Annotated in this window: 40 protein-coding genes, 1 tRNA gene and 4 pseudogenes; 26 read left to right on the top strand and 19 right to left on the bottom strand. The window is 65.3% G+C overall.

Annotated elements, in window-relative coordinates; all coding sequences use genetic code 11:
* The 5 genes and pseudogenes from NOF53_RS26225 to NOF53_RS26205 all read right to left on the bottom strand — a co-directional run.
* Positions 1 to 282: pseudogene (locus tag NOF53_RS26225) on the bottom strand (acyl-CoA dehydrogenase); the annotation flags it as partial.
* A 22-nt stretch (positions 283 to 304) separates the two neighbouring features.
* Entirely contained in the window at positions 305 to 1,114 is an 810-nt protein-coding gene (locus tag NOF53_RS26220; RefSeq protein WP_255974401.1) for an SDR family oxidoreductase, read from the bottom strand.
* 118 nt (positions 1,115 to 1,232) lie between these two features.
* Complete coding sequence (locus tag NOF53_RS26215) at positions 1,233 to 1,928, bottom strand: TetR/AcrR family transcriptional regulator (protein ID WP_255974399.1); 696 nt, start codon at positions 1,926 to 1,928, stop codon at positions 1,233 to 1,235.
* 44 nt (positions 1,929 to 1,972) lie between these two features.
* Positions 1,973 to 2,734 (bottom strand): SDR family NAD(P)-dependent oxidoreductase, encoded by a 762-nt coding sequence (locus NOF53_RS26210; RefSeq protein WP_255974397.1) that lies wholly within the window; start codon positions 2,732 to 2,734, stop codon positions 1,973 to 1,975.
* 38 nt (positions 2,735 to 2,772) lie between these two features.
* Positions 2,773 to 3,918, bottom strand: coding sequence for an acyl-CoA dehydrogenase family protein (locus NOF53_RS26205; RefSeq protein WP_255974395.1), 1,146 nt, complete (start codon positions 3,916 to 3,918; stop codon positions 2,773 to 2,775).
* Between the two features lie 141 nt (positions 3,919 to 4,059).
* Here NOF53_RS26205 and NOF53_RS26200 point away from each other — a divergent pair, with 141 nt between their 5' ends.
* The 13 genes and pseudogenes from NOF53_RS26200 to NOF53_RS26140 all read left to right on the top strand — a co-directional run bounded on the left by NOF53_RS26200 (position 4,060) and on the right by NOF53_RS26140 (position 15,289).
* A complete protein-coding gene (locus NOF53_RS26200) occupies positions 4,060 to 4,659 on the top strand; it encodes a TetR/AcrR family transcriptional regulator (RefSeq protein ID WP_255974393.1) in 600 nt (199 codons plus the stop codon).
* A 77-nt stretch (positions 4,660 to 4,736) separates the two neighbouring features.
* Positions 4,737 to 6,060: pseudogene (locus NOF53_RS26195) on the top strand (HNH endonuclease signature motif containing protein).
* A 97-nt stretch (positions 6,061 to 6,157) separates the two neighbouring features.
* Positions 6,158 to 6,499 (top strand): hypothetical protein, encoded by a 342-nt coding sequence (locus NOF53_RS26190; RefSeq protein WP_255974391.1) that lies wholly within the window; start codon positions 6,158 to 6,160, stop codon positions 6,497 to 6,499.
* Positions 6,496 to 7,086 carry a DUF3558 domain-containing protein gene (locus NOF53_RS26185; protein WP_255974389.1) on the top strand — a complete coding sequence of 197 codons (591 nt, stop codon included), beginning with the start codon at positions 6,496 to 6,498 and terminating at the stop codon, positions 7,084 to 7,086. The genes NOF53_RS26190 and NOF53_RS26185 overlap by 4 nt, the downstream gene beginning before the upstream one ends.
* Before the next feature lie 3 nt (positions 7,087 to 7,089).
* Positions 7,090 to 8,439: a hypothetical protein gene (locus NOF53_RS26180; RefSeq protein ID WP_255974387.1), complete on the top strand. Its 1,350-nt coding sequence runs from the start codon at positions 7,090 to 7,092 to the stop codon at positions 8,437 to 8,439.
* Complete coding sequence (locus tag NOF53_RS26175) at positions 8,436 to 9,197, top strand: ESX secretion-associated protein EspG (protein WP_255974385.1); 762 nt, start codon at positions 8,436 to 8,438, stop codon at positions 9,195 to 9,197. The genes NOF53_RS26180 and NOF53_RS26175 overlap by 4 nt, the downstream gene beginning before the upstream one ends.
* A 16-nt stretch (positions 9,198 to 9,213) precedes the next feature.
* Complete coding sequence (locus tag NOF53_RS26170; protein ID WP_255974383.1) at positions 9,214 to 9,687, top strand: DUF309 domain-containing protein; 474 nt, start codon at positions 9,214 to 9,216, stop codon at positions 9,685 to 9,687.
* Positions 9,687 to 10,325 (top strand): LON peptidase substrate-binding domain-containing protein, encoded by a 639-nt coding sequence (locus NOF53_RS26165; protein WP_255974381.1) that lies wholly within the window; start codon positions 9,687 to 9,689, stop codon positions 10,323 to 10,325. Before NOF53_RS26170 ends, NOF53_RS26165 begins: the two co-directional genes overlap by 1 nt.
* 61 nt (positions 10,326 to 10,386) lie before the next feature.
* Positions 10,387 to 10,463, top strand: a tRNA-Met gene (locus NOF53_RS26160).
* 115 nt (positions 10,464 to 10,578) lie between these two features.
* On the top strand, positions 10,579 to 11,796 hold the full coding sequence (locus NOF53_RS26155; protein WP_255974379.1) for a cytochrome P450: 1,218 nt from the start codon (positions 10,579 to 10,581) through the stop codon (positions 11,794 to 11,796).
* An 84-nt stretch (positions 11,797 to 11,880) separates the two neighbouring features.
* Positions 11,881 to 13,494, top strand: coding sequence for a phytoene desaturase family protein (locus tag NOF53_RS26150; protein WP_255974376.1), 1,614 nt, complete (start codon positions 11,881 to 11,883; stop codon positions 13,492 to 13,494).
* Between the two features lie 88 nt (positions 13,495 to 13,582).
* The gene (locus NOF53_RS26145; protein ID WP_255974374.1) at positions 13,583 to 14,422 is read left to right on the top strand and encodes an alpha/beta hydrolase; all 840 of its coding nucleotides are present in this window, start codon (positions 13,583 to 13,585) and stop codon (positions 14,420 to 14,422) included.
* Positions 14,423 to 14,485: 63 nt separating this feature from the next.
* Positions 14,486 to 15,289, top strand: coding sequence for a transglutaminase-like domain-containing protein (locus tag NOF53_RS26140; protein ID WP_255974371.1), 804 nt, complete (start codon positions 14,486 to 14,488; stop codon positions 15,287 to 15,289).
* A 3-nt stretch (positions 15,290 to 15,292) separates the two neighbouring features.
* On the opposite strand, the gene NOF53_RS26135 is transcribed toward NOF53_RS26140, so the two are convergent.
* Entirely contained in the window at positions 15,293 to 15,673 is a 381-nt protein-coding gene (locus NOF53_RS26135; protein WP_255974369.1) for a MarR family winged helix-turn-helix transcriptional regulator, read from the bottom strand.
* A 63-nt stretch (positions 15,674 to 15,736) separates the two neighbouring features.
* Here NOF53_RS26135 and NOF53_RS26130 point away from each other — a divergent pair, with 63 nt between their 5' ends.
* On the top strand, positions 15,737 to 17,230 hold the full coding sequence (locus NOF53_RS26130; RefSeq protein WP_308213876.1) for an MFS transporter: 1,494 nt from the start codon (positions 15,737 to 15,739) through the stop codon (positions 17,228 to 17,230).
* Positions 17,231 to 17,340: 110 nt separating this feature from the next.
* Here the strand turns inward: NOF53_RS26130 and NOF53_RS26125 are convergent, their stop codons facing one another.
* Entirely contained in the window at positions 17,341 to 17,862 is a 522-nt protein-coding gene (locus NOF53_RS26125) for a gluconokinase (RefSeq protein ID WP_374212679.1), read from the bottom strand.
* Positions 17,863 to 17,873: 11 nt separating this feature from the next.
* A complete protein-coding gene (locus NOF53_RS26120) occupies positions 17,874 to 19,268 on the bottom strand; it encodes a GntP family permease (RefSeq protein ID WP_255974364.1) in 1,395 nt (464 codons plus the stop codon).
* A gap of 167 nt (positions 19,269 to 19,435) precedes the next feature.
* Here NOF53_RS26120 and NOF53_RS26115 point away from each other — a divergent pair, with 167 nt between their 5' ends.
* Positions 19,436 to 20,170: a FadR/GntR family transcriptional regulator gene (locus NOF53_RS26115; protein WP_255974362.1), complete on the top strand. Its 735-nt coding sequence runs from the start codon at positions 19,436 to 19,438 to the stop codon at positions 20,168 to 20,170.
* Positions 20,171 to 20,174: 4 nt separating this feature from the next.
* Here NOF53_RS26115 and NOF53_RS26110 read toward each other — a convergent pair whose 3' ends face one another.
* The 5 genes from NOF53_RS26110 to zwf form a co-directional block, all read right to left on the bottom strand.
* A complete protein-coding gene (locus NOF53_RS26110) occupies positions 20,175 to 21,629 on the bottom strand; it encodes a sugar porter family MFS transporter (protein ID WP_255974360.1) in 1,455 nt (484 codons plus the stop codon).
* 166 nt (positions 21,630 to 21,795) lie between these two features.
* The gene (locus tag NOF53_RS26105; protein WP_255974358.1) at positions 21,796 to 22,974 is read right to left on the bottom strand and encodes an ROK family transcriptional regulator; all 1,179 of its coding nucleotides are present in this window, start codon (positions 22,972 to 22,974) and stop codon (positions 21,796 to 21,798) included.
* A 29-nt stretch (positions 22,975 to 23,003) separates the two neighbouring features.
* Entirely contained in the window at positions 23,004 to 23,630 is a 627-nt protein-coding gene (eda, locus tag NOF53_RS26100) for a bifunctional 4-hydroxy-2-oxoglutarate aldolase/2-dehydro-3-deoxy-phosphogluconate aldolase (protein ID WP_255974356.1), read from the bottom strand.
* A gap of 11 nt (positions 23,631 to 23,641) precedes the next feature.
* Positions 23,642 to 25,495: a phosphogluconate dehydratase gene (gene edd, locus NOF53_RS26095; RefSeq protein WP_255974354.1), complete on the bottom strand. Its 1,854-nt coding sequence runs from the start codon at positions 25,493 to 25,495 to the stop codon at positions 23,642 to 23,644.
* A complete protein-coding gene (gene zwf / locus NOF53_RS26090; protein ID WP_255974352.1) occupies positions 25,492 to 26,970 on the bottom strand; it encodes a glucose-6-phosphate dehydrogenase in 1,479 nt (492 codons plus the stop codon). Before zwf ends, edd begins: the two co-directional genes overlap by 4 nt.
* Before the next feature lie 143 nt (positions 26,971 to 27,113).
* Here zwf and NOF53_RS26085 point away from each other — a divergent pair, with 143 nt between their 5' ends.
* The gene (locus tag NOF53_RS26085; protein WP_374212677.1) at positions 27,114 to 28,319 is read left to right on the top strand and encodes an ROK family transcriptional regulator; all 1,206 of its coding nucleotides are present in this window, start codon (positions 27,114 to 27,116) and stop codon (positions 28,317 to 28,319) included.
* 51 nt (positions 28,320 to 28,370) lie between these two features.
* On the opposite strand, the gene catC is transcribed toward NOF53_RS26085, so the two are convergent.
* From catC to catA, 3 genes are read right to left on the bottom strand one after another with little or no spacing between them, the layout of a single operon-like run.
* A complete protein-coding gene (catC, locus tag NOF53_RS26080; RefSeq protein ID WP_255974348.1) occupies positions 28,371 to 28,652 on the bottom strand; it encodes a muconolactone Delta-isomerase in 282 nt (93 codons plus the stop codon).
* 15 nt (positions 28,653 to 28,667) lie between these two features.
* A complete protein-coding gene (locus tag NOF53_RS26075; RefSeq protein WP_255974345.1) occupies positions 28,668 to 29,789 on the bottom strand; it encodes a muconate/chloromuconate family cycloisomerase in 1,122 nt (373 codons plus the stop codon).
* 29 nt (positions 29,790 to 29,818) lie between these two features.
* Positions 29,819 to 30,661, bottom strand: coding sequence for a catechol 1,2-dioxygenase (gene catA / locus NOF53_RS26070; RefSeq protein WP_255974342.1), 843 nt, complete (start codon positions 30,659 to 30,661; stop codon positions 29,819 to 29,821).
* 207 nt (positions 30,662 to 30,868) lie between these two features.
* Here catA and NOF53_RS26065 point away from each other — a divergent pair, with 207 nt between their 5' ends.
* Positions 30,869 to 31,639, top strand: a complete 771-nt coding sequence (locus NOF53_RS26065) for an IclR family transcriptional regulator domain-containing protein (RefSeq protein ID WP_255974339.1) — start codon at positions 30,869 to 30,871, stop codon at positions 31,637 to 31,639.
* A 14-nt stretch (positions 31,640 to 31,653) separates the two neighbouring features.
* Here the strand turns inward: NOF53_RS26065 and NOF53_RS26060 are convergent, their stop codons facing one another.
* Positions 31,654 to 32,193: a dioxygenase family protein gene (locus NOF53_RS26060; RefSeq protein WP_255974336.1), complete on the bottom strand. Its 540-nt coding sequence runs from the start codon at positions 32,191 to 32,193 to the stop codon at positions 31,654 to 31,656.
* 232 nt (positions 32,194 to 32,425) lie between these two features.
* Here NOF53_RS26060 and NOF53_RS26055 point away from each other — a divergent pair, with 232 nt between their 5' ends.
* Positions 32,426 to 33,373 carry an acyl-CoA thioesterase gene (locus NOF53_RS26055; protein WP_255974334.1) on the top strand — a complete coding sequence of 316 codons (948 nt, stop codon included), beginning with the start codon at positions 32,426 to 32,428 and terminating at the stop codon, positions 33,371 to 33,373.
* A gap of 33 nt (positions 33,374 to 33,406) precedes the next feature.
* On the opposite strand, the gene NOF53_RS26050 is transcribed toward NOF53_RS26055, so the two are convergent.
* Entirely contained in the window at positions 33,407 to 34,345 is a 939-nt protein-coding gene (locus NOF53_RS26050; protein WP_255974332.1) for an AraC family transcriptional regulator, read from the bottom strand.
* Positions 34,346 to 34,509: 164 nt separating this feature from the next.
* Here NOF53_RS26050 and NOF53_RS26045 point away from each other — a divergent pair, with 164 nt between their 5' ends.
* Positions 34,510 to 35,070, top strand: a complete 561-nt coding sequence (locus NOF53_RS26045; RefSeq protein ID WP_255974330.1) for a flavin reductase family protein — start codon at positions 34,510 to 34,512, stop codon at positions 35,068 to 35,070.
* A gap of 28 nt (positions 35,071 to 35,098) precedes the next feature.
* On the top strand, positions 35,099 to 36,715 hold the full coding sequence (locus tag NOF53_RS26040) for a 4-hydroxyphenylacetate 3-hydroxylase family protein (RefSeq protein ID WP_255974328.1): 1,617 nt from the start codon (positions 35,099 to 35,101) through the stop codon (positions 36,713 to 36,715).
* 22 nt (positions 36,716 to 36,737) lie between these two features.
* Here the strand turns inward: NOF53_RS26040 and NOF53_RS26035 are convergent.
* A pseudogene (locus NOF53_RS26035) lies at positions 36,738 to 36,964 on the bottom strand (helix-turn-helix transcriptional regulator); the annotation flags it as partial.
* Here NOF53_RS26035 and NOF53_RS26030 point away from each other — a divergent pair.
* The 6 genes and pseudogenes from NOF53_RS26030 to NOF53_RS26005 form a co-directional block, all read left to right on the top strand.
* A pseudogene (locus NOF53_RS26030) lies at positions 36,961 to 37,303 on the top strand (ferredoxin reductase domain-containing protein); the annotation flags it as partial. The pseudogenes NOF53_RS26035 and NOF53_RS26030 sit on opposite strands and share 4 nt — an antisense overlap.
* Positions 37,304 to 37,474: 171 nt before the next feature.
* A complete protein-coding gene (benA, locus tag NOF53_RS26025; RefSeq protein ID WP_255974326.1) occupies positions 37,475 to 38,851 on the top strand; it encodes a benzoate 1,2-dioxygenase large subunit in 1,377 nt (458 codons plus the stop codon).
* Between the two features lie 14 nt (positions 38,852 to 38,865).
* The gene (benB, locus tag NOF53_RS26020; protein ID WP_255974324.1) at positions 38,866 to 39,375 is read left to right on the top strand and encodes a benzoate 1,2-dioxygenase small subunit; all 510 of its coding nucleotides are present in this window, start codon (positions 38,866 to 38,868) and stop codon (positions 39,373 to 39,375) included.
* Between the two features lie 36 nt (positions 39,376 to 39,411).
* Positions 39,412 to 40,950, top strand: a complete 1,539-nt coding sequence (gene benC / locus NOF53_RS26015) for a benzoate 1,2-dioxygenase electron transfer component BenC (protein ID WP_255974322.1) — start codon at positions 39,412 to 39,414, stop codon at positions 40,948 to 40,950.
* Entirely contained in the window at positions 40,947 to 41,741 is a 795-nt protein-coding gene (locus NOF53_RS26010) for a 1,6-dihydroxycyclohexa-2,4-diene-1-carboxylate dehydrogenase (protein WP_255974320.1), read from the top strand. The genes benC and NOF53_RS26010 overlap by 4 nt, the downstream gene beginning before the upstream one ends.
* Before the next feature lie 146 nt (positions 41,742 to 41,887).
* The gene (locus NOF53_RS26005; RefSeq protein WP_255974318.1) at positions 41,888 to 43,246 is read left to right on the top strand and encodes an MFS transporter; all 1,359 of its coding nucleotides are present in this window, start codon (positions 41,888 to 41,890) and stop codon (positions 43,244 to 43,246) included.
* Positions 43,247 to 43,406: the final 160 nt, after the last annotated feature.

Genomic DNA, 43,406 nt, shown 5'->3' with positions numbered 1-43,406 from the left:
CGAGGCGATATGGCTGCGGCCCATGATCTCCGCCAACGGGGCGTACTCGAGGTTCGTCAGGCCCGGCCCCCACTCCGGGTGCGGATGAAACAGATTCCACAAACCCCGGCTACGCGCCTGCGTCTTCAGCTCCTCGAGGATCGGCGGCTGAAAATGCGGATCGCCCGATTCGCGCATCTGCTCCTCGTACATCGCCTCCGCCGGATAGACGTGCGAGTCCATGAACTCCAGCAGATCGCTCTGATACTTCTTCGCGCGGTCGGATACGTCGAACACAGACATGCGAACTCCTCGTGGAGGTAGGTCAGGAAGACTGGGCGAGCAGTGCAGCCTGGTAGCGGCGCATTCCACGGATCCATCGGTCGTAGTCGGCGCCCTTGTGTCGGTACATCTCCAGCACCTCGGGATGCGGAAGGATCAGGAACTGCTCCGCTTCGACTGCGGCGAGAGCACATTCGGCAACCTCCGCCGGTTCGAGCACCGTTCCGGCGCTGGTGACTGCACGTGCGGCCGTGGCCGACAGCGCAGCGTCGTCCGTCAACAGCTTTGTGTTGACACCCATCGGGCAGAGGCAACTGACGCGCACCCCTTGGTCGCCGTAGGTGACGGACAGCCATTCGGCGAAGCCGACGGCGGCATGTTTGGTCACCGAATAGGGCGCCGATCCGATCTGCGTCAGGAGTCCGGCCGCCGAGGCCGTACTGACGAAATACCCTTCGCCGCGCTCAACCCAACCGGGTACCAGCAGACGCGCGGCCCGGATGTGCGCGCGAAGGTTGACGTCCAGTGCGAGGTCCCACACCGACTCGTCGGATTCGAGGTTGCTGCCTGCCGCGACGCCCGCGTTGGCGAAGTAGAGATCGACGGGACCGAATTCGCTCTCCGCTGCGGAGATGAGCGACTCGATCTGTGCCGTGTCGGATGCGTCGGCTCCGACCGCGATGGCGGCGCCCGGGCTGGTGGCGGTGATCCGATCGGCGACGGACTGCGCCGAGGCGTCGTCGAGGTCGGACACGACTACGCGCGCGCCTTCCGCGGCCAGCCGCTCCGCCAATGCACCACCGATTCCGCCGCCGCCACCGGTGACGATGGCAACCTTCTGCGCGATCTGCACGATCTTCCTCCCTCGGGGACACGAGCGTGAGCCCCAGTCTTCCACAGAACATAACTGAATCCGGTGTCGAATTCAGATCGCGGGGACTGGCGCTGTCGTCACCGAAAATTGACGGTGTTCAGTCGCGATCGGGGAAGCGGAGGCCGTTAGCCCAGATTCGGGTGGTGGTGAAGACGACGTCGTCGAATTCGATCGGGGTACCGCCCGAGCCGTGCTCATTCGCCACGAATGCGCTGTAGGCCAGGCGGCTTACCATCCCCGACAGCGCCCGCGACGCCAGCATCGGATCCAACTTTTTGTCCGCGATTCCCCGCGCCTGCAGCTCGGCGATGCCCCGGGCGTTGCGGACGATGAAGGCGTCGGCCCGATGCCGGCGCAAATCCGCGAACGCCGGGTCGATGTGGGCTACCTGCTCGAGAAGTCCCATCAGCTTGGCATTGCGACGGTACGCCTCGAGGTACGCGCGGTTACTCGCCTCGAGCACCGCGTACGGATCGTCGGCGTCCTGTACCCGCTTCATCCCCGGATGCATCATGTCTTCCTGCGCCGCCTCCAGGACAGCGGCAAACACCTGCTCCTTGTTATCGAAGTAGGTGTAAAAGGACCCGGTCGAGCACTGCGCTTCCTTGGTGATGTCGGTGAGCCGGGCGTCGAGGTAACCCGACCGCTCGAACACCGTGCGCGCCGCCGCCACCAGAGCCGCACGAGTACGTGCACCCCGGGGGGTCGCGGGCGGCTCCCGCAGCAGAGAGGTGGCCGCCATCGACGGGGCGGGATGATCGTCCCAGTCTTCGTGGGCGGTGCGCGTGGTCATTTCCTACTTATACGCCAGCCTGCCGACGCCACCCAATTCGACGCTCAGGTGATGGTGATACCGCCGTCCACCGCGATCGTCTGTCCCGTGACGTACCCGGCAGCGTCCGACGCCAGCCACACGACTGTCGCAGCCAGCTCCTGTGGGTCACCGAGCCGACCCAGCACCAGCCGGGGGCGCATCGATTCCAGGTACCCGTCCTGGTACTGGTCCGTCATCTCCGTCTCGAAGAAGCCGGGTGCGATCGCGTTGACGCGAATCCCCTTCCGGGCACCCCACTGCTGCGCGAGGTCGCGGGTCAGACCGATCACCCCGGCCTTGCTGGCGGCGTACGCGGCCTGCGGCAGTCCGGCGGTGGTCAACCCGAGCACGCTCGCAATGTTGACGATGGCACTGCCCGGCTTCATCACCTTGCCCGCCGCCTGGGCCGCCCAATAGGAGCCGTTGAGGTTGATGTCGACGACCTGCCGGAACTGCTCCGGAGTCTCCCGCGTCGCGGGGACAGCCGTACCGACGCCTGCGTTGTTGACGAGCACGTCCACGCGGCCGAACTTCTCCATGGCCGCGTCGATCATGTTCTGCGCCTGAGCCGGGTCGGCGATGTCCGTCGCGACGCACAACGCCTGACGTCCCGCCGCCCGCACCAGATCGGCGGTCTGCTCCAGACGGTCGGCGCGGCGCGCTGCCAGCACCACGTCGGCACCGGCCTCCGCCGCGGCCTGCGCGAATGCCACCCCCAGGCCCGACGACGCACCGGTCACGACGACCACCCGGTCGGTCAAGTTGAACTTGTCGAGAACGGACATACGAAGCGACTCCTTTGTCGTCGGGCTGGGGTACGGGCTCAGAGGCCGAGATCGCGGCCGATCAGTTCCTTCATGATCTCGTTGGAACCGGCCCAGATTTTGGTGACACGCGCATCCATCCACGCACGGGCGGCGCGGTACTCCGTCATGAAGCCGTAGCCACCGTGGAGCTGCACGCAGTGATCGAGAACCTCGTTCTGCACCTGCGCAGTCCACCACTTCGCCTTGGCCGCGTCCACGGCAGTGAGCTCACCGGAGGCATGGGCGGCGACACAGTTGTCGACGAATGCCTGGGTCACCTCGACGCGCGTCACGAGGTCCGCGAGGAGGAACTTGTTCCACTGCAATGAACCGATGGGCTGACCGAACGCTTTACGCTCCTTGGCGTACTGGATCGTCTCCTCCAGAATCGGCGCTGCGTGCGCGATGTTGGAGACGGCGGCGCCGACGCGTTCCTGCGGAAGCATTTCCATCATGTGGATGAAGCCGCGGTCGATCTCGCCGATGATGTTGGCGGACGGCACCCGGACGTTCTCGAAGAACAGTTCAGCGGTGTCGGACTCGTGCTGGCCGACCTTGTCGAGCTTGCGTCCGCGCTCGAAGCCCGCCATGCCGGTCTCGACAGCGAACAGCGTGATGCCCTTGGACTTCTTCTCCGGGCTGGTGCGAGCCGCGACGATCACCAGGTCGGCGTTGTAGCCGTTGGTGATGAACGTCTTGGAGCCGTTGATGATCCAGTCGTCACCGTCCTTGACCGCCATGGTCTTCAGTGCGGCGAGGTCGGAACCTCCGGAGGGCTCGGTCATCCCGATTGCGGTGAGCAGCTCGCCGGTGCAGAACTTCGGCAGCCAGCGCTGCTTCTGCTCATCGGTGGTGAGCTGCACGAGGTAAGGCGCGACGACGTCGGCGTGGATCCCGAAGCTCGACGACACAGCCGCACTCGCGCGCGAGAGCTCCTCGGCGAGAACAGCGTTGAACCGGTAGTCGCCCGCTTCGCTACCACCGTAAGCCTCGGGCACCTCGAGTCCCAGGAAGCCGTTGCGGCCGGCCTCGAGCCAAATCTCGCGGTCGATGAAGCGCTGCTCGATGAGCTTGTCCGCCACCGGCATGATGTTGCGGTTCACGAACTCGCGCGCCGACTCGCGGAAAGCCTCGTGATCGGGGCCGTACAGGGTGCGTCGCATGACCAATCCTTCTGGGTTCGAACTCTTGACTGTGTTCACGCTTCGGGCATGTAAGCGTCTGCTTATTTTCTAAGCGCTTGCTTATACTGATACTGCGGCGCGGTATTGTCAACAGCCGCGAAGCCGAGGATGGAGAAAGTCATGAGCGAATCACCGAGCCAGGTGATCAGCCCCTCCAAGGCTGCGGCGCGCATCCGCGCTGCTGCTGTCGACGCCTTCGCCGCCAACGGCTACAGCGGAACCACCACACGTGAGATCGCCGCCCGACTCGACATGAGCCCGGCCGCCATGTACCCGCACTACCGCTCCAAGGAAGAGCTGCTCTTCGCGATCAGCTACGAGGGGCACACCGCAGCCCTCGACGTCGTGGCCGCTGCAGACCTGCCGGACGAGCTGCCGTCGGTCCGACTGAAGGCGCTGATCGCAGCCTTCGCCAGTTGGCAGGCCACCCGTCACGCCCAGGCCCGTGTAGTCCAGTACGAACTCAATGCACTCACCCCCGGGCACTACCGCGACGTCGTCAAGCTTCGACGCGACATCACTCGCATCGTTCGGACAGTCGTCGATGCAGGCGCCGCCTCCGGAGAGTTCACCGTTCCGGACGGCGAAGGCGTCACGCTCGCCCTCATGTCTCTGTGCGTCGATATCTGCCGATGGTTTCCGGCCGGCGCCTACACCGAACCCCACGTGGTAGCCGAACTCTACGCAGACCTCGCCATGCGCATGGTGGGTGCGGGCTGACTCTTGCTCTCGCCACATGGAACCGGTAATATCGAACGTAAGTTCGATTCGGGGGAATCGGGGTTGGGGGGCTTTCGGTGGATTCAGCAGCAGTGTCTACATTTCTGGCCGCGTTGCCGGAACTGGACAGAGATATCGATGATGCCGCGCGGATCGATGTCCTTCGCACGTTCGAACAATTGAAGGCCGCGTGCGCGGGGGCACAGGCCCGGGTGACGGCCGACCTCTATGCCTCCATCCGCACGTCCCGCGCCGATCAGGGAGTGCCCAGAAATCAGCAAGGACGAGGTCGGCAACCAGGTTGCCCTTGCGCGGCGCGACTCACCCTTTCGCGGTGGACGCCATCTCGGCATGGCAACCGCCCTGGTCCACGAAATGCCTCGCACCCTGAGACTGCTCGAGCAAGGCATCCTGAGCGAGTGGCGGGCCACCATTCTCGTCCGCGAAACCGCTTGCCTCACCCGGGAGGATCGCACTGCCCTCGACTTCCTGTTATGTGCCGATCCCTCGACGCTCGAAGGTTTCGGTGACCAAGCAGTGTGCGCCAAGGTCCGGGCGGCTGCCGCGCGGATCGATGCGGAGGCGGTAGTTCGTCGAGCACGGAAGGCCGTGTCGGATCGTCGGGTCACCTCACGACCGGCACCGGACACCATGGCCTATGTCAGCGCCCTCCTCCCGGTAGCGCAGGGAGTTGCCGTGCATGCCACTCTCGCTCGCGACGCCGACTCGATTCTGGCCGCGGGCGATGCGCGGACCAGGTCGCAGATCATGGCGGATCTCCTCGTGTCCCGAATCACCGGTAGCAGTACAGCTGCCGAACAGCCCGCCATCACGGTGAACCTGGTGATCTCCGACCAAGCACTTCTCGGCGGTGGGTGCGAACCCGCTTACGTGCAGGGGTACGGACCAATCCCCGCGGCGCTTGCCCGGCAATGGGTTTCGGAGGCCGCCAGCGCCGAGTCCGAGCCAGGAGCGTCGTTGCGGCGGGTGTACGCCAACCCGCAGTCGGGGGCGTTGACCGCCACGGAGTCGAAGGCACGGTGCTTCCCGACCGGGCTGGCCAGGCTGATCGATCTTCGCGACAAAACCTGCCGGACGCCCTGGTGTGACGCGCCGATACGACACCACGACCACATCAAGTCCCGGCAGGCCGGAGGTCCCACCACCGCACACAACGGTGCCGGACTCTGCGCTGCGTGCAACTACGCCAAACAGGGGGTCGGGTGGAACGCCAGCGCGCACCAGCCACCCGGCAAGGCGCACGAAATCGAAATCCGTACACCCACCGGACACCGGTACCGGACAACGGCGCCCCCACTTCCCAGACCCTTACCGATCGACGGAACCGAGGTCACCTCACCGCTCGAGCGCCTCCTCATCCACTACCTTCACGCGGCGTGAAGGTCAGCCAAATTTACAATCCGACCCCCACCCACGCGTGAGGTAGCATCACCGCACGCGACCGTGGGGGTCCAGTCGAGCAGCGGGGGGATGGGGAATGAGCAACACACTGCGTCTGGAAGATGACGCGATCGAAAGATGTGTGGGTATCTGCAACGCAATGGTTGAGCAGGTAGACCAGGCGATCAAGAATGCCGACCAACTGAGGTATGTCTCGGGTTTCGGTGGTTTCAACTCAGCCAGGGAACTCCAGAGTCGATACGACCAGAAGTTCAATGGTGGCGCCGGTTCCGGCTCGGTGCGCGAACGCCTGAGGGAGTTTCGCGATGTCATCATCACGATGCGTGACACGTTTACAGCGGGGGGTGAAGCGTTCGCCGAAACGGACAGCGCGATCAGCCTCGCACTCGCGGGTATTCAAACAGGAGCGGACCAATGATGCGAAATGCACTCTGCGGGGCCGCGGCCGTTGCCGTCCTGCTCGGGGGATGCAGCACTCAACCCGCGAACAGCGATTCTGATCCGGTCGATTTACCCACCTCAACGGCGCGGGTGCCCCGGCACGTAGATCAGTCCAGCAGACCGCAGGTCATCTTCGATCCCTGTCTGGATATTCCAGACACCGCACTAGCCGAGGCGGGCTACAACCCGGCAAGCGAGAAGAACGCTGACTTCAAAGGCGGAAGCTATACCTTCCTCGGATGTAGTTACGACAGCTATCACAGGCCGGAGGGTTTCTACTATGGCACAAATATTCTTTCAGGAAATATCACCTTTGCCGAGGAAGAAGAGAAAAAACGTGGCCACGCCGCACCCATCGATATCAATGGCCGTAGAGCGCTTCTAATTTTCGACAATACGATAACTGATTATTGCGAACTCAGCATCGAAACATCCTACGGCGTACTCGGTTTCACGCGGAGCATCTTTTCGGATCACGCAGGCTCGACACCCGAATCCGAGTGGTGCACCGGCCTCGAGGACACCGCCCGCATCTTTGAGCCGTTTATCCCGAAGGGGGACTGACCGATGCCACCCCAGGATCCACTCGCTCCCCTCTTCGATACTCTTCTGCCGTCGGGCCCGGGCGCTGACCGCCGCACAAAACTGCAGCATTCTGCGGAACAGCTCGGGTCGGGCGAGATCGATCCTCCGTACATCACCACGATGGAGAGCTTCGAGGGGTGGCAGCACGCGGAGATGTACGCAAAGACGCGTGAAATGAGTCCTGAAGATATCAGTGGGCTCGCCCAGGCTTGCCACGCCATCGTCGGCTCACTGCCGATTGGGTTCGGTTTCGCGCTCCTCAAGAGCACGATTGCCGAGAAGTGGGAGGGTGCAGCCGCCGACGCCGCACTCGCTGCGACTGAGACCTTGGCCGGCGCGAGCGACAAACTCACTGCGGGTTTGCAGGCGATAGGGGTGAAACTCGACATTTTGAGTAGCACCGCACAGGACGTGAAGAACTCGATCCCGGCACCGACGTCGGCCCTGCCCCTCAGTCTCCTCCCACTGGCACCAACTGCGGCGGCGGCGCAAGAGGAGGCACGGGAGGCTGCGCGCGAAGAAGCTGTTCGTAAGCTCCAGAACATCTATGTTCCCAACTATCAGGACGTGGGCACTAACGTGCCCGTTCTGCCCGCACCCCACACCCCATCAGACGCAGCAAATGACGGTGTACGGGTACTGGGCGTGGACGGTGCAGGTTCCCCGAGTTCGAGCGACCAGTCTCGGTTGAACGGTGACGGAGCCTTCGGGCCCGGTGGCAGTGACTCTTCCGCAAACGGTGATACCGCGACGGATGGGCAACAACCCGCCGTGGACGACCCGGCGGCTACGTCCGCCGCCAATGCCGAGAATGGCGGTCAGGGCGCCGGCAGTGGGTCCGGGTCAGCAGGTAGTGCAGCCCCGACCACTGCCGCGAACAGCCAGAACGCCGGCGCGGCTGGTTCGGGCGTAGGGGGTGCCGCAGTTTCCGGTGGTGGATACGGCGCGGGTTCGCGGTCGGGCGGCTCCGGCTCCGGCTCGGGTGGCGTCGGCGGCGGTTCGACCGGTTCAAGCAACCGCAAACGTAATGATAAACGAGACAACGAATCTCACGGTAGCTCAGTGGTTCCGGGTAGCCCCATTCCGCCTGGTGGTGCTGCTGCAGGAGCTGGGGCGGCCGCCGCAGCAGCGGCCGCGACACCGGTGAAACCGAGCATGAGCCGACCCGGAATGGGCATGGGCCCAGGGATGATGGGTGCGCCCGGGCGGGCCGGTGGCAACGGCGATGGTGACACCGAACACCAAACCCCCAGCTACCTCATCAACGTCGACAACGGCAACGAACTGATCGGCAAACTCGATCCCGTAGCCCCACCGGTCATCGGCGCATGAACTCGCGGCTGACCTCTGCACAGTTTATGTCTCTTTGGGAGGCAACGGATCTCGATCGCATGCCGTATCCGCTGCTGTACCGCTCCGCGGCCGCGACCGCGGACGGGTACACCCGCCAGCAGCGCGAACTGGAAGAGTGGCGGATCGCTCTCGACGACCCGGAACTCGGCGCAGCGATACAGGTCCTCCGGAACCCCAGTGTGTCGGTCACCGTGTTCGCCCCCGCCGCCGACCCCGACTCCGGGGTGCGGCGGAGGGGCAGCATCCGCGGTCGAGTCGCGGTCGTCGCCGAACAGTTGAGCGGTGGCCCCGGGCGTGGAGACATTCGACTCGACATGAACACGGCCACCGACAGCGGAAACGTCGAATGGCTCATCACTCGGATGCTGCACGATCTCCCCGACTGCACACCTGGACGAACCCCATCACTGAGCGCACACTCCGACGACCTCGAAAACGGCGGTATCCGCTCGTCGGTGCTCCAGGCTGCCCAGGCTTCGGACGGCGCATTACTGAGGCGACTCGTCACTCGACCTCGGACGGGAATCGGATACATCTGCGTCCGAGGGCCGCGCCGTGAGCTCGATGAGCCGGTTCTCGACGAACTGACGTGGATCGACGTGGAAGCCGACGGACGCTACCTCTACCACCAGGATCACCGCGTACATCTGCGCTCGGCGACGGATCACACCGTCCGCGAGGAGCTCGGGAAACGTCTTGGCGCTGCCCTGGCCGAGCCTTCGCCGAGTCGGCGCTGAGCGTTACTCTGGTCGCATGGCCGATCGGGACAGGGACGGAACGGGCAAGCCCGCCAATGCGCGCCCCCGCGACGAACTCGGCCGCCCCCTGCCGCACGACGCTGAAGGTGTCCCCCGAATACCGGATGACCTCCGGCTACCGCCCGACGAGTCGATCACCGAAGCGCAACGCCTACTGGACCACGGTATGCCTTTCCACGCCCATGAAATTTTCGAGGGCACGTGGAAAATCGCCCCCGAGGACGAGCGGGAGCTGTGGCAAGGGCTCGCCCAACTCGCTGTGGGCCTCACGCATCTGATGCGCGGCAACAAGACCGGCGCCCGATCACTCCTGCGTCAAGGCCACGACCGGATCCGGCACTACGAGGTAGAGGCACCGCACGGCCTCGATATCTCAGGGCTGCTGACGTGGTCCGAACACCTCACCGATGAGATCGATCGCGTCGACCCGCTCCCGGCGGCGCCCGTCCCCCGATTGCGAATCCCCTGATGCCACTGCTCCCCATGTTCCCGCTGGGATCGGCGATGCTGCCCGGTCAGCAGATCCCGTTGCACGTCTTCGAACCGCGGTACCAGGAATTGGTTCGTGACTGCCTCGCCTCACCCGACGGTCCCCGCTTCGGTGTCGTTCTCATTGCCCGCGGCCATGAGGTGGGTGGCGGTGACGTCCGCCACGACGTCGGGACCATCGCCCGCATCGAATCCCACGCCGCCGTCGGCGACGGGCGATACGAGTTGTTCTGCCGCACCGAAGACCGGATCAAGGTGTCGAAGTGGCTGCCCGACAATCCGTATCCCATCGCCGAGGTCGATCTGTGGCCCGACGAGAACAACGGCACACAAACAGCCGACTACGAATTCCCAGCCCTCGTCGAGCGACTCGAGTTCCTGTACGGCCTGCTGCGCCGGTTGGCGACCGCCACCGACAACGTCCCACCCGATGTTCCCGTGGTCAGCGGTTTCCGGGGCGAACTGGGTGCGCGGCTCTACGAGATTGCCACCTACATTCCGATGGGCGATGCCGATCGCCTCGAGATCCTTGCCGCCGCCGGCGCCGACGAACGCACCAGGGTGGTGTCCGAGGCTATCGAGAACGCTATCGAAATGGTGCAGTTCCGGCTGATGTGATCCACCCCTCCTCGAGGGTGGTCAGGAGCAGTCCCGAGAGCGTGTAGAGTAGTCAATGCAACGCGGGGTGGAGCAGCTCGGTAGCTCGCTGGGCTCATAACCCAGAGGTCGCAGGTTCAAATCCTGTCCCCGCTACCACGGAAAACGGCTTCGGAGATTTTGATCTCCGGGGCCGTTTTTTCATGCGTGCGGCCATCCTGCCACTTCCTCGTCAACTGGAACGTATTCTCGATGAGGAGCCTCAGGAGGGACCATGCAGCTCGAAGACGTGGACCTTTACGACCCCGGAACTTATGTGAACGCGATACCTCACGAGATGTTCGCCGCACTCCGCCGGGAAGCTCCGATCTATCGACACTATGACGACAGAGGCGAACCGTTCTGGTGCGTCACCCGCCACGCAGACATCGTGGCGGTGAACCGGGACGCCACCACCTACTCGTCGTGGCGAGGCGCCACCTATATCGACGACCTCGATCCCGCGGACCTGGCCGGCCAGCAGTTGATGATGCTGAATATGGACCCGCCAGACCACACGGCGTTACGCAAGATCGTCAGCAAAGGCTTCACACCGCGGCGGATCGGCGAACTGCACGACATACTCGCGCGCCGGGCCACCACGATCGTCGATGCAGTGATCGAGCGGGGCGAATGCGACTTCGTCGTCGACGTGGCGTCCGAACTGCCCCTTCAGGCGATCGCCGACTTCTTGGGCGTGCCGCAGGAGGATCGCAAGCTCATCTTCGACCTGACCAACCAGATGATCGGTTCCAGCGACCCCGAGTTCCACGGCGAGGAAGGTCAGGAGCGCGACGCCGCCACTCAGATGTTCGCCTACAGCCAGTCGATGTTCGAGGATCGTCAGCGCCACCCCCGCGACGACATCGCGACGGCCCTGATCAAGGCCGACGTCCACGGTGAGAAGCTGAGCGAACTCGATTTCAACATGTTCTTCATGCTGCTCGCGGTCGCGGGCAACGAGACCACCCGCAACGCCATCTCGCACACGCAGTTGGCGCTGATGGAGCATCCCGACGAGCGCCGGAAGGTACTGGGCGACCCGGCCAAGCTCGACTCCCTCATCGAGGAGGGCTTGCGCTGGGCCACACCGGTCATGCAGTTCCGGCGCACCGCGACCACTGACACTGTTCTGAGTGGTGTGGACATTGCCGAGGGTGATCGCGTGGTGATCTGGCACATGTCCGGCAATCGCGACGAATCAGTGTTCGACGACCCCTATATGTTCGACATCGACCGGACCCCCAACCACCACGTTGCATTCGGCGGTGGCGGACACCATTTCTGTCTGGGCGCCAATCTCGCTCGGGCGGAGATGAAGGTGATGCTGGCGGAGATCTTGCGTCGCATGCCGGACATGGAGCAGACCGAACCGGCCCAGCGACTGCGCTCCAACTTCATCAACGGCCTGAAACACCTGCCCGTGCAGTTCACACCGGCGACCGCTTCGTGACCCGATCACCGCGAAATTGCCTCCCAGTCATAGCGATTCGGTGGGCAGGCTGCGCCCTACCGGGTTTTCTGCCACTCTGAGGGAGTGAACAACGTCGACGCAGTGGTCATCGGATCCGGTCCCAACGGCCTCGTCGCGGCTGCGACGCTGGCGGACGCAGGGTGGGATGTGGCAGTTGTCGAGGCACAGCCCACGGCCGGTGGTGCCGTGCGGTCCGCGGAGCTCGTGCCCGGGTACTGTTCCGACCTGTTCAGCGCCTTCTATCCGCTCTCTGCGGTATCCCCCGCGATCCGCGGGCTCGATCTCGAAGCACACGGCCTGCGGTGGAGTTACGCCCCCAAAGCGCTCGGTCACGCCCGATCGGCCGACGACGAGGACGCGCCCGTCATCCATCCTGATCCGGCAGACACGGCCGCGGATCTCGAGCGCCGGCAGCCGGGTGACGGGGACGCGTGGATGCAGCTGATCGAGCAATGGCACGACATCAAGGAACCGTTGATCAACACCTTGTTCAGCCCGTTCCCGCCCGTGCGGGGCCCGAGTCGTCTGCTGCGGCAACTCGGCACTGCGGACACTCTCCGACTGGCTCGGTTCCTCCTTCTTCCTGCCCGGCGGATGGCTCACGAGCTGTTCCAAAGCGAGGCGGCGCGCGTACTGCTGCTCGGCAACGCGATGCACGCCGACGTACCGCCCGACTCCGCAGGCAGCGGCGTCATGGGTTACCTCCTGACGATGCTCGCCCAGGACCACGGTTACCCCGTGCCGATGGGTGGGGCGGGCGAGCTGACAGCCGCCATGGTGCGGCGGGGAGAACGCGCCGGAGCGCAGTACCACTACAACGACGCGGTCACGGCCATCGACGTGCGCGCCGGCCGCGCCGTCGGCGTGCGCACCGCGTCGGGTGCACATTTCCTCGCGCGACGGGCCGTGGTCGCCGACGTCTCGGCACCAGCCCTTTACGGCTCGCTGCTCCCGGAGACCGCCGTCTCCTCCCGACTTCGCGACGACCTCCGCCACTTCGAATGGGACACACCGGTTGTCAAGGTGAATTACGCGCTGTCGCAGAAGATTCCGTGGCGTTCCGCAAGCCTGTCCGGTGCCGGCACCGTCCATCTCGGGGCAGATGACGACGGACTCGTGCATTGGATGGCCGATCTGACCACCGGAATCGTCCCCGAAACTCCCTTCCTGCTCTTCGGCCAAATGACCACGTCCGATCCGACGAGGTCACCAGAGGGCACCGAAAGTGCATGGGCATACACGCATCTTCCGCGCGGCGTCGGCGACGACGTGTCCGCCGAACTGCTGGCACAGCGGGTGGACGATGTACTCGAGGCGCACGCGCCAGGGTTCAAGGACATTGTCGTCGGGCGCGTCGTCCAGCGCCCCTCCGATCTGGAGGCGTCCAATGCCAACCTCGTCGGCGGCGCCGTGAATGGTGGAACTGCACAACTTCACCAGCAGCTGGTGTTCCGGCCCGGACCGGGCAACGCCCGCGCGGAGACGCCGATCAGCGGTCTGTACCTGGGCAGTTCCTCCGCACACCCGGGCGGCGGCGTCCACGGCGTGTGCGGGCTGAATGCCGCCCACGCCGCGCTGAGTGCGGACGGGCCGCGCGGTTGGCTGCGCCGGCGCACCTCCACCAGTGTCATCGACCTCTTGTCGAAGGGCCCGAAAGGAAAACCCTTCGGGAAATGATCTCCGCGCGTCCCCTGATTCCCCCCTTGCCGGGCCCCCTCACCGTGCAATGATCTGAGTCGTCGAACTCGGACAACGAAGGGGCATCATGCAACATCGAGAATCATCCTTCGCCGGTGTCGGCGGAGTCCCCATCGCCTACGACGTGTGGCTCCCGGACCGTCGCCCGCGCGGCGTGCTGGTCCTCTGCCACGGGTTCGGCGAGCATGCCCGCCGGTACGACCACGTGATCGAACGGCTCGGTGAGCTCGACCTCGCGATCTATACCCCCGATCATCGTGGGCACGGAAGGTCGGGCGGGAAGCGAGTTCACCTGCGGGATTGGACCGAGTTCACCGACGACCTGCACCAGCTGTTCGGTATCGCATCCACCGACTGGCCCGGCACCGACCGGTTCCTACTCGGCCACAGCATGGGAGGTGCCATCGCCCTGTCCTACGCGCTCGATCACCAGCAGGACCTGAAGGCTCTGATGCTGTCGGGGCCCGCAGTCGACATCACCAGCGGAACGCCGCGGGTGGTCGTCGAGATCGGCAAGCTGGTGGGTCGTTTCCTTCCCGGGCTCCCGATGGAGTCACTCGACGCGAAACTCATTTCCCGCAATCCGGCTGTCGTAGCCGCCTACGAGGATGATCCGCTGGTGCATCACGGCAAGGTTCCGGCCGGCATCGCCCGCGGCATGATCGTCACCGCCGAAAAATTACCCGAACGGCTGCCCTCGTTGACCATCCCACTCCTGCTCCAGCACGGACGGGAGGACGGACTCGCCAGTGTCCGCGGTACCGAGTTGATCGCCGAGTACGCCGGATCTCCGGACCTGACGGTCGAGATTTACGAGAACCTCTACCACGAGGTGTATAACGAACCCGAGAATGAAGAGGTCCTCGACGACCTCGTCAATTGGTTGCGTCCCCGCGTTCAGAACTGACCGCGCGCACCTCCGCGGCGGGGGTGCGCTGCACACCTGTGCGTGGAATGTCAGGATTGCCTGATGAAACGTCACGTCTCTGCCACTCTCGACATCGAGGTCACCGACTCCACCAGTCTCGAGTTCAAGATTGCGGTGGCACGGAATCCGGCATCGGAACTGTCGGAGTCACTGACGTTCACACTCGACGGCGACCGGGTCGAGGCACGAGAGATATTGGCAGAACACGGCACCCGTGTACACCTGCTCGATGTCGCGCCGGGCTCCCTGCACGTCGAGTACTCGGCTTCAGTTGCCGGCAAGGGCGATCCGCCGCCGGTTACGGACTACGACATCTCGAAGTACCTGCGGCCCAGCCGATACGCCGAGGCAGACAAGTTCTTCGGTTTCACCGGCGGCGAGTTCAACCTGTCCAAGCCGAAGGCCGAACTCGTCCACGACATCACGAGCTGGGTCGGTTCACGATTGCTGTACCAAGGTGGCTCGAGCAGATCCACCGACAGCGCGGTAGACACCATGCTCTCCGGTGCGGGCGTATGCCGCGACTTCGCACACCTCACTGTGGCGCTTCTGCGCGCCGTCACCATTCCGGCCCGCCTCGTGGCGGTGTACGCACCGGGGTGTGATCCGATGGATTTCCATGCCGTGGTCGAGGCGTTCGTCGACGAGCAATGGCGGGTGGTCGACGCAACGCAACTCGCCCCACGCGAGGCTCTGATGCGGATCGCGACGGGTCGCGACGCAGCCGACACAGCGTTTCTCGACAACCACGGCGGGGCCATGACACTCGAAAACACGGTCGTGACCGCAGTAGTAGACGGCGAATTCCCGTCCGACGACTACCTCACTCCGACGTCGCTGACCTGACGGTCACGTTGCGTCCGAGAGCTTTTCGTTGAGTACGGCCAACTGGATCTTCTTTGCGTCGGCGTGCACTTGACGCCCGTGTTCGGTGACGTCCACGAATACGCCCCTCCGGTCGGCTTCACACAAGGCACGGGCCACGAGGCCGGCTTTCTCGAGTCGGGCCACGCTCCGGGACAACGCGCTGGGGCTGAGGTACATCTCTGCGGCCAGGTCCTGCATCCGCGGCCGGTCGCACGTGGCGTCCATGAGACGGTCGAGTGTCTCGAAGTCACTCATGCTCAAGCTGTGAGCGTGTTGCATCTCACGGTCCAGCTCGCACGCTATGTCGTTGTACCTGCTGGCGAGCAGCCTCCACGTGTCGCGCAGGTCTGCATTCGATCCCATGTCGGCATCCTAGCCCGCAGGTGAATTAGATGCAAAGGAATTAAATGCACTCGGAATTAGTGCTTGCGCATTGATTGCATGTGCATCTACATTCCCTCTGTGACTATCAGTGAGACCACCCCGAACCTCACCACCTCGCCGGGTGTCACCACCCCGTCGACCGATCAGGCCTGGACTCCCCGCCTCTGGGGCATCCTCGCCGTGCTGTGCCTCGTGATGTTTCTCGACGGTCTGGACGTGTCGATGGTGGGCGTCGCGCTGCCCTCCATCGGCACCGAACTAGGACTGTCGACCACCTCGCTGCAATGGATCATCAACGGCTATGTCCTGGGATTCGGCGGTCTACTGCTGCTCGGTGGCCGCACCGCCGACCTGCTCGGGCGGCGTCGGGTATTCCTGATCGCGCTCACCGTGTTCGCCATCGCGTCCCTGGTCGGCGGCCTCGTCGACAACGGCACGCTGCTCATCGCCAGCCGCTTCGTCAAGGGACTGGCCGCGGCCTTCACCGCACCGACCGCGATGTCGATCCTCACGACCACGTTCAAGGAGGGCCCGGCGCGTAACCGCGCGTTGTCGATCTTCTCGGTGTTCGGAGCCAGCGGCTACTCGTCCGGACTTATCCTGGGCGGACTCCTGACCAGCGCCGGGTGGCGTTGGACGTTCCTGATGCCCGTGCCGTTCGCAGTTCTGGCCCTCGTGGCAGGCACCATCCTGATTCCGCGCGACCGGGCCGCCGACACCGGCGGGCACGACGTGGTCGGAGCAGCGACGCTGGTGTCCGGGATGTTGCTCACCGTGTACACCGTCGTGTCGGCACCGGCACGCGGATGGTCGGAGCCGCTCACCCTGGGCTCTTTCGCATTGGCCGCGGCTCTTCTCGCGTCGTTCTTCGTGGTGGAGCAGCGGGTGGCGCATCCACTCGTGCGGCTGAGCATTCTGCGGGTGGGAACGATCGTGCGGGCCAACCTCAGCATCGTCGCGCTGTTCGGTTCCTACCTGAGCTTCCAGTTCATGATGACGATCTTCCTGCAGTCGGTACTGGGCTGGTCGCCGCTGCAGATGGCACTGGGCCTGCTCCCCGCCGGTGTGATCGTGGCATTCGGCTCGCCGTTCGTCGGACGGCTCATCGATGCGTTCGGCACGGCGCGCATGATCATCGCCGCGCTGACCTCGCTGAGCCTGGGGTACCTGTGGTTCCTCTTCGCCGGTAGCGACGAGCCGAACTACGTCGTCGCCATCCTGCCCAGTGTGATTCTGCTGGGAGTCGGGTTCGCCTTCGGATTCACCTCCATCATGGCCCAGGCCACCTCGGGAGTCGACGACTCCGAGCAGGGCCTGGCGTCGGGACTGGTGCAGACATCTGCACAGGTGGGTGCCGCGCTTGTCCTGGCACTCACGACTGCGCTGGTCACCGCCGGCTCACATACCGCGACCAGCATCAGCGGTGCCGGGTTCCACCAGTTCCACTCCGGTCTGGTGCTGGTCACCGGGGTCGCGCTGGCCGGCCTTCTGGTCACCGTCTCGCCGTTGCTTCGCCGAGTGATCAACCCCTCGTAGCAGGGGCAGGGGCGGCGTTCGGCTCAGGCCGAACGCCGCCTCGACTGCGACAGTGCCCGGGCACATCGCGTCGACGAGTAACCTCGCCCCCGGTTATCCGCACCGAAGGTTCAGTTCTCCAATCGGCGCTCCAGCTGCGCGATGATTTCGGTGGCCACCTCGGTGGGCGAACCGCCCACGTCGACGACGATCGCATTCTCGTCCGGTTCGATCGGCTCGAGCGTCGAGATCTGCGTGTCGAGAAGAGAGGCGGGCATGAAGTGGTCCAGCCGGGTGGTCAATCGCTGCCCGATCTGTTCTCTGGATCCGGCGAGATGGACGAACACGACTTGACCGCCGCGCAGCACGTCGCGATAACTGCGCTTGAGGGCCGAGCACGTGATGATTCCCGGTAGCCCCTTCTCTGTGTGGTCCGTGATCCATGCCGCGATCAGGTCGAGCCACGGCCACCGGTCCTCGTCGGTCAACGGCTGCCCGGACGCCATCTTCGCGACATTCGCCGGCGGATGCAGTGCGTCACCCTCCTGCAGGTCCCATCCCATGGCACCGGCGATGATGCCGGCCACCGTCGACTTCCCAGACCCTGACACTCCCATCAGAACCAGTACCGGTGTCTTGTCTTCACGCATCATTGGTCTGCTCCTCAGATGAACGCGCTCAGCGCGAGGACACCGGCCAGGCCGGTCACGGAGATGATGCATTCCATCACCGTCCACGTCTTCAAGTTCTGGACCACCGACACTCCCAGGTATTCCTTGACGAGCCAGAAACCGGCGTCGTTGACATGGGAAAGGAACAGCGACCCCGAGCCGATCGCGAGAACCATCAAGGACACGTGCGTGGATGTCAGTTCGGCGGCGACCGGCGCGAGAATTCCGGAAGCGGTGACGGTCGCGACAGTGGCCGAGCCGGTGGCGACGCGGATCAACACCGCGACCAGCCAGGCGAGGAAGAGCACGGGAAGGGCGCTGCCCTTGATGGCTTCTGCAATCACGTCGGCGATACCCGTGTCGATGAGAACCTGCTTGAACCCGCCGCCCGCTCCGACGATGAGGAGGATTCCCGCGATCGGCGGCAATGAACTCTCCAGCGACGACGCGATCGCCTTGCGGTCCATACCGCCGCCGCGGCCGAGCAGTGCCATGCCGGCGAGCACGGCCAGCCCGAGGGCGACGACCGGTGTTCCGAGGAAGTCGAGGAGCGCCTTGGCGGTTGCCTCGGAGTCGGGTGCGACGACGTCGGCGATGGCCTTGCCCAGCATCAGAACGACGGGGAGCAAGATGGCAGCGAGTGTGGCCGCGAAACCGGGACGTTGGCGCTCGGCGGCGGCCTCGGCACCCTCGAGGTCCTCGGTGGTGACATACAGCTCGGGTACCGGCACGTCCACCCAGCGCGCTGCCAGCTTGCTGAACAGCGGACCGGCGACGATGACGGTGGGAATGGCCACGACCACACCGAGCGCGAGGGTGAGACCCAGATTCGCGTTGAGAGCCGACACCGCGACGAGCGGTCCGGGGTGCGGCGGGACGAGTCCGTGCATGGCCGATAGACCTGCGAGGGTGGGAATGGCGATGCGCATCAACGACAAGCCTGAACGTCGAGCCACCAGGATGATCACCGGCATCAGCAGCACGAGGCCGATCTCGAAGAACATCGGCAATCCGATGACCGCACCGACCAGGGCCATCATCCAGGGAAGTGTGCGGGGCCCCGAACGTCCGACGAGCGTGTCGACTACCCGGTCCGCACCCCCGGAGTCGGCGAGCAACTTCCCGAACATCGCACCGAACCCGATGAGGATGCCGACGCTTCCCATCGTGGCGCCGAAGCCTTCCACGAAGGATTTCACCGAGTCCGTGGCACCGAGACCCGCAGCGATACCCACACCGACGGCGCCGATCGACAACGACAGAAAGGGGTGCAGCTTGAGCCAGGTGATCATCGCGATGATGACGGCGACGCCGACGACGGCGGCCGTGATCAAGCGCGCGTCATGACCGGCGCTGTCGGCGGCGGCGAGTAGTGAAGCGGTACCCATCTGTTGCTCCCGGGTTATCGGTGGTGGACTCGACCCATGTCCGTGACGCCCGTCACTTTGCCCTATAAATCATACGATTACAAGATGTATATCGCTTAAGTAGTACTTAGCATCCGATATGGGCGTCAATGTGTGTTAAGTGCCGGCGACCATGGGAGCATCGGCGAATGACCAACTCAGACGCCGTCGAGTACCGGCAGTTGCACGAGACGGTGCTCGACCGGTTGGGAAGCGACATCGTGGCCGGCGTCGTCGCGCCCGGCACCCGCATCTCGGCCGACGACGTAGTGATGCAGTACTCCGTCTCCCGCACCGTGGTCCGGGAAGTGGTGCGCGTGCTCGAATCCCTGGGGCTTCTGGCGGTGCGGCGCAGAGTGGGGATCACAGTCCTCGGCGAGGACAACTGGAATTCCCTCGACCCCAGCGTCATTCGATGGAAGCTGGCCGGCCCGCAACGCTTCGAGCAGCTGTCGAGCCTGAGCGAGTTGCGGTCGGGCATCGAGCCTCTCGCCGCCCGGCTCGCAGCAGAGCGCGCCACACCGGAACAGTGTGGCGCGCTCACAGCGGCAGTGATCGGCATGGCTTCCACCGCCCGGGCCGCGGACACCGAGTCCTATCTCCGCCACGACTCCGACTTTCACCGGACGTTACTGGCAGCCTCGGGCAACCCCCTGCTGAGGTCGATGTCCCAAATCGTGGTGGAGGTTCTCGAAGGCAGGACTCGGCACTCGCTCATGCCGCACGTCGCCGAGAACGAGGCGATCCAGTTGCACGGCGTCGTCGCTTCGTCCATTCAGACAGGTGACGGGGTTGCCGCGGAGGCGGCCATGCGGGCGATCGTGACCGAATCCGCCACCGCAATCGAAGAACTGAAGGACGACGACGCCGACGCCGAGGGCTGAGGTTCTACGCTACCGAATTCGACTGCATGGCCTCGAGTTCCACGCCCTTCGTCTCTTTGACCCAGCGGAGCACGAATACGAGTGACAGCACCGCGCACACGGCATAGAAGCCGTAGGAGATCCCGAGCGAGAAGTCCTTCATCGACGGGAAGCTCACGGTGATCAGCCAGTTCGCCGCCCACTGCGCGCCGGCAGCCAGCGACAGAGCCGCCGCCCGGACGCGGTTGGGGAAGGCCTCTCCGAGCAGAACCCAGACCACAGGTCCCCACGACATTCCGAAAGCCACCACGAATAGGTTGGCAGCGACCAGCGCGATCGGCCCCTGTAGGCCCGTGAGCTGCGGAGTCGTCACACCGTCCACGACGGTGGTGGAAGCGGTGCCGAAGATGACGGCCATGGTCGCGAGTGTCACGGCCATGCCGGCCGAGCCGATGATCAGGAGCGGTCGCCGACCCACCCGGTCGATGAACGCGATCGCAATCAGGGTGGTCGCGATGTTGACCACCGAGGTGATGACGGTGATCTGCAGCGAGCTGCCCTCATCGAAACCGACCGCCTGCCACAGCACGCTCGAGTAGTAGAAAATCACGTTGATGCCGACGAACTGCTGAAAGACCGACAGACCGATCCCGATCCACACGATCGGCATGAGACCGAACGCCGACCCCTTCAGGTCCCGGATGGAGGGTTCGGTCTCCCTGGCGAGAGTGGCACGGATGCTCTCGACCTTGAGGTCGAGACCCTTCTCCCCGAGAAGAACGGCAAGAACACCGCGGGCCTCGCCGAGACGGCCCTGGGCGATCAGATAGCGGGGTGACTCGGGGATGGTCAGCGACAGCAGGCCGTACGCGAGCGCAGGAACGCACATGGCGAGGAACATCCAACGCCAGGCTTCGAGACCGAACCACAGTTCCTCCTGGGACCCGCCGGCGAGGGCGGCCAGTGCGTAGTCGACGAGGAGCGAGACGAAGATGCCGGTGACGATCGCGAGCTGCTGCAGTGACCCGAGACGGCCACGTACCCGGGCCGGAGAGATTTCGGCGATGTAGGCGGGCGCGATGACCGAGGCCAGGCCGACACCGAGGCCGCCGACGATGCGGAACGTCACGAGGACCTCGACATTGGAAGCGAAACCTGTTCCGAGCGCACTGAGCAGGAACATCACCGCGGCGGCCTGCATCGTGACGAGCCGGCCGTACCGGTCCGCGATGCGTCCGGCCACCATGGCTCCCGCGGCTGCGCCGAGCAAGGCAGCAGCAATGGCGAAGCCGAGCAGGGCCGATTCGACCTGGAATTTGCCTTCGATCGCCGAGACCGCGCCGTTGATCACCGCGCTGTCGTATCCGAACAGTAAGCCGCCCAGTGCCGCGACGGCAGCGATCCGGAGCGGCACAGCCGGGCCCTCACCTGTGTCGCCTGGCAGCAGCTTGGTGCCGGACGGCAGGACGTTTTCGGTCATGGGACTCCTCGGGAGGAAGGGGTGTGTTCGAGGCCGAGAGCCGACGCGCGGCGAAGCGCACTCGATGTGGTGTGGAACACAGTAGGCAAGAAAGGCGCGAATCGTCAACCTATGAACGTCGACGACAACAAATTCTTCAGATATGTTCGAAGATGAACAACCCGATTCAGGCGGGGAGGGCAGAACGCAAGCCCAGCGCGACGGCACCGAGCACCTGAGCTCGCGACCCCAGCTCTGCGACGCACACGTCGAGCGACCGAACCGCGCTGGGCACGGCGTAACGCGCCAGTACCTCGCGAAGCGGACCCAGCAGCAACTCACCCGCCAGTGCGAGTTCACCGCCGATGACGAGACGCTCGGGATTCAGGAGATTGCAGAGGCTCGCGGCCGCGACGCCGACGTGCCTGCCGGTGTCCGCCAGCACCCTGACACACGCGGCATCACCATTTTCGGCCATGGCAACGACGTCGGCAATACTCAGGCCCGTGCCGCGGCTCGGCTCGAGCAGGCCGATGACGACATGGGACGCGACGAGCGTCTCGAGGCATCCCCTGTTTCCGCAGCGGCAGATCTGCCCGAACTCGTCGAGCGTGACGTGGCCGATTTCGCCTGCGGTTCCGCCTTTTCCGCGATACAGGTGCCCGTCGAGCACGAGGCCAGCGCCCACGCCATCGGACAATTTTATGTAGGCGAGGTCTGTTGTGCCACGGCCCGCGCCCCACATGTGCTCGGCGAGTACGCCGAGGTTGGCATCGTTGTCGACATGAACGGCGATCCCGAGATGATCGGAGGCGATCGCGGCCGCATCGACCCCCACCCAGCCCGGGAGGATCGACGGCCCGCCGACCTCTCCCGTGTCCGTCTCCAGCGGAGCGGGCAGGCCCATCCCAACGGCGAGCACCGAGGTTCGGTCGCATCCCAGCCGAGCGAGAGCAGCGTCGAGTAGGCCACCAGCCGAGACCACGCCCTCTTCGGCGCGATGACCCGCTGCGAGTTCCACTCGCTCCTCGGCCAATATGTCATGCGCCATGTCTGCGACCGCGACGGTGAGATGGCGGTGCCCGAAGTCGATACCGACCGCGAGCCCCATCTTCCGCGTCAACCGGACCGCCCGACCGCGCTGGCCGGGGTGGTCGCCGTCGGGAACGGCCACCATCCCGGTCGCGGTCAGTTCCTTGACCATGTTGGAGACGGTGGCGGGCGCCAGTCCGGTGCGCCGCGCGATCTCCGCCTGGGTCAGCTCGCCCGACGTCTGCAGCGCGCGCACCACTCGGTGCTGGTTGGCGGACTTCAGCGAAGACTGCGAACCCGGCCGCCCCGCATCACCGTTCTCTTTGTCGCGCACGAATTCACAGTACCGCGCGGGTTCTCGGCCTAACGGGCGAGTGTTGCCGCCTCACCGGCCAGGGTGCTGATCCGGTCCCAGTCCTTCTGCACCACGGCGTCGGCGGGAGTGAGCCAGGATCCGCCGACGCACCCGACGTTGGGCAGCGCCAGGTAGTCGCCGACGTTCGACGTCGAGATACCGCCGGTGGGGCAGAACCGGGCCGCGGGGACGGGCGAATGGATCGAGCCGAGGAACTTGGCGCCCCCGGATGCCTCGGCCGGGAAGAACTTGAGCTCGCGGTAACCGTGCTCGAGAAGGAACAGCACCTCGGACACGGTCGCTGCGCCGGGAAGATGCGGCAGACCGGTGTCCGTCATCGCCTTCAGCAAAGTTTCGGTGCTACCCGGCGAGACCAGGAACTGCGCTCCCGCGTCGGCCGCCTGCGCAGCCTGCACCGGTTCCACGATGGTGCCTGCACCGACGCAGATGTCCGGCACCTCGGTCGCGATCGCCTTGATGGCGTCGAGGGCACAGGATGTGCGGAGGGTCAGTTCGATCATCGGGATACCGCCGGCCACCAGCGCGCGGGCCACCGGAACGGCATGTGCGACATCGTCGATCACGACGACGGGGATGACCGGTACGCGGTCGAGGAGGGAGGGGCTGTTCGTCACTGAGATACTCCTTAGACGGGTTGGGGATGGAAAACGCTGGCGCCCTGGGTGGCCGGGCCGACGGCGGCGCGCAGTCCGGCGAAGAGTTCGCGCCCGGTGCCGACCCATTCGTCGGCACCCAGTGCACGACCGGTCGCCGGGCGGGCGGCCAGTTCTTCGTCGTCGAGGTGCACGTTCACGTATCCGGCCACCGCATCGACGGTCAGGATGTCGCCGTCACGCACCCGCGCGAGCGGTCCGTCTGCGGCCGCCTCGGGGGTCAGGTGAATAGCTGCAGGCACCTTCCCTGAAGCGCCGGACATCCGGCCGTCCGTGACCAGGGCGACGCGTCGTCCCTGATCCTGCAGCACCCCCAGTGCCGGTGTGAGCTTGTGCAGTTCGGGCATGCCATTCGCGCGCGGCCCCTGGTACCGGAGCACGGCCACGAAGTCGCAGTTCAGTGAGCCGGCCTCAAACGCCGCGAGGAAGTCGAGCTGATCGTCGAATACCTTGGCGGGAGCACTCACCACGCGGTGATCCGGGTTCACAGCGGACGTCTTCATCACGCACGAACCGAGGTTTCCGGTGAGCATCTTCAGCCCACCGTTCACGTCGAACGGGTCTTCCGGACCACGTAACACGCTGGTGTCGAGGCTGATTCGCGTGCCAGGCTGCCATTCGACGCCGTCACCGGACAGCTTCGGCTCCTCCGTGTAGCGACGGAGGCCGGGACCGACGACGGTCTTGACGTCCTCGTGCAACAGTCCCGCATCGAGCATGGAGGAGACGACATATCCGAGACCACCGGCGGCGTGGAAGTGGTTCACGTCGGCCGAGCCGTTGGGATAGATCCGGGCGAGCAACGGCACCACCGCGGACAAATCGGCCAGGTCGTCCCAGGTCAGGATGATTCCCGCGGCGCGGGCGATCGCCACGAGGTGCATCGTGTGGTTGGTCGAACCACCCGTGGCCAGCAGCGCCACACAACCGTTGACCACGGCTTTCTCGTCCACGACCTCGCCGACGGGGGTGTAGTCGTCGCCGAGTGCGGTGAGACCGGTGACGCGCCTTCCTGCCTCCGACGTCAGTACGTCACGCAGCGGGGTACCGGGGTTCACGAAGCTCGATCCGGGCAGGTGCAGGCCCATGACCTCCATGAGGAGCTGGTTGGAGTTGGCCGTGCCGAAGAACGTGCACGTGCCTGCGCCGTGGTAACTCGCCGCCTCCGCGTCGAGCAGTTCCTCGCGTTCGGCCTTGCCCTCCGCGTACAACTGCCGCACGCGCGACTTCTCGTTGTTGGGCAGACCGGACGTCATCGGCCCGGCCGGAACGAAAATGGTCGGAAGATGGCCGAATCCCAGAGCGCCGATGAGCATCCCCGGCACGATCTTGTCGCACACGCCCAGCATGAGGGCGCCGTCGAACATGTCGTGGGACAGTCCGATCGCCGTCGCCATCGCGATGACGTCGCGGCTGAACAACGACAACTGCATGCCGTCGCGGCCCTGGGTGATGCCGTCACACATCGCGGGGACACCGCCGGCGAACTGGGCGATGCCACCGGCCTCCATGACCGCGGCCTTCAGCTGCCGCGGGAAGTGCTCGAACGGCTGGTGCGCCGACAGCATGTCGTTGTACGACGAGACGATCGCGATGTTGGGCTTGACGAAGCTGCGCAGCGCCTTCTTGTCGGCCGGGCCGGACGCGGCGAAGCCGTGCGCGAGGTTCGCGCAGGCCAACTTGCCGCGCGCCGGACCGCGGTCGGCGGCCTGACGGATACGGTCGAGGTAGATCGTGCGCTCGGGCTTGCTGCGCTCGATGATGCGTTCGGTGACGGCGGCGAGGACTGGGTGCACGTCGGCCGTCGGTGCGGGTGCGTCGGTCATGCGGTAACTCCTTCGTGCCAGGCGCGGCCGTCGCGCTCGATCAGGGTGGTGGCATCGGTGGGTCCGTTGGTGCCCGCCGGGTAGCGGCGTGGGCCCCGCTCGGACTTCTCCCAGCCGACGAGGATCTGCTCGACCCACTCCCAGGCGGCCTCGACCTCGTCGCGTCGCATGAACAGGGTCGGGTTACCCCGGACCACATCCATCAGCAGCCGCTCGTAGGCGTCGGGCGACGGGCGCTTGAACGTTTCGATGTAGTTGAGGTCCAACGACACCGGCTTGAGCCGGATTCCGCCGGGGCCAGGTTCCTTCGCCGTCATATGCAGCCGCATGCCCTCGTGGGGCTGCAACTGGATCACCAGGCGGTTGGGTTCGCTGTGGCCCTCGCTGCCGGGGAACATAGGGTGCGGGACGGGCTTGAACTGCACCACGATCTCCGAGCAGCGCTGACCCATACGCTTGCCGGTGCGGAGGTAGAACGGCACGCCGGCCCAACGCCAGTTCTGGATCTCGGCCTTGACGGCGATGAACGTCTCGGTGGTGCTCTCCGGGTTCTCGACCTCGTCCTGGTACCCGGGGACCGCGATCCCGTCGGCCAGTCCGGGACCGTACTGGCCTGCGACGGTGCAGCGTTCGACGTCCTGCGGGCTCATCGGCTTGAGGGCCTGGAGTACCTTGAGCTTCTCGTCTCGCACGGTCTCGCGGTCGACGTAGGTGGGCGGTTCCATCGCGACGAGGCAGAGCAGCTGCAGAAGATGGTTCTGCAGCATGTCGCGCAGGGCACCCGCCGACTCGTAGTAGCCGCCGCGACTGCCGACCCCGAGCGACTCGACGACGTTGATCTGCACGTGGTCGATGGACGAAGAGTTCCACAGAGGCTCGAGGAACGTGTTGGCGAATCGCGTGACCAGGAGGTTCTGGACACTCTCTTTGCCGAGGTAGTGGTCGATGCGGAAGATCTGCGGTTCCTCGAACACGGCGCCGACCGCGTCGTTGACGGCGCGGGCCGAGGCGAGGTCGTGTCCGATCGGCTTCTCCAGCACGACGCGGGACTGTGCGTCGGCGAGACCGTTCAGGGCGAGGTTCTCACAGATCGGCCCGAACAGACCGGGAGCGCAGGCCAGGTAGAACACGCGGATCGCGCCTTCCCGGGCGGCGAGACAGTCGCTGAGGCCCGCCCAGTTCGCGGGATCCGCGACGTCGACGGTGACATACTCGAGGCGATTGAGAAATCGCTCACAGGTCTCCGAATCGAGCTGATCGCCGGACACGAAGCGTGCGAGTTCTCCTCGCACCTTGTCGCGGTAACCGTCGGTGTCGAGACCGGCTCGCGAGGCACCGATCACGCGGGTTTCGGCGGGCAGCTGGCCGTCCCGGTCGCGCAGGTAGAGCGCGGGAAGCAGCTTACGAACCGCCAGGTCGCCGGTTCCGCCGAACACGACGAAATCGCAGGGTTCCACGGTGGTCGCTGGTGACATGTCATCTCCCTCTGAAAGCCGGATGTGTGGGCCGTCACAGACGACAGTAGGCGACCTTTGGCTTTTGATCAATACACACTTAAGTATTTCGGCGAACAAAGATCCGATGCTTACGTTGTCAGACGCGTGTCCGGGTTGGTTGAATGGCCAGCATGCGGACGACGCCTCGATCGACCACCTCCCCGGCGACGGGCGGCGACGTCTTCGCGCTGATCCGCGACGGGCAAGCCACCACCCGGACCGAGATCGGGAATCTCACGGGCCTCTCCCGCACCGCTGTGGCGGCCCGGGTGTCCTCGCTGCAGGCGTCAGGGCTCGTCGTCGAACGCGAGGAGGGCGTCTCGACCGGCGGTCGCCCGCCGGTGAAGCTCTCGTTTCATGTGCAGGCGGGTGTCGTGCTGTCGGCGGCCATCGGCCGGAGCCGCACCCAGCTGGCCATCTGCGACCTCGCAGGCGACGTCATCGTCGCCGAGGACGTGGAGCAGGAGATCGGCACCAGCCCGGCCGAGCTGATGCCCGTCATCGCGCAACGCCTCATCGCACTGCGCGAGAGTCTGGGCGAGACCGCGGGACGGACAGTCGGGATCGGGATCAGCCTCCCCGGAACCGTCGACACCGAACGCGGGTGCAGCCTGAACTCCCCCATGATGTCGGGCTGGGACGGCGTCCCCCTCCAGCCGTTCCTCACCGACGTCACCGACGCACCGGTCTTCGTCGACAACGACGCCAACGTCATGGTGCTGGCGGAGCGGCGCGGAGAACGCCGCGACTTCGCCGACATGCTGCTCATCAAGGCATCGACCGGGCTGGGCGCGGGGCTCGTGTCCGGTGGCGTGCTCCAGCGGGGCGCCCTCGGCGCGGCGGGCGAGATCGGGCACACGAAAACCGCAGCGGCACAAGGAGTGGTGTGCCGCTGCGGTGATGTCGGATGCATCGAGGCCGTCGCGGGTGGGTGGGCGCTGGTTCGCAACCTTCAGAAGCAGGGGCGCGACGTCACCCACATCCGTGACGTGATCACGCTGGCGCTCGCGGGCGACGCCGAGGCCCGGCGGATGATCCGTGAGAGCGGACGGCAGATCGGCGAGGTCCTGTCGGGCGCGATCAACCTCCTCAACCCGGAGGTCGTGATCGTCGGCGGCGACATGGCGCAGGCCTACGACACGTTCGTCGCCGGCCTACGCGAAACTCTCTACGGAAACGCGATCGCCGTTGCCACGCAACAACTACAGATTTTGCCCTGGACGCACGGAGAGCTGTCCGGAGTGGTCGGCAGCGCCACCATGGCGCTCGACCACGTCCTCAGCGTACGCGCCGTCGACCAGCTCCTCGCAGGCGCTCCGCGCCCGTGAGCGGTTGACGAGTCCAGAGACTCGCTAACCGCGCACGGGCGGCGAAGCCGCCTACTTGATGTCGGAACCGTGCCGGGTGAGCGCGGTGATCTCGATGTCCATGTAGGGGAACAGCGGCAGGTTCCACAGGATCTCGTGCAGTTCGTCGGCCGATTCGACGTCGAAGATGCTGATGTTGCTGTACTTTCCGACGATCCGCCAGATCTCGGGCCACTTACCGGAGCGCTGCAGCTCCTGCGAGTACGCCTTCTCCTTGGCGATGGTTTCGTCCCGGACCGTCGGGTCGAGGTCACGGGGAATGGCGACGTCCATGCGGACGTGAAAGAGTGCCATCGGGTGGTGTTCTCCTTAGTTCCTGGTCCAGGTCTTGACTGCGTCCATGTTGAGCTCGATTCCGAGGCCGGGCCCTTCGGGCAGGAACACCTGGCCGTCGGCGTAGCGGATCGGTTCCTGTAGCAACTCCTCGCTGAACAGCAGCGGTCCGAACAGTTCGGAACCGAAGTCGATGCCGGGCTCCGAGCAGGCGAAGTGGATGGACGCCGCGGTTCCGATTGGGCCTTCGATGGACGTGGCTCCGTGACAGGCGATTCCGGCTGCCTTGGCGATCGCGACCACCTCGCGGCTCTTCTTCAGGCCGCCGCACTTGGTGGTTTTCACGGCGATGACGTCCGCGGCGCCGCGGCGTGCGACCTCGAGGGCGTCGTGCGGAGTCTGCACGCTCTCGTCCGCCATCACCGGAACGGGGACGAGGCGGTTGAGCTCGGCGAGGACCTCGAGCTGCTCACCGGGCGTGGGCTGCTCGATCAGTTCGACGCCGCCTTCGACGAGGCGGGGCACGTACTTCAGCGCGGTGAGCCTGTCCCAGCGGGCGTTGACGTCGATGCGGACGCCGGCCTTGCCCTGCAGAGCCTGGGCGATCCGGACCACCCGCGCAGTGTCGACCTCGGGATCGAGCGCACCCATCTTCAGCTTGAAACTGAAGTGCCGCTTCGACTCGACGAGGCCGAGGGCCTCCTCGATGATCTCCTCGGCGGGTGCGGCCCCGAGGGCCCACGTGACGTCGACACCCTTCCGAAAGGCGCCGCCGAGCAGCGTGTGCACAGGCACGCCCAGGCTGCGAGCCCAGGCGTCGTGCAACGCGACGTCGACGGCGGCCTTCGCAAAACGTGCATTCGCTACTACTCTTTCGATGTCCGACATGATGCCGGTGATCTCGTCGACACCCCGCCCCAGCAGGACCGGGACGATGTACTTCTCGACGATCGCCTGCATCGTCTCCACCGATTCGCCGCCCCACCACGGGCCGCCGGGGACGACGCCCTCGCCGTAGCCGGTCACGCCGCCCGCGGTCGTGACGGCGACGAGCAGCAGCGGCTGCGCCGTCATCGACGTGGTGGCGAACTTGTGGGGACGCACCAACGGCACATCGAGGATCGTCGTTTCGACGGAGACGATCGACAGGTCGGTCATCGGATCACTTTCTCTACGGGTGGAACGGGTCACGCGGGGTCGAGCACGAAGTTGTAGGTGACGTAGTTCTTGCCGTCGTCACCGGTCTTCGGGTCGAGGATGAGCTCGGGCTTGGTCGCCGACGCGACGTCGCTGTCGATCCACTCGCCGCCCTTGAAGTACAGCTGCGTGGTCACCGACTCCTTGCCCGGCGCCGACACGATGAGGTGCAGATGCGCGGGACGCCACGGGTGACCGTTCTGCGCCTCGATGAACTGACCGGTCGGGCCGTCGGTCGGGATCTGGTACGGCGCGGGCTGGATCGTGGTGATCTCGTAGCGCCCCTCTTCGTCGGCGATGATGGTGCCGCGCAGGTTCCACTCGGGCAGGTGCGGAGCGAACTGCGAGTAGTAGCCGTCGTTGTCGGCGTGCCACAGTTCGACCTTCGCGCCGGCGAGGCCGTTGCCCTCGAGGTCGGTGACCTGGCCGGAGAAGACGAGCGGGGTAATCTCCTCGTCCTCGGGACGCATTGGCAGGGTGCACTTGGAGGGCAGTTCCGGCGAACCGGCGATGTAGTACGGGCCCTCGATGCTGCCTTTGGTGCCCTTGCGGCTGCGGGCGAGGACCTCTTCGACGGAATGTTCGATGAACACGTCGAGGAACAGCGGCCACTCGCCGCCCTCGCCGACGTCGATAAGCCACTGCTTGAACACGCGGTACTCGGGGTAGGTGACGCCGTGCTTCAGGATCACATCGTTGAGTGCGCCGAGTGCATCCTTGGCGATGGCCGCGAGCCGCTCCGGCGAGGTGTCGGCGGTGACGCGCTCGGCCTTGAACTTGTCGGTGGCGGCGGAGCCGGATCCGGCGGCGGTGGGGCTCTCGGTGGTGGTCATCTATTTCTCCTTGGGCTGGGAGGGGAGCGGGTTGGGCTGATATCGAGTTTTGGGCGACGCGGTGGATGTTCACACGCCGAGGGTCTTGCATCTGTACGCTGTGCGTACTACAGTCACGCAGTGCGTACATCACTACTGTGCGCGCAGTCACATTGAAATGTCAACCCCGAGTCCGAAGACGCACACGAATCGCTGGTGGAGGCCGCAATGACCGAGAGCGATCGCGATTACATCCAGAGCATCGAGCGCGGGTTCGCAGTGCTCCTCGCGTTCGACGCGCAGCGTCCGAACCCGACGCTCGCCGAACTCGCCACGGAAGCGGGACTGTCGCGCCCCGCCGTCCGCCGGATCCTGCTCACCCTGCAGAAGCTGGGGTACGTCGCCGGCTCGGGAGGCCGGTGGTCGCTCACCCCTCGCGTGCTCAGCATCGGACAGCACTACTCGGAGTCGCACGCACTGATCGAGGCCGCGATGCCCCGACTGCTCGAGGTGGCCGAGAAGACCCAGGAGTCCGCGTCGCTCGGCGTACTCGACGGCGCCGACGTGGTCTACGCAGCGCGGGTTCCCGTCCGCCGGATCATGAGCATCAACGTCTCGGTGGGCACCCGCGTCCCCGCATATGCCACGTCGATGGGACGCGCACTGCTCGCGTGGGCGCCGTCCGACGTCGTCGATCGGGTGGTCGCGGAGTCCACGTTCGCCAAGCTCGGACCCGAAACCATCGGCACGGCAGCCGAACTCGAGCGGGAACTCGCCAAGGTCCGCGAGCAGGGGTTCGCGCTGACCTCCGAGGAGCTGGAGAAGGGGCTGATCTCGCTGGCCGCCCCGGTCCGGGACGCGGCGGGCTCCGTCGTGGGAGTGGTGGCCTGCTCCACCTCGTCTGCGCGCAACACCCCCGCGCAGTTCCGGGAACAGGCCGTGCCGAGCGTTCTCGCCGCCGCGGCCGCACTCAGCTCCGACATGGGATTCGCGGGCTGACGTCCGCATTCCGGTTACACCGGGTCGAGCACGAAGTCGCAGGAGACTTCTCCGCCGACACTCAGGTCGACGAGCGACTCGACGGCGGACGCGCCGACCTCACGCGATGCGCGCGGCGCCGGCACCAGGCGCGTCTCGAGTGAGCGGAAACCGCGCGCATGCACGACCACGTTGATGTGACCGACATCGGCTTCGCCTCGGGCGCTGGAGAATTCACAGGGTGCGGGCTGCACGGTCGTGATATCGAAGCGGCCCCCGGTACAGGTGACGACGATGCCGCGCAGGTTGTTGCGCAGAATTTCGACGGAGTACCCGGAGTAGCAGCCGTCGGCGTCCGCGTGCCAGATCTCGAGCTCCGCCCCCGACAGTGGTTCGCCGTCGCGTGAGCGCACGACCCCCGCGATGCGGAGCGGAGTTCCCGGCTCGCCGGGGAGTGCCGCGAGGTTGGCGTTCCAGGGCAGCACTCGCTGCGCGGGGAGGTAGAACTCCCGGTCGACGTGGTCGAGGCCTGCCTGGTCCACGTGAGGTGCGGTCGTCGTCGACGTTGAGGTCATCACCTGTTCCGATCCCTCCCGTACGCTTTGCGTACATTAAGAACGCTTTGCGGTCGTGGACGAGTGTGCGCGTGGTCACATGCATTCGTCAACCTCGGTCCGTTCACATCGAGGACGGGTCGGCCCGGTACATCTGTGGGATAATTTCCCCGCCACCGGCGGACAACGACGTTTCGCCGTCCCCGGTTCGCGCCCTCGTGCCGGCCACATCGACTTCCCGAGGACGTCACCGATGAACACCCCTCCCCGCAGCATCACTCTCCGCTTTCTGGCCGCACCCACGGAGGTGGCGACCCTCGGCGGATCGATCCAGGGTGGACGCATCCTCGAGTGGATCGACAAGGCCGCCTACGCGTGCGCGGTCGGCTGGAGTGGTGGCTACTGCGTCACCGCCTACGTGGGAAATATCCGCTTCACCAGGTCGATCGAGTCCGGTCACCTGGTGGAAGTCGAGGCGAGGCTGGTGCATACGGGCCGCTCGAGCATGCACATCCAGTGCACGGTGTCCTCTGCTGATCCGCGTACCGGTGAGTTCACGGAGGCCAGTAACTGCCTGGTGATTTTCGTGGCGGTTGACGATTCCGGTAAGCCGACAAGCGTCCCTCCCTGGCAGCCCGTCACCGACGAGGACCGCGCGGAGGCCGACGAGGCGATCATGCGAATAGCGCTTCGCGCCGACATCGAAGAGGCGATGAGCAGGCAGGTGTACACCGACAGCGGAACGGCACCCGTGTCGGTCATGCGGTTCCTCGCGGCGCCCACCGACGTCAACTGGGGCGGCAAGACCCACGGCGGCACGGTCATGCGCTGGATCGATGAGGCCGCCTATCTCTGCGGTACCGCATGGAGCGGCGGCCCGTGCGTCTCGGTATATGCCGGTGGGGTCCGGTTCTACCGGCCGATCCAGATCGGGCACGTCGTCGAGGTCGATGCCCGACTGCTCCACACCGGAGCGCAGACCATGCACATCTCGGTGCATGTGCGGTCGGGTGATCCGCGCACGGGCGAGATGAACCTGACCACCCATTGCCTCACCGTCGTCGCAGCCGTCGACGGGGACGGCGCGGCAACCCAAGTGCGCCAATGGGATCCGCAGTCCGAAGAGGATCGAGGGCTCGAGGCCCACGCCCGGGAACTCATCGCCCTGCGGGACCGGGCCCGGATCGGCGCCCTGGCGTAACCGTGCCGGACAGCGACCGACGAGGCGTCGCCGTCAGCCGCGCAGCACGTCCGACGGCGCCGAACCGTACTTCTTCCGGAACGCCGCCGCGAACCGGCCGGTATGGGTGAATCCCCACCGCATCGCGACATCAGAGATGGTGGCCGAGGTGTCCGCGCGGAGCAGGTCGGCATGGACACGTTCGAGACGCACGTCGAGCAGGTAGTCGCGGGGGCTCACCCCCACGTACTCCTGGAACCCCTCCTGCAGTCGCCGGATCCCGACACCGGCGATCTCCGCCATCTCGGCCGCCGTCCAGGCGCGCGCGGGGTCGGAGTGGATCTCGTCGATCACCCGCTTGACGATGCGCGGCCGGGTACCGCCACCGGCCGTCTCGTCGTCCGGAATGGCCGCCAGGACGAGTGCCGTGGTGACCGCCCCCGACAGCTGCTCGGCGACGAAGGGGTTGGCGTAGACACCGCCCGAACGCAACATCTGATCGAGAAGTGACCGCACGAGCACCAACCAGCTGGCCCCGTTTTCACTGGTCAGATCCAATTGTGGTGGCAGGCGCAGTCCGGGCCGCGCCAGGATCCGCGCCATCTCCCGGTGCAGGTAGTCACGGTCGACCCGCACCCCGATGATCGAGCAGTCCTTGCTCCAGTCCGTGATGAGCGTGGTGGTGTCGGGTGGGCAGATGGTCCCAGACCCGGGCACTGACGACACCTCGTTCTTACCGGTTACCGACTCCAGGTGTCCTGACAACGGCACGTTCACCGCGTATGCCCCTGGGTGTTCCGACCGGATCGACACGTCGGCTCCCCACGAGATGTGAGTGATCTTCACCGGGCCCAATTCCACGGCTTCCGCGACCGTATTGCCGGCGTCCTCTCTGCTCAGCGGGGTCAGTCGGTGCGGGAAGTAGACATCCGACACCACGTGCGACGCCTCGTCCCAATCTCCGGGACAGACGAGCTTGGACGTGGTCGACATGGCACCAGTGTGACCGCGGACACCATCGAACGCAATTTCCGTCGTGATCCGAGTCACTGCGCAAAGCGGATCGGCACCTCGCTCAGCGGATCGACGCGCCTGAGGCCCGGACGTAACTTCGTATTCACCGCATCAGCGCCCCGACACGAAGGGAGGCTCCGATCATGGAGCAGCGCGAACTCCGGAACATCTTCGGGCAGTTCGCCAGCGGAGTCACTGTCATCACGTGCAGCAACTCCGACGGCGAACCACACGGGGCCACCGTCACCGCCTTCACCGCCGTGTCCCTCGAGCCACGGCTGTGCCAGGTGACGCTGACCCGAAAGTCGAAGGCGTGCCGCTACCTCAGCGACGCGCCCTTTGCGGTGAACATCCTTGCCGCCGACCAGGTCGACACCGCACTGCATTTCGCGGGCCGACCGCAGGAGCCGCCACCGGTGTGGACGGAAGGCCCCACGGCGCCCGTCCTCTGCGGCTCGGCCGCAACGTTGTCGTGCACGCCGTGGGCCGAGTACGACGGCGGTGACCACCTCATCTTCATCGGCGAGATCGTCGACGCCCATACCACCGGCAAGGATCCGTTGCTGTTCTACCGCAGTACATTCCACGACCTGGGCGCGCCGTCGGCGTCCGCCGCCTGGAACGGCTCTATGGACGACCCCCACAGCGGATGGTTCGACGCCACCACTTCGTTCACACCGTTCCACCTCCAAACCCTCTCCTGATCGCGATCTCCGAAGAAAGGCCATGTCGATGACTACCACCGAATCCGCCCCCGACACCACCGTCGACCGCAGCAAGGTCAACGTTGCCGCCGACAGCGAGGCAAACCGCGCCGAGAACTTCGCGTCGCGCCCGATGACCGGCGACGAGTACATCGAATCGTTGCGCGACGACCGGGAGATCTGGCTACATGGTGAGCGCGTCGAGGACGTCACCACCCACCCGGCGTTCCGCAACCCGATCCGCATGACTGCGCGTCTCTACGACTCGATGCACACCGGTGAGCACGTCGACAAGGTCACCACCCCCACCGACACCGGCAACGGCGGGGTCACCATGCCGTTCTTCAAGGCGCCGACTTCCTCGGACGATCTCCTGAAAGAGCGCGACGCCATCGCCACCTGGGCGCGGATGACCTACGGATGGATGGGCCGGTCCCCCGACTACAAGGCCTCCTTCCTCGGCACCCTCCATGCGAACAAGGAGCTGTACTCCCCTTTCCAGGCCAACGCCGAACGCTGGTACAAGGAATCGCAGGAAAAGGTCCTGTACTGGAACCACGCGATCATCAACCCACCCGTCGACCGGCAGCTGCCCCCGGACGAAGTCGGCGACGTCTTCATGAAAGTGGAGAAGGAAACCGACGCCGGCCTCATCGTCTCCGGCGCCAAGGTGGTCGCGACCGGGTCGGCGATCACCAATTACAACTTCATCGCCCATTACGGCCTGCCGATCAAGAAAAAGGAATTTGCGCTCATCTGCACGGTGCCGATGGACGCGCCGGGAGTGAAACTGATCTGCCGGTCCTCCTTCACCCAGAACGCCGCGGTGATGGGCACCCCTTTCGACTACCCGCTGTCTAGCCGGATGGATGAGAACGACACCATCTTCATCTTCGACAAGGTCCTCGTGCCATGGGAGAACGTTTTCATGTACGGCGACGTCGACAAGATCAACGGCTTCTTCCCGCAGTCGGGCTTCCTGCCCCGCTTCACCTTCCAGGGCTGCACCCGCCTGGCGGTGAAGCTCGACTTCATCGCCGGCATGCTGATGAAGGCCCTCGACGCCACCGGCGCCGGCGGTTTCCGAGGGGTGCAGACCCGCGTCGGTGAAGTGATCGGCTGGCGAAACCTGTTCTGGTCACTCACCGAATCCATGGCCCGCAACCCCGAGCCCTGGATCGGCGACACCGTCATTCCCAAGCTCGAATACGGCCTCACCTACCGCATGTTCATGATCCAGGGCTACCCCCGCATCAAGGAGATCATCGAACAGGACGTGGCGTCCGGGCTGATCTATCTGCCGTCCTCGGCGGAGGACTTCAAGTCACCCGATGTGCGCCCGTACCTCGACAAGTACGTCCGCGGCTCGGACGGCATGACCGCCGTCGAGCGGGTGAAGATCATGAAGGCCCTGTGGGATTCGATCGGCAGCGAATTCGGCGGCCGCCACGAACTCTACGAGCGGAACTACTCCGGCAACCACGAAAACGTCAAGGCGGAGCTGCTGTTCGCCGCCGAGAACCGTGGTGACGTCGCCTCCATGAAGGGCCTCGCCGAGCAGTGCCTCGCCGAATACGACCTCGACGGCTGGACGGTGCCCGACCTCATCGGCAACGAGGACGTCTCGTACTTCGGTAACAAGTAACCGCACACCCGCGCAATCCCCGTCAGAAGCGAATCAGCTCTGACGGGGATTTGCCGTACCGCCGGCGGTACGCGGCGGAGAACCCGCAGGTCGGCGTCGGCGCGACTCAGGCGGATGTCGAGGAGGCATTCGGACGGGCTGCGCCCGATGTACCTCGCGAAACCCTTCCTGCAGTCGCCGCACGCCCGTACCGGCCAGCTGGGCCATGTCCGCCGCCGTCCACGCGCGGGCCGGGTCGTCGTTCATTCCACATCCGCCGCCAGCCGGGCGGGATGGCCACCGACAACTGGATCTTCAGGCCGTTAGGGGTGGGTGATCAAGTCGACATGGTGGGTCCGCTCGGTGACTTCTGCCTCGACACCGACGATGACGGACCGATGATTCTACTCGGCGGCGGAACCGGCCTGGCGCCAATGAAATCGATAGCTCTCCAGGCGCCTACGACTGAACCCGACCGCACGATTCACCTGTATCACGGCGTGCGCGAGGAAGCCGACCGCCATGGTCGACGCCGGCGTCAAGACGTTCAAGCGCCGGCGCATGGCTCCGCGTCGGATCTTCCGGGAGAAGTTCACGCCCGCCGTCTGATAGTCGCGCACGCCGGGGGCCGTGTCCCCGGTGTGCGCATGCCGAACACGTCCTAGCCAGTACTCGGCAAATGCCTAGTGTGATGCAGCGCACAGGCTGCAAGAGTGGAATTCATTGCCGGACCCGGGCGCCCTCGCAGGGCGCAAGCCCCCGGAGATCTTGGAGGATCCCATGACTGAAACCCTGTACACAGCGCCGTCCGACGACGTGCGCGCCAAGCTGGCCGACGCGCTCATCGAGGACGCGGAAACCGGTCGCTACCAGGTGCGACGCAGCGTCTTTACGAACGAGGACCTGTTCGAACTCGAGATGAAGCACATCTTCGAGGGCAACTGGATCTACCTGGCCCACGAGAGCCAGGTCCCGAACGTCGGCGACTACTTCACCACGTACATGGGTCGCCAGCCGATCGTCATCTCCCGGAACAAGGAGGGCGAGCTCAACGCCCTGGTGAACGCGTGCAGCCACCGCGGCGCCATGCTCTGCCGCCGCAAGACGGACAACCGGACCACGTTCACCTGCCCGTTCCACGGCTGGACGTTCAACAATTCCGGCAAGCTCCTCAAGGTCAAGGACCCGCGTGACGCCGGCTATCCGGAACAGTTCAACAAGGACGGCTCCCACGACCTCACCAAGGTCGCGCGGTTCGAGAACTACCGCGGATTCCTGTTCGGCAGCCTCAACCCCGATGTCCCGCCGCTCGAGGAACACCTCGGCGACACCACGAAGATCATCGACATGATCGTCGACCAGTCGCCCGACGGCCTCGAGGTGCTGCGCGGCGCGTCCACCTACACCTACGACGGCAACTGGAAGCTGCAAACCGAGAACGGCGCCGACGGTTACCACGTGTCCGCCACCCACTGGAACTACGCCGCTACCACGTCGCGCCGCGAGTCCGGCGAGTCCACCAACACCACGAAGGCGATGGACGCCGGCAAGTGGTCGAAGCAGCAGGGCGGGTACTACTCGTTCGACAACGGTCACCTGCTGCTGTGGACCAAATGGGCCGACCCCGCCAACCGACCGCTCAACGAGCGCCGCGACGAACTCGTTGCCGAGTACGGCGAGGACCGTGCCGACTGGATGATCGGGGTTTCGCGCAACCTGTGCCTGTACCCGAACGTGTATCTGATGGACCAGTTCGGTTCGCAGATCCGGCATTTCCGTCCGATCTCCGTCGACAAGACCGAGGTCACCATCTACTGCATCGCCCCCAAGGGTGAGAGCCGGACGGCACGCGCCGCCCGCATCCGCCAGTACGAGGACTTTTTCAACGCCACCGGCATGGCCACCCCGGACGATCTCGAGGAGTTCCGCTCCTGCCAGAAGACGTACCAGGCCGGCGCCGCACCGTTCAACGACCTCAGCCGCGGTGTCACCCACCAACTCCAGGGCCCCGACGAGGACGCGAAGAAGATCGGCATCAACCCCATCTCCAGTGGTGTGAAGACCGAGGACGAGGGCCTCTACCCGATCCAGCACGGCTACTGGGTGCAAGCGCTCACCAAGGCGCTCGACGCCGACGTTGCCGCGAACAACCGCTGAGGGAGACGAGAGACATGACCGCAGTAGCTGAAACCACTGTCACCCAGAACGATATCGAGCAGTTCCTCTACCGGGAGGCCCGCTACCTCGACGACCGCGAGTTCGAGAAGTGGATCGAGTGCTATCACCCCGACTCCGAGTTCTGGATGCCGGCGTGGGCCGACGACGGTGAACTGACCACCGACCCGATGACCGAGATCTCCCTGATCTACTACGCCAACCGTGGCGGCATCGAGGACCGGGTGTTCCGCATCAAGACCGACCGGTCCAGCGCAACAAGCCTTCCGGAACCCCGCACCGGTCACAACATCTCGAACGTCGAGGTGATCGACCGTCGCGGCGAAGTCGTAGATGTCCGGTTCAACTGGTTCACGCTCTACTTCCGGTACAACACGGTCGACACGTACTTCGGGAATTCGTTCTACACCATCGACTTCTCCGGTGAGCAGCCTCTGATCCTGAAGAAGAAGGTCGTGCTCAAGAACGACTACATCCACCACGTGGTCGACATCTACCACATCTGATTTCTTCCCCATTCTTCGCGAATCGAGCTGTTTTCCATGACTTTCCAAGTTGCACTGAGTTTCGAGGACGGGATCACCCGCTTCATCAAGTGTGACGGCGACGAGACGGTCGCCGACGCGTCCTACCGCGCGCGCATCAACATTCCCCTCGACTGCCGAGACGGGGCGTGCGGCACCTGCAAGTCGCTCTGCGAATCCGGTACGTACGACGGCGGCGATTACATCGAGGAAGCGCTCACCGACGAAGAGGCGGAGCAGGGTTACTGCCTTCCGTGCCAGATGATGCCGGAAAGCGATCTGGTACTGCAGATCCCGACCACGTCCGACGTCGCCAAGACTGCCGCGGGCACGTTCTCGTCGACGGTCACGGAGATCCGCAAGTTCTCCGACACCACCATCGGGTTCACGATCGAGATCACGAACCGGGACGACCTCGTCTTCCTCCCCGGCCAGTACGTGAACATTACCGTTCCCGGGACCGAAGCGACGCGCTCGTACTCGTTCAGCACCGGACCCACGTCGAAGGAACTGTCGTTCCTGGTCAAGATCACCGACGGCGGCCTCATGTCGGAGTACCTGCGCAGCCGCGCACAGGTCGGCGACACGCTCGAGTTCACCGGCCCGATGGGAAGCTTCTTCCTTCGCGAGCAGAAGCGTCGCGCCCTGCTGCTGGCCGGCGGCACCGGGCTGGCCCCGCTGCTGTCGATCCTCGACAAGATGCGCACCGACGCCGCCGAGCACCCGGTGCACCTGATCTACGGTGTCTCGTCCGACGCGGACCTGGTGGAACTGGACAAGCTCGAGGCATACACGAAGTCCCTGCCCCAGTTCACGTTCGACTACTGCGTGTCCGACCCGGCGAGCAGTGCGCCGAACAAGGGGTACGTCACCGGCCTGTTCGAGCCCGCACACCTGAACGACGGCGATGTGGACGTGTACCTGTGCGGTCCGCCGCCCATGGTCGAGGCGGTGCGCGACCATTTGAAGGCGGAGGGCGTCACGCCGGCGAACTTCTACTTCGAGAAATTCAACAACGCGGCAACGCCGAGTGGGTCCGAGGTGTCCGCACAGCCGGTCCCCGACGCAGTCGAGGCGGCCCCCGAGTACGAGATCGGCGAGGAACACCAGCCTCTGTCCGAGTCGGACGCGCAGTTCGACGCCCGCATGGCACTCGAGCTGGGCGCGCTCGAACTCACCATCGGCCGACTGACTCCGGAACAGCTGGGCGAGTACCGCATCCTCGCCGAAACGTCCGGCGCCTCGATCGACCAGGACCACTTCACCGACGCCGACGCCTTCACCGACGCGAACTTCCGTTTCCACGAATTTCTGTTCCGCTGCACCGGCAACGAGGTGCTACTCGAGGCATACAACCGGCTCGAAGTCACCCAGCTGATGCGCAAGGTTCTCCGCAACTCCGGATGGGTCGACGAGCATATCCCGCAAGAGCACCTCGACATCGTCGCTGCGTTCGACAAGGGCGACCGCGACTCTGCACGGCAACTGATCGTCGAGCACAGCGCACACGCGAAGGCCACCATGTGCCGCGCCATCGAGAGCAGCGCCGTCGCATGAGCGGACTCATCACCCCGCACCGCTTCGACGGCAAGGTCGTCGCGGTCACCGGCGCAGCGCAGGGCATCGGTCTGACGGTCGCCACCCGACTCGCGGCCGAGGGCGCGACGCTGATCCTGATCGACCGCGCCGAACTCGTCCATGACGTCGCGAAGGGGTTGCGCGAGAACGGCACCGAGGCGCACAGCATTACCGCCGATCTGGAACAGTTCACCGACGCCGAGGCGGCGATCGACGAGGCGCGGCAGCAGCACGGCCGGATCGACGTGTTGATCAACAACGTCGGCGGCACCATCTGGGCCAAGCCGTACGAGCACTACACCGCCGAGCAAATCCAGGCGGAGGTGCAGCGGTCACTGTTCCCCACACTGTGGACGTGCCGCGCCGTCCTCCCACACCTGATCGCGCAGCAGTCGGGCACCATCGTCAACGTGTCCTCGGTGGCCACGCGGGGTGTGAACCGCGTGCCCTACGCCGCGTCGAAGGGCGGGGTCAACGCCCTGACCGCTTCACTCGCACTCGAAGCCGCGCAGTACGGAATCCGTGTGGTGGCCACCGCACCCGGCGGCACCGAGGCGCCCGCTCGCCGTGTTCCCCGCGGTCCCGGCGCGGAGACCGATCAGGAGAAGGCCTGGTATCAGCAGATCATGGACCAGACCGTCTACTCGTCTCTGATGAAGCGGTACGGAACGCTGGACGAGCAGGCCGCGGCCATCGTCTTCCTGGCCTCCGACGAGGCCTCCTACATCACCGGCTCGGTACTGCCCGTCGCCGGCGGTGACCTCGGCTAGCAGCTCACAGATCTCGACCGCCTCATCGGCGGGGCGCATTGCATCGTCTCGCCGATGGGGCATTTCTTTACTCGAATTCGATTGTGACACAGCACACTTACGAGCATGACCCGGTTCCCCGTCACACCCACCGAGCGGAGATCACCATGAACCCATCCACCACCGACAACTGGGCAAGCCCCCGACATCGCAGGGCCGTCACGTGGATCGTCGCACTCGCGACGATCGCCATCGTCTTCGACGGCTACGACCTCGTCGTCTACGGCACCATCCTCCCCATATTGCTCGACGACCCCACTCAACTCGGGGCGATCTCGCCGGGCCAGGCCGGCGCCCTCGGCTCCTACGCCCTCGTCGGTGTGATGGTCGGTGCGCTGGTCTCGGGTGCGGTCGGCGACTATCTCGGCCGCCGTCGGATGATGCTGATCAACATCGTGTGGTTCTCCGTCGGTATGGGGCTCGCGGCGCTCTCCACGAGCATCACGACTTTCGGACTGCTCCGGTTCTTCACCGGCATCGGTGTCGGCGGGCTCGTCGCCACCGTCGGCGCCATGGTGGCCGAGTTCGCACCAGCCGGAAAACGCAACCTGTACAACGCCATCGTGTACAGCGGCGTCCCCGCCGGCGGCGTACTCGCATCTCTGCTCGCCATCGTGCTGCGTGACGCGATCGGCTGGCGCGGCCTTTTCTGGATCGGCGCACTTCCGCTCGTCACGCTGCTGCCGCTGGCCCTGATGAAGCTACCGGAGTCGCCGAAGTGGCTCGTCGCCCGCGGGCACGAGGACAAGGCACGCCGCATCTGCGAGAACACGGGTATCCCGATGCCCGACGCCGAGGAGATCGCCGCGGAACGGGCATCGGTCGAGAAGGTCGGATTCGCCGCGCTCGCGACCCGCCGGTATGTCTGGGGAACAGCCCTTCTCGGTGTGATGAGCTTCTCCGGTCTCCTCCTCACCTACGGCCTCAACACGTGGCTTCCGAAGATCATGGAAGACGCCGGCTTCAACGCCAAGGGTTCACTGTCGTTCCTGCTGGTCCTCAATGGCGGCGCCATCATCGGCGGTCTGATCGCCTCCAAGATCGCCGACGGCATCGGCCCACAGCGCGTCGTTGCCACCACCTTCTTCCTCGCCGCGCTCGCTCTGATCCTGCTCACCCTCGGACTCCCGCTCCCGGTGCTGCTTGCTTCGGTCGCGGTCGCCGGAGTGGGCACCATCGGAACCCAGGTCCTGATCTACGGTTTCGTCTCCAACTACTACTCGACGTCCGCCCGCGCCGCCGGAGTGGCCTGGTGCGCCGGATTCGGCCGGCTGGGAGGAATCTTCGGACCCCTGATCGGCGGCGCCCTCATCAGCGCCGGGATCAGCAGCCAGGTGGCGTTCTCCGTGTTCGCGGGCATCGCCGTACTGGGCGGGATCGTCACGTTCTTCGTCCCGCGCGCAGGCGCCGCCCGCGCCGAGGTGGCGACCGCCCCGCGTAGGCGCTCCGCGCCCGTGCGTGGTTAACGAGTGCAGGGACTCCTGTGTGTGCTCAGGACATCGCGAACACTTGATGTCTCAGGACATCGTGAACACTGAGCGGCTCATCCCTGGGATCCTCGGGGATGAGCGGAACAGGGTTTTCGATGGATCCAGAGTTTGTGTCCGCGATCGTCCGGGTGGCACG

Source organism: Rhodococcus tibetensis (genome assembly GCF_024438035.1).
GTDB classification, from domain to species: Bacteria; Actinomycetota; Actinomycetes; order Mycobacteriales; family Mycobacteriaceae; genus Rhodococcus_F; species Rhodococcus_F tibetensis.
The sequence above is the reverse complement of the archived record's forward strand: the minus strand, read 5'-3'. Positions and strand labels throughout refer to the sequence as shown.

What these genes read in the sequence shown, in the direction of transcription:
- NOF53_RS26125 (WP_374212679.1), bottom strand. Translation starts at nt 17,862, where the DNA reads ATGATGCGTGAAGACAAGACACCGGTACTGGTTCTGATGGGAGTGTCA.
- NOF53_RS26065 (WP_255974339.1), top strand. Translation starts at nt 30,869, where the DNA reads ATGACCGAGAGCGATCGCGATTACATCCAGAGCATCGAGCGCGGGTTC.
- NOF53_RS26155 (WP_255974379.1), top strand. Translation starts at nt 10,579, where the DNA reads ATGCAGCTCGAAGACGTGGACCTTTACGACCCCGGAACTTATGTGAAC.
- edd (WP_255974354.1), bottom strand. Translation starts at nt 25,495, where the DNA reads ATGACCGACGCACCCGCACCGACGGCCGACGTGCACCCAGTCCTCGCC.
- benA (WP_255974326.1), top strand. Translation starts at nt 37,475, where the DNA reads ATGACTGAAACCCTGTACACAGCGCCGTCCGACGACGTGCGCGCCAAG.
- NOF53_RS26075 (WP_255974345.1), bottom strand. Translation starts at nt 29,789, where the DNA reads ATGACCGACCTGTCGATCGTCTCCGTCGAAACGACGATCCTCGATGTG.
- NOF53_RS26045 (WP_255974330.1), top strand. Translation starts at nt 34,510, where the DNA reads ATGGAGCAGCGCGAACTCCGGAACATCTTCGGGCAGTTCGCCAGCGGA.
- NOF53_RS26140 (WP_255974371.1), top strand. Translation starts at nt 14,486, where the DNA reads ATGAAACGTCACGTCTCTGCCACTCTCGACATCGAGGTCACCGACTCC.
- NOF53_RS26205 (WP_255974395.1), bottom strand. Translation starts at nt 3,918, where the DNA reads ATGCGACGCACCCTGTACGGCCCCGATCACGAGGCTTTCCGCGAGTCG.
- benC (WP_255974322.1), top strand. Translation starts at nt 39,412, where the DNA reads ATGACTTTCCAAGTTGCACTGAGTTTCGAGGACGGGATCACCCGCTTC.
- NOF53_RS26040 (WP_255974328.1), top strand. Translation starts at nt 35,099, where the DNA reads ATGACTACCACCGAATCCGCCCCCGACACCACCGTCGACCGCAGCAAG.
- NOF53_RS26085 (WP_374212677.1), top strand. Translation starts at nt 27,114, where the DNA reads ATGGCCAGCATGCGGACGACGCCTCGATCGACCACCTCCCCGGCGACG.
- NOF53_RS26060 (WP_255974336.1), bottom strand. Translation starts at nt 32,193, where the DNA reads ATGACCTCAACGTCGACGACGACCGCACCTCACGTGGACCAGGCAGGC.
- benB (WP_255974324.1), top strand. Translation starts at nt 38,866, where the DNA reads ATGACCGCAGTAGCTGAAACCACTGTCACCCAGAACGATATCGAGCAG.
- NOF53_RS26110 (WP_255974360.1), bottom strand. Translation starts at nt 21,629, where the DNA reads ATGACCGAAAACGTCCTGCCGTCCGGCACCAAGCTGCTGCCAGGCGAC.
- NOF53_RS26180 (WP_255974387.1), top strand. Translation starts at nt 7,090, where the DNA reads ATGCCACCCCAGGATCCACTCGCTCCCCTCTTCGATACTCTTCTGCCG.
- NOF53_RS26170 (WP_255974383.1), top strand. Translation starts at nt 9,214, where the DNA reads ATGGCCGATCGGGACAGGGACGGAACGGGCAAGCCCGCCAATGCGCGC.
- NOF53_RS26055 (WP_255974334.1), top strand. Translation starts at nt 32,426, where the DNA reads ATGAACACCCCTCCCCGCAGCATCACTCTCCGCTTTCTGGCCGCACCC.
- NOF53_RS26210 (WP_255974397.1), bottom strand. Translation starts at nt 2,734, where the DNA reads ATGTCCGTTCTCGACAAGTTCAACTTGACCGACCGGGTGGTCGTCGTG.
- NOF53_RS26010 (WP_255974320.1), top strand. Translation starts at nt 40,947, where the DNA reads ATGAGCGGACTCATCACCCCGCACCGCTTCGACGGCAAGGTCGTCGCG.
- zwf (WP_255974352.1), bottom strand. Translation starts at nt 26,970, where the DNA reads ATGTCACCAGCGACCACCGTGGAACCCTGCGATTTCGTCGTGTTCGGC.
- NOF53_RS26215 (WP_255974399.1), bottom strand. Translation starts at nt 1,928, where the DNA reads ATGACCACGCGCACCGCCCACGAAGACTGGGACGATCATCCCGCCCCG.
- catC (WP_255974348.1), bottom strand. Translation starts at nt 28,652, where the DNA reads ATGGCACTCTTTCACGTCCGCATGGACGTCGCCATTCCCCGTGACCTC.
- NOF53_RS26120 (WP_255974364.1), bottom strand. Translation starts at nt 19,268, where the DNA reads ATGGGTACCGCTTCACTACTCGCCGCCGCCGACAGCGCCGGTCATGAC.
- NOF53_RS26115 (WP_255974362.1), top strand. Translation starts at nt 19,436, where the DNA reads ATGACCAACTCAGACGCCGTCGAGTACCGGCAGTTGCACGAGACGGTG.
- NOF53_RS26005 (WP_255974318.1), top strand. Translation starts at nt 41,888, where the DNA reads ATGAACCCATCCACCACCGACAACTGGGCAAGCCCCCGACATCGCAGG.
- NOF53_RS26145 (WP_255974374.1), top strand. Translation starts at nt 13,583, where the DNA reads ATGCAACATCGAGAATCATCCTTCGCCGGTGTCGGCGGAGTCCCCATC.
- catA (WP_255974342.1), bottom strand. Translation starts at nt 30,661, where the DNA reads ATGACCACCACCGAGAGCCCCACCGCCGCCGGATCCGGCTCCGCCGCC.
- NOF53_RS26135 (WP_255974369.1), bottom strand. Translation starts at nt 15,673, where the DNA reads ATGGGATCGAATGCAGACCTGCGCGACACGTGGAGGCTGCTCGCCAGC.
- NOF53_RS26190 (WP_255974391.1), top strand. Translation starts at nt 6,158, where the DNA reads ATGAGCAACACACTGCGTCTGGAAGATGACGCGATCGAAAGATGTGTG.
- NOF53_RS26165 (WP_255974381.1), top strand. Translation starts at nt 9,687, where the DNA reads ATGCCACTGCTCCCCATGTTCCCGCTGGGATCGGCGATGCTGCCCGGT.
- NOF53_RS26175 (WP_255974385.1), top strand. Translation starts at nt 8,436, where the DNA reads ATGAACTCGCGGCTGACCTCTGCACAGTTTATGTCTCTTTGGGAGGCA.
- NOF53_RS26185 (WP_255974389.1), top strand. Translation starts at nt 6,496, where the DNA reads ATGATGCGAAATGCACTCTGCGGGGCCGCGGCCGTTGCCGTCCTGCTC.
- NOF53_RS26050 (WP_255974332.1), bottom strand. Translation starts at nt 34,345, where the DNA reads ATGTCGACCACGTCCAAGCTCGTCTGTCCCGGAGATTGGGACGAGGCG.
- NOF53_RS26200 (WP_255974393.1), top strand. Translation starts at nt 4,060, where the DNA reads ATGAGCGAATCACCGAGCCAGGTGATCAGCCCCTCCAAGGCTGCGGCG.